This is a genomic window from Rhodococcus sp. NKCM2511 (assembly GCF_014905595.1).
GTDB lineage: Bacteria > Actinomycetota > Actinomycetes > Mycobacteriales > Mycobacteriaceae > Rhodococcoides > Rhodococcoides fascians.
This window is the reverse complement of the sequence record NZ_BNHJ02000001.1, coordinates 2,696,935-2,752,785: the sequence shown is the minus strand read 5'-3', so window position 1 is coordinate 2,752,785 and position 55,851 is coordinate 2,696,935. Positions and strand designations below refer to the sequence as shown.

General features: G+C 65.4%; 57 protein-coding genes and 1 pseudogene (2 of these 58 cut by a window edge). 28 read left to right on the top strand and 30 right to left on the bottom strand.

The window, feature by feature from the left end; genetic code table 11:
- The 3 genes in view from JLZ96_RS12735 to JLZ96_RS12725 are tightly spaced (at most 60 nt apart) and all read left to right on the top strand, a layout consistent with a single transcriptional unit that may run on beyond the window.
- Positions 1–572, top strand: the 3' end of a protein-coding gene (locus JLZ96_RS12735; protein WP_201010284.1) for an HNH endonuclease signature motif containing protein. Its footprint begins 688 nt before the window's first position; only the last 572 of its 1,260 coding nucleotides appear in the window; its start codon lies off the left edge, out of view; its stop codon occupies positions 570–572.
- 60 nt (positions 573–632) lie between these two features.
- Positions 633–1,931, top strand: coding sequence for a lipase family protein (locus JLZ96_RS12730; RefSeq protein ID WP_032407903.1), 1,299 nt, complete (start codon positions 633–635; stop codon positions 1,929–1,931).
- 14 nt (positions 1,932–1,945) lie between these two features.
- Entirely contained in the window at positions 1,946–2,926 is a 981-nt protein-coding gene (locus JLZ96_RS12725) for an endonuclease/exonuclease/phosphatase family protein (protein WP_201010283.1), read from the top strand.
- On the opposite strand, the gene JLZ96_RS12720 is transcribed toward JLZ96_RS12725, so the two are convergent.
- The 7 genes from JLZ96_RS12720 to JLZ96_RS12690 are packed head-to-tail and all read right to left on the bottom strand — an operon-like array spanning position 2,919 to position 5,775.
- Positions 2,919–3,518 carry a hypothetical protein gene (locus JLZ96_RS12720; RefSeq protein ID WP_201010282.1) on the bottom strand — a complete coding sequence of 200 codons (600 nt, stop codon included), beginning with the start codon at positions 3,516–3,518 and terminating at the stop codon, positions 2,919–2,921. The genes JLZ96_RS12725 and JLZ96_RS12720 overlap by 8 nt on opposite strands.
- A gap of 13 nt (positions 3,519–3,531) precedes the next feature.
- Entirely contained in the window at positions 3,532–4,074 is a 543-nt protein-coding gene (locus JLZ96_RS12715; protein ID WP_201010281.1) for a DUF6286 domain-containing protein, read from the bottom strand.
- The gene (locus JLZ96_RS12710) at positions 4,071–4,484 is read right to left on the bottom strand and encodes an Asp23/Gls24 family envelope stress response protein (RefSeq protein WP_032370065.1); all 414 of its coding nucleotides are present in this window, start codon (positions 4,482–4,484) and stop codon (positions 4,071–4,073) included. Before JLZ96_RS12710 ends, JLZ96_RS12715 begins: the two co-directional genes overlap by 4 nt.
- On the bottom strand, positions 4,477–4,656 hold the full coding sequence (locus JLZ96_RS12705) for a hypothetical protein (protein WP_027495126.1): 180 nt from the start codon (positions 4,654–4,656) through the stop codon (positions 4,477–4,479). The genes JLZ96_RS12710 and JLZ96_RS12705 overlap by 8 nt, the downstream gene beginning before the upstream one ends.
- Before the next feature lie 39 nt (positions 4,657–4,695).
- A complete protein-coding gene (locus tag JLZ96_RS12700; protein WP_162182897.1) occupies positions 4,696–4,980 on the bottom strand; it encodes a hypothetical protein in 285 nt (94 codons plus the stop codon).
- 19 nt (positions 4,981–4,999) lie between these two features.
- A complete protein-coding gene (locus JLZ96_RS12695) occupies positions 5,000–5,290 on the bottom strand; it encodes an Asp23/Gls24 family envelope stress response protein (RefSeq protein WP_027495127.1) in 291 nt (96 codons plus the stop codon).
- On the bottom strand, positions 5,287–5,775 hold the full coding sequence (locus JLZ96_RS12690; protein WP_027495128.1) for an Asp23/Gls24 family envelope stress response protein: 489 nt from the start codon (positions 5,773–5,775) through the stop codon (positions 5,287–5,289). Before JLZ96_RS12690 ends, JLZ96_RS12695 begins: the two co-directional genes overlap by 4 nt.
- A gap of 120 nt (positions 5,776–5,895) precedes the next feature.
- On the opposite strand from JLZ96_RS12690, the gene JLZ96_RS12685 reads away from it, so the two are divergent.
- The 8 genes from JLZ96_RS12685 to JLZ96_RS12650 all read left to right on the top strand — a co-directional run bounded on the left by JLZ96_RS12685 (position 5,896) and on the right by JLZ96_RS12650 (position 14,517).
- Positions 5,896–6,453 (top strand): RNA polymerase sigma factor, encoded by a 558-nt coding sequence (locus JLZ96_RS12685; protein ID WP_048318882.1) that lies wholly within the window; start codon positions 5,896–5,898, stop codon positions 6,451–6,453.
- Entirely contained in the window at positions 6,438–6,896 is a 459-nt protein-coding gene (locus JLZ96_RS12680) for a hypothetical protein (RefSeq protein ID WP_167325636.1), read from the top strand. Before JLZ96_RS12685 ends, JLZ96_RS12680 begins: the two co-directional genes overlap by 16 nt.
- Positions 6,897–6,994: 98 nt before the next feature.
- Positions 6,995–7,078, top strand: a complete 84-nt coding sequence (locus tag JLZ96_RS25240; RefSeq protein WP_072691966.1) for a potassium-transporting ATPase subunit F — start codon at positions 6,995–6,997, stop codon at positions 7,076–7,078.
- A 7-nt stretch (positions 7,079–7,085) separates the two neighbouring features.
- Positions 7,086–8,750 (top strand): potassium-transporting ATPase subunit KdpA, encoded by a 1,665-nt coding sequence (kdpA, locus tag JLZ96_RS12670; RefSeq protein ID WP_201010280.1) that lies wholly within the window; start codon positions 7,086–7,088, stop codon positions 8,748–8,750.
- Positions 8,747–10,747: a potassium-transporting ATPase subunit KdpB gene (kdpB, locus tag JLZ96_RS12665; protein WP_201010279.1), complete on the top strand. Its 2,001-nt coding sequence runs from the start codon at positions 8,747–8,749 to the stop codon at positions 10,745–10,747. The genes kdpA and kdpB overlap by 4 nt, the downstream gene beginning before the upstream one ends.
- 2 nt (positions 10,748–10,749) lie before the next feature.
- Entirely contained in the window at positions 10,750–11,406 is a 657-nt protein-coding gene (locus JLZ96_RS12660) for a potassium-transporting ATPase subunit C (protein WP_201010278.1), read from the top strand.
- Positions 11,390–13,843, top strand: coding sequence for a sensor histidine kinase KdpD (locus tag JLZ96_RS12655; RefSeq protein WP_052066668.1), 2,454 nt, complete (start codon positions 11,390–11,392; stop codon positions 13,841–13,843). The genes JLZ96_RS12660 and JLZ96_RS12655 overlap by 17 nt, the downstream gene beginning before the upstream one ends.
- On the top strand, positions 13,840–14,517 hold the full coding sequence (locus JLZ96_RS12650) for a response regulator (protein ID WP_032367717.1): 678 nt from the start codon (positions 13,840–13,842) through the stop codon (positions 14,515–14,517). The genes JLZ96_RS12655 and JLZ96_RS12650 overlap by 4 nt, the downstream gene beginning before the upstream one ends.
- 19 nt (positions 14,518–14,536) lie before the next feature.
- Here the strand turns inward: JLZ96_RS12650 and JLZ96_RS12645 are convergent, their stop codons facing one another.
- Together JLZ96_RS12645 and JLZ96_RS12640 are read right to left on the bottom strand one after the other, a co-directional pair.
- Positions 14,537–16,459 (bottom strand): gamma-glutamyltransferase family protein, encoded by a 1,923-nt coding sequence (locus tag JLZ96_RS12645; RefSeq protein ID WP_201010730.1) that lies wholly within the window; start codon positions 16,457–16,459, stop codon positions 14,537–14,539.
- Positions 16,460–16,495: 36 nt separating this feature from the next.
- Positions 16,496–18,718, bottom strand: coding sequence for a bifunctional diguanylate cyclase/phosphodiesterase (locus JLZ96_RS12640; protein ID WP_201010277.1), 2,223 nt, complete (start codon positions 18,716–18,718; stop codon positions 16,496–16,498).
- Between the two features lie 201 nt (positions 18,719–18,919).
- Here JLZ96_RS12640 and JLZ96_RS12635 point away from each other — a divergent pair, with 201 nt between their 5' ends.
- The gene (locus JLZ96_RS12635) at positions 18,920–19,630 is read left to right on the top strand and encodes a Clp protease N-terminal domain-containing protein (protein WP_027495137.1); all 711 of its coding nucleotides are present in this window, start codon (positions 18,920–18,922) and stop codon (positions 19,628–19,630) included.
- A gap of 10 nt (positions 19,631–19,640) precedes the next feature.
- Here the strand turns inward: JLZ96_RS12635 and JLZ96_RS12630 are convergent, their stop codons facing one another.
- Complete coding sequence (locus tag JLZ96_RS12630) at positions 19,641–20,627, bottom strand: NAD(P)/FAD-dependent oxidoreductase (RefSeq protein WP_201010276.1); 987 nt, start codon at positions 20,625–20,627, stop codon at positions 19,641–19,643.
- 236 nt (positions 20,628–20,863) lie between these two features.
- On the opposite strand from JLZ96_RS12630, the gene JLZ96_RS12625 reads away from it, so the two are divergent.
- Positions 20,864–21,106 carry a hypothetical protein gene (locus JLZ96_RS12625; protein ID WP_032369989.1) on the top strand — a complete coding sequence of 81 codons (243 nt, stop codon included), beginning with the start codon at positions 20,864–20,866 and terminating at the stop codon, positions 21,104–21,106.
- Here the strand turns inward: JLZ96_RS12625 and JLZ96_RS12620 are convergent.
- Positions 21,103–21,261 (bottom strand): hypothetical protein, encoded by a 159-nt coding sequence (locus tag JLZ96_RS12620; RefSeq protein ID WP_167735595.1) that lies wholly within the window; start codon positions 21,259–21,261, stop codon positions 21,103–21,105. The two genes, JLZ96_RS12625 and JLZ96_RS12620, sit on opposite strands and share 4 nt — an antisense overlap.
- 252 nt (positions 21,262–21,513) lie before the next feature.
- On the opposite strand from JLZ96_RS12620, the gene JLZ96_RS12615 reads away from it, so the two are divergent.
- Both JLZ96_RS12615 and JLZ96_RS12610 read left to right on the top strand, forming a co-directional pair.
- Positions 21,514–22,401 carry an SGNH/GDSL hydrolase family protein gene (locus JLZ96_RS12615; protein WP_201010275.1) on the top strand — a complete coding sequence of 296 codons (888 nt, stop codon included), beginning with the start codon at positions 21,514–21,516 and terminating at the stop codon, positions 22,399–22,401.
- Positions 22,402–22,462: 61 nt separating this feature from the next.
- Positions 22,463–23,104 carry a LysE family translocator gene (locus JLZ96_RS12610; RefSeq protein ID WP_201010274.1) on the top strand — a complete coding sequence of 214 codons (642 nt, stop codon included), beginning with the start codon at positions 22,463–22,465 and terminating at the stop codon, positions 23,102–23,104.
- On the opposite strand, the gene JLZ96_RS12605 is transcribed toward JLZ96_RS12610, so the two are convergent.
- From JLZ96_RS12605 to JLZ96_RS12575, 7 genes are read right to left on the bottom strand one after another with little or no spacing between them, the layout of a single operon-like run.
- Complete coding sequence (locus JLZ96_RS12605; RefSeq protein ID WP_080729912.1) at positions 23,054–23,596, bottom strand: helix-turn-helix domain-containing protein; 543 nt, start codon at positions 23,594–23,596, stop codon at positions 23,054–23,056. The two genes, JLZ96_RS12610 and JLZ96_RS12605, sit on opposite strands and share 51 nt — an antisense overlap.
- A 2-nt stretch (positions 23,597–23,598) precedes the next feature.
- On the bottom strand, positions 23,599–24,102 hold the full coding sequence (locus JLZ96_RS12600) for a PaaI family thioesterase (protein ID WP_027495142.1): 504 nt from the start codon (positions 24,100–24,102) through the stop codon (positions 23,599–23,601).
- A 46-nt stretch (positions 24,103–24,148) separates the two neighbouring features.
- A complete protein-coding gene (atzF, locus tag JLZ96_RS12595; RefSeq protein ID WP_201010273.1) occupies positions 24,149–25,852 on the bottom strand; it encodes an allophanate hydrolase in 1,704 nt (567 codons plus the stop codon).
- Entirely contained in the window at positions 25,842–27,851 is a 2,010-nt protein-coding gene (locus JLZ96_RS12590) for a 5-oxoprolinase/urea amidolyase family protein (RefSeq protein ID WP_094621858.1), read from the bottom strand. Before JLZ96_RS12590 ends, atzF begins: the two co-directional genes overlap by 11 nt.
- On the bottom strand, positions 27,848–28,480 hold the full coding sequence (locus tag JLZ96_RS12585; RefSeq protein ID WP_201010272.1) for an urea amidolyase associated protein UAAP2: 633 nt from the start codon (positions 28,478–28,480) through the stop codon (positions 27,848–27,850). Before JLZ96_RS12585 ends, JLZ96_RS12590 begins: the two co-directional genes overlap by 4 nt.
- Positions 28,462–29,244 (bottom strand): urea amidolyase associated protein UAAP1, encoded by a 783-nt coding sequence (locus JLZ96_RS12580; protein WP_201010271.1) that lies wholly within the window; start codon positions 29,242–29,244, stop codon positions 28,462–28,464. Before JLZ96_RS12580 ends, JLZ96_RS12585 begins: the two co-directional genes overlap by 19 nt.
- A gap of 6 nt (positions 29,245–29,250) precedes the next feature.
- Positions 29,251–30,798, bottom strand: a complete 1,548-nt coding sequence (locus tag JLZ96_RS12575) for an amino acid permease (protein WP_201010270.1) — start codon at positions 30,796–30,798, stop codon at positions 29,251–29,253.
- Positions 30,799–30,985: 187 nt separating this feature from the next.
- On the opposite strand from JLZ96_RS12575, the gene JLZ96_RS12570 reads away from it, so the two are divergent.
- From JLZ96_RS12570 to JLZ96_RS12555, 4 genes are read left to right on the top strand one after another with little or no spacing between them, the layout of a single operon-like run.
- Complete coding sequence (locus tag JLZ96_RS12570) at positions 30,986–31,687, top strand: TetR/AcrR family transcriptional regulator (protein WP_057474532.1); 702 nt, start codon at positions 30,986–30,988, stop codon at positions 31,685–31,687.
- Positions 31,684–32,349: an SDR family NAD(P)-dependent oxidoreductase gene (locus JLZ96_RS12565; RefSeq protein WP_057474531.1), complete on the top strand. Its 666-nt coding sequence runs from the start codon at positions 31,684–31,686 to the stop codon at positions 32,347–32,349. The genes JLZ96_RS12570 and JLZ96_RS12565 overlap by 4 nt, the downstream gene beginning before the upstream one ends.
- A gap of 14 nt (positions 32,350–32,363) precedes the next feature.
- Positions 32,364–32,804, top strand: a complete 441-nt coding sequence (locus JLZ96_RS12560) for a cupin domain-containing protein (protein WP_057474530.1) — start codon at positions 32,364–32,366, stop codon at positions 32,802–32,804.
- The gene (locus JLZ96_RS12555) at positions 32,797–33,615 is read left to right on the top strand and encodes a spermidine synthase (RefSeq protein WP_057474529.1); all 819 of its coding nucleotides are present in this window, start codon (positions 32,797–32,799) and stop codon (positions 33,613–33,615) included. The genes JLZ96_RS12560 and JLZ96_RS12555 overlap by 8 nt, the downstream gene beginning before the upstream one ends.
- Here JLZ96_RS12555 and JLZ96_RS12550 read toward each other — a convergent pair.
- Genes JLZ96_RS12550 through uraD form a run of 5 tightly spaced genes read right to left on the bottom strand, consistent with a single transcriptional unit; the run spans position 33,612 to position 37,596 of the window.
- A complete protein-coding gene (locus tag JLZ96_RS12550; protein ID WP_032385163.1) occupies positions 33,612–34,373 on the bottom strand; it encodes an IclR family transcriptional regulator in 762 nt (253 codons plus the stop codon). The two genes, JLZ96_RS12555 and JLZ96_RS12550, sit on opposite strands and share 4 nt — an antisense overlap.
- Positions 34,374–34,416: 43 nt before the next feature.
- Positions 34,417–35,817, bottom strand: coding sequence for a nucleobase:cation symporter-2 family protein (locus JLZ96_RS12545; RefSeq protein ID WP_201010269.1), 1,401 nt, complete (start codon positions 35,815–35,817; stop codon positions 34,417–34,419).
- Positions 35,818–35,829: 12 nt separating this feature from the next.
- Positions 35,830–36,720 carry a factor-independent urate hydroxylase gene (pucL, locus tag JLZ96_RS12540; RefSeq protein ID WP_094695886.1) on the bottom strand — a complete coding sequence of 297 codons (891 nt, stop codon included), beginning with the start codon at positions 36,718–36,720 and terminating at the stop codon, positions 35,830–35,832.
- Positions 36,721–36,725: 5 nt separating this feature from the next.
- Positions 36,726–37,064 carry a hydroxyisourate hydrolase gene (gene uraH, locus JLZ96_RS12535; protein WP_094662295.1) on the bottom strand — a complete coding sequence of 113 codons (339 nt, stop codon included), beginning with the start codon at positions 37,062–37,064 and terminating at the stop codon, positions 36,726–36,728.
- A complete protein-coding gene (gene uraD, locus JLZ96_RS12530; protein WP_236253933.1) occupies positions 37,057–37,596 on the bottom strand; it encodes a 2-oxo-4-hydroxy-4-carboxy-5-ureidoimidazoline decarboxylase in 540 nt (179 codons plus the stop codon). Before uraD ends, uraH begins: the two co-directional genes overlap by 8 nt.
- Positions 37,597–37,829: 233 nt before the next feature.
- On the opposite strand from uraD, the gene JLZ96_RS12525 reads away from it, so the two are divergent.
- From JLZ96_RS12525 to allB, 7 genes are read left to right on the top strand one after another with little or no spacing between them, the layout of a single operon-like run.
- A complete protein-coding gene (locus JLZ96_RS12525; protein ID WP_032385160.1) occupies positions 37,830–38,225 on the top strand; it encodes a gamma-glutamylcyclotransferase in 396 nt (131 codons plus the stop codon).
- A gap of 12 nt (positions 38,226–38,237) precedes the next feature.
- Positions 38,238–39,062, top strand: coding sequence for a hydroxypyruvate isomerase family protein (locus JLZ96_RS12520; RefSeq protein WP_167325657.1), 825 nt, complete (start codon positions 38,238–38,240; stop codon positions 39,060–39,062).
- Positions 39,063–39,071: 9 nt separating this feature from the next.
- Positions 39,072–39,968, top strand: a complete 897-nt coding sequence (locus tag JLZ96_RS12515; protein ID WP_167328112.1) for a 2-hydroxy-3-oxopropionate reductase — start codon at positions 39,072–39,074, stop codon at positions 39,966–39,968.
- Between the two features lies 1 nt (position 39,969).
- A complete protein-coding gene (gene gcl / locus JLZ96_RS12510) occupies positions 39,970–41,769 on the top strand; it encodes a glyoxylate carboligase (RefSeq protein ID WP_201010267.1) in 1,800 nt (599 codons plus the stop codon).
- Positions 41,770–41,771: 2 nt separating this feature from the next.
- Positions 41,772–42,917: a glycerate kinase gene (locus JLZ96_RS12505; RefSeq protein WP_201010266.1), complete on the top strand. Its 1,146-nt coding sequence runs from the start codon at positions 41,772–41,774 to the stop codon at positions 42,915–42,917.
- Complete coding sequence (alc, locus tag JLZ96_RS12500; protein ID WP_032392552.1) at positions 42,914–43,957, top strand: allantoicase; 1,044 nt, start codon at positions 42,914–42,916, stop codon at positions 43,955–43,957. The genes JLZ96_RS12505 and alc overlap by 4 nt, the downstream gene beginning before the upstream one ends.
- Positions 43,908–45,263 carry an allantoinase AllB gene (gene allB / locus JLZ96_RS12495; protein WP_201010265.1) on the top strand — a complete coding sequence of 452 codons (1,356 nt, stop codon included), beginning with the start codon at positions 43,908–43,910 and terminating at the stop codon, positions 45,261–45,263. Before alc ends, allB begins: the two co-directional genes overlap by 50 nt.
- A gap of 225 nt (positions 45,264–45,488) precedes the next feature.
- Here allB and JLZ96_RS25235 read toward each other — a convergent pair.
- From JLZ96_RS25235 to JLZ96_RS12460, 7 genes and pseudogenes are all read right to left on the bottom strand, one after another.
- Positions 45,489–46,187, bottom strand: a pseudogene (locus tag JLZ96_RS25235) (DUF222 domain-containing protein); the annotation flags it as partial.
- Between the two features lie 153 nt (positions 46,188–46,340).
- Complete coding sequence (locus JLZ96_RS12485) at positions 46,341–47,417, bottom strand: XdhC family protein (protein ID WP_201010264.1); 1,077 nt, start codon at positions 47,415–47,417, stop codon at positions 46,341–46,343.
- 1 nt (position 47,418) lies between these two features.
- Positions 47,419–48,861 carry an NCS2 family permease gene (locus tag JLZ96_RS12480; RefSeq protein ID WP_057474518.1) on the bottom strand — a complete coding sequence of 481 codons (1,443 nt, stop codon included), beginning with the start codon at positions 48,859–48,861 and terminating at the stop codon, positions 47,419–47,421.
- A gap of 109 nt (positions 48,862–48,970) precedes the next feature.
- Positions 48,971–51,295: a xanthine dehydrogenase family protein molybdopterin-binding subunit gene (locus JLZ96_RS12475; RefSeq protein ID WP_236253931.1), complete on the bottom strand. Its 2,325-nt coding sequence runs from the start codon at positions 51,293–51,295 to the stop codon at positions 48,971–48,973.
- The gene (locus JLZ96_RS12470) at positions 51,292–52,644 is read right to left on the bottom strand and encodes an 8-oxoguanine deaminase (protein WP_201010263.1); all 1,353 of its coding nucleotides are present in this window, start codon (positions 52,642–52,644) and stop codon (positions 51,292–51,294) included. Before JLZ96_RS12470 ends, JLZ96_RS12475 begins: the two co-directional genes overlap by 4 nt.
- A complete protein-coding gene (locus JLZ96_RS12465) occupies positions 52,641–53,114 on the bottom strand; it encodes a (2Fe-2S)-binding protein (protein WP_201010262.1) in 474 nt (157 codons plus the stop codon). Before JLZ96_RS12465 ends, JLZ96_RS12470 begins: the two co-directional genes overlap by 4 nt.
- 2 nt (positions 53,115–53,116) lie before the next feature.
- Positions 53,117–53,983, bottom strand: a complete 867-nt coding sequence (locus JLZ96_RS12460) for a xanthine dehydrogenase family protein subunit M (protein WP_201010261.1) — start codon at positions 53,981–53,983, stop codon at positions 53,117–53,119.
- A gap of 90 nt (positions 53,984–54,073) precedes the next feature.
- Here JLZ96_RS12460 and JLZ96_RS12455 point away from each other — a divergent pair, with 90 nt between their 5' ends.
- Together JLZ96_RS12455 and JLZ96_RS12450 are read left to right on the top strand one after the other, a co-directional pair.
- Positions 54,074–55,639: a PucR family transcriptional regulator gene (locus JLZ96_RS12455; RefSeq protein WP_201010260.1), complete on the top strand. Its 1,566-nt coding sequence runs from the start codon at positions 54,074–54,076 to the stop codon at positions 55,637–55,639.
- Between the two features lie 39 nt (positions 55,640–55,678).
- Positions 55,679–55,851, top strand: the 5' portion of a protein-coding gene (locus tag JLZ96_RS12450; protein WP_032367731.1) for a putative quinol monooxygenase. Its footprint extends 124 nt past the window's final position; only the first 173 of its 297 coding nucleotides appear in the window; it begins with the start codon at positions 55,679–55,681; its stop codon lies off the right edge, out of view.

Sequence of the window (55,851 nt, the reverse complement as noted above, 5' to 3'; positions counted from 1 at the left end):
TGGTACACCTCGGAGACAGCACTGAAGCCGGGTGCGATCATGCTCATTTCGATGACGGACCTGGTCTCGACGACGAAACTCTCGCTCAGGTGTTGTGTTCGTCGGTCATGCGAGTCGTCGGTCACGGCCGGTTGGGAAAAACTGTGCGGTGGAGTACCACGGCCAAAGCTCCGAGTCGAACCCAGTTGCGCCAGTTGATCATTCGCGATCGATGCTGCTCGGTGCCAGGCTGTGGACGCACCCGGTTTCTGCATGCTCACCACGTCACCTACCGCTCGCGGGGAGGTGCAACATCGCTCGACAACTTGGTCCTGCTGTGCGGCGAACACCATCGAGCACTGCACGACGGCTACTTCCTCATCGAATCCCTCGGCCACCAACGATTCACGTTCCGGCACCCATCGGGAGCAGAGATGGTTCATGCGCCGACGCTGTCCGGAAACGCGGAGGTCCTCCGGCGGCGATATCAGCACATCGAACCCGACGCCATTGTCCCGAACTGGGGCGGGGAAGGCCTCGACCTGAGCTACGCGACCGACGTTCTGATCACCAACTGGCAGCAGGCTGCATGAAAAGGGGCCGTTCAGGGCAAGTTAGTGTGACGAAGAGACTCGGACAAGAAGCGGTGGGATATGAGCGTCGACAGATCGATGGCGGACGAACAGTCCTGGCCGGTGGAAAAATGGCCGAGCTGTGAGGACGCGACCAGGCCGGAGAACGACCCGTTCTACGCCGCGCCCGAGGGCTACGAAGCAGCTCTACCGGGGACGATCCTCAAGGTGAGGCCGGTCGAGGTCGCGATGTTCGGCCACGTGCGACAGCGAGTCGACGCATGGCAGCTGCTGTACCGAACCGCCGATCTGGGCGGTGTACCGCAGGCCAGTGTGACGACGGTGCTGCGGCCGCAGAATGCCGAACCGGTGTTGCTCTCGTACCAGTGCGCCATCGACGGCGTTGCGTCCTCGTGCTTCCCGTCCTACGCGCTTCGACGGGGCTCGAAGGCCCTCGGCGCAGTTCCCCAGTTCGAGTTTCTGCTGGTTCTGCATGCCCTGCGCCGCGGATGGACCATCTCGATCCCCGACCACGAGGGACCGGACGGACATTGGGGGTCGCCGCAGGAGCCAGGATTCTGCACACTCGACGCGATCCGCGCGGCGCTGTCGTTCGAGTCGTTGGAGCTGCACGAGAGCACACCCGTCGCATTGTGGGGATATTCGGGCGGCGGGCTGGCGACGTCGTGGGCCGCGGAGATGGCCCCCGAATACGCGCCGGAGCTCGAGCTCGTCGGTGCCGCCCTCGGCTCCCCCGTCGGCGATCCGGGTTCTGCGTTCACCAGGCTCAACGCGACGCTGCACGCGGCTCTGCCGACGCTTGTTGTCGCGGGACTGCGACGCACCTACCCCGATCTCGATCGCGTGGTGCGTCAGTACGTCAGCGAGGACGGAATGCGCATTCTCGATTCCGTCGAATCGATGACGACCGTTCGCGCCGTCAGGCGGCTGGCTCGGCACGATCTCGACAACTACATCGACATTCCGCTCGCCGACCTGCTCGCCCTACCCGAGATCGTGCAGGTGTTCCAGGACATCCAGCCCGGTCGCACTGCGCCGTCGGTGCCGCTGCTGGTCGTGCAGGCCGTGCACGACCAGATCATTGCCGTCGACGACGTCGACGGCCAGGTCGATCGGTATCTCGAAGCCGGCGCACACGTCACCTACCTGCGAGATCGGCTGAGCGAGCACCTGTCGCTGCATCCGCTCAGTGCGCCCCTGACCCTCGACTGGCTGGCCGATCGCTTTGCCGGCCTTCCTGTTGCCGAACCGGCGACCAGAACGGTGTGGTCGACGGCGTTCTCGTTCGCGGCTGTACGGGGCTTGATGTCTCTGACCTGGACAACCGTCCGAGCATTGACCGTCGGCGTCAGGGCGTAGCTACTCTCGGTGCGATGCAGCGAACCTGGGTACGGATTCTCACCGGAACGATCGCGACGCTGGGCATCGTCACCGGACTCGTCGCGATGGGGGCGTACTACACCGACACCCGCATCAACGTTCTGATCGCGCTGGCATCGTTCGTTCCCTTGATGCTCGTCGCTGTCGTGGTCGGTGCCGTCGTCGCGCTGATCGGTAGGCAATGGATTCTGGCGGCGGTGTCCGCGGTCGTGTTGGCAGCAGCCGCAGTGGCGTACGCACCTCTGTACGTGGCCGACGCGGCATCCCAGGACGAGGCGAGCGGCGATGCCGTCCGGCTGCGGGTGATGCAGGCCAACCTGATGGTGGGCAGCGCCGATCCGTCGGTCGTCGTCGGATCGGCACGCGACAACGCCGTCGACGTCGTGACGATCCAAGAGCTGACCGATGCGTCGGTGCTCGGGCTACGGGATGCCGGCATGGAGCAACTCTTTCCGTACAGCTACCTGCGAGCGTTGCCGACGGGTGGCGGAGGTGCCGGAATCTACAGTCGGACACCGCTGTCCGACAGCCGCGAACTCGCCGGCTACGGGCCCGTGAACCTGGCCACCTCCGTCGACGTTCCCGGATCGGAGCCAGTGACGCTGCTGGCCGTCCATCCCGGCCCCGCATACGTCACCCCGGCCGATATCTGGACCGCCGAATTGGACACGCTCCGTAGCGATCTCGAGGCGGTGTCTGCGAGCGGCCCCGTCATCGTCAGCGGTGATTTCAATACCACGTATTCGCACAAGAAGTTCAGGAACCTACTCGATGCCGGATATGCCGACGCTGCAGCACAATTGGGGATGGGGCTGATACCGACCTATCCCACGGACAAGGGCACTCCGGCTGTCGTCGGCATCGACCACATTCTCATCAATTCCGGGCACGCACGATCACTGGAAAGAATCGACCTCCCGGGATCGGACCACCACGGTCTGATCGGGGAGATCGAGTTCTCCGGAGTCAGCTGACGCGCGCCGACTGCTTGCGAGACTTGCCGCACTGCAACAGAATTCGCACCTTGGCTGGAGTTCCGTCGAGTGAGGTCACGATGTCGTCACGGGTCCGTGCTGCGGCGTCGGAGACCTGCTCGAGGGACGTGACGGCCGGGTCGAGCGTCGCGACGATCTCGACCACGCGCTGTCCCCTGTCCGAGACAGAGCGACCGGAGGCCGAGACGATTCCATCGTGACCTGCCAGCGACTTGGCTGCACTACGGGCGGCGGTGCCGAGGTCGACGCTGAGCCTGCCGTCGACCTGCTCTCCGTCCACGTTCGTGACCTCGGCCGACGTGGATCCGAAGGCCACGGTCCCGACCGATCGGCGCGGCAGGTGCGCGAGCAACCACCACAGACCCAGCAGGATCAGCACGACAGCGGCTACGCCGAGAGCCCAGGGCCACCAACCGGCGTCGACGGCGGTGTCGACGAACGCGGCGTCCAGCCGCTCGCGGCCGGGAAGCTCGCCGCGTTCCCACGCGATGGCTCCGCCGCCGAGAGCGATCAGAGCCAGCCCGACGACGGCTGTGCCGGTGCGGTCGAGCGATGCGGTTGCACGTTTCACAGCTGCTGTCCTTTCATGAGGCCTGTCCTGTCGTGCGCACTCGGGTGCGCACCTTGGGTGCCGACGCGAGTGGGCGGAGGGCGTCGTCCACGGACGTCACGACCGCGGACTTCAGAGCCGAGGTGTTGGTACCGGCCACGGTGGATACGGCGACGGTGACCTTCTTGTTGCCTGCCTTGGCGGACGCGGTGTCGACGCCCACACTGTCCAGGGCGGCAGATCGCGCGACGGCAGCGACGTCGCCCTTACGAAGCCAGACGGCCTGCTCGTTGAGAGCACGGTGGGTGCGACGACGTGGGCGAATTGCCACGAACACGAGAACGAATCCGACGACGACGGCCGCGATACCTGCGGGCAGCATCCACTGCTGAGCGGTGAGCCCGTCGAGGTTCGATGCGGCCGGGCCGACCCACTCGGAGCCGTCGAGAGCGCCCAGCTTCAGCAGCGCCTCGCGGCCGAGTACGACTCCGGCGGCGATGAGAACGAGAGCGAACAGGACGGCCGGAACAGCTGCGGTGGGGTTGGCCACCGGCTTCTTGCTTGCTTGCTCTGTCACTGCACTCTCCCTTCTTCGCTGGTGGGCTCGGCCGGTATGCATTCGACCGTCACGTCGACTCGGTCGACGGTGTAGATACCGAGTTCGGACAGGTCTCTGGCCACGGCGGCGCGAACGTTCGCAGCCACTTTCGCCAACGGCGAGGGCCAGGTGACTCCGACGGAGACCTTCGCTCGCACGCGCTCGCCGGTGATCGTCACATCGGCCTTCGGCAGATCACGCCCACCGAGGAGGTGCAGTCCGGGCTGGCGGTCGGTGACGGAGTCGGTACCGCGGGCCGCCAGAACGGCCAGGCGTTCGACTGCCTTGTGCTTGATCTCCAGGGAACCGCGATCGCCGGGGTCCGCGAGTGACCCCGGGGTTGCTGCCGGTGTCCCTGGGGTCGTGGGGGCTGCTGCTGTGTCAGTCACGACCGCGACCACGCATGATCGAGTTCAGATCCAGTTCACCGTCGATGTAGCGGCCGACGAAGAAACCGAGTCCGCCGAGGACGATGGCGATGAGGAAGCCGGTGAAGCCGCCGGCTGCTGCGGCGATGGCCAGCAAAAGTCCCACGAACAAACCGATGGTTGCAGTGGTCATGGTCTTGATCTCCAGTCAGAGTGTTCGGATGTCGAGAGTTCAGATGTCGAAGTAGTTGCGTCGAGTGACGCGTTTGCGGAGCCGGGCGATGCGTTTCGGCAGTGTGCGCAGTGGCGTCGGTACCGAGGACGAGCGGAACGCTGTCGGTGCGCTGGCAGTGTTGATCGGAGTCGACGGAAGTACGGCGAACCGGCGGTCGACTTCCGCGAGCTCTGCCATGTACCGGGCGGGATCACCACCGATGTCGGGGTGGTGTTCTCGGGCCACAGCGCGCCGGGCCGCCTTGTACGCGGCGGCCCGGTCGCGCGCTGAATGCTCGTTCACCTGGTCAGACTCGCACAATTCAGACCCGGACGACATCCTCGACTGTGACGTGCACGGGCCCGTCGACCATTGCCGCGACGGTGCTACGCACTGCCTCGGCGGTCTCCCGTACGGCGTAGCCGAACTGGAGAGTGACGTGTACCTCGGTGCCGTCGTCTGCGATCCGGATGCCGGCGACGCGGCGTCCGGGTAGATAGGTCGCAGCCTCGCCGAACATGCCGCCGTGCAGCCCGACGACACCGTCGATCGCCTGCACGGCGTCGGCGATGTCCTCGGACTTGTCACGGTCCGTCGGGTTCGGGTCGGTCACTGCACTCGGGTGGAGGCGGTCTCGGTGGTCTCCTCTTCGTCCGAGCCGTCGTCCAGGTAGATGTCGTGAACGACGATGTTGACCTCGGTGACCTCGAGGCCCGTCATGCGCTCGACGGCGTTGATGACGTTGCGACGAATGCCTGCTGCGAGGTCTGCGATCGAGACGCCGTAATCGGCGACGATGTCGATGTCGACCGCTGCCTGACGCTCGCCGACCTCGACCGAGACGCCCTGCGACTGGTTGACGCGGGCACCCGGGATACGCTCGCGCAGGGCACCGATCGCGCGGCTCGCTCCGCCGCCGACGGCATGTACGCCCTGGACCTCACGGGTGGCGATGCCGGCGATCTTCGAGACGACGGTATCGGCAATGGTGGTGCGGCCCTGCGAGCTGACGAGCACGGAATCCGACTTCGTGGTGATGTCGGTCTTGCCTTCGCCTGCTGCGGATACGGTTGCCTTGGTGTCCGTCGTGGAGCTCATGACTGCCTCTCTTCGCTGAGTAGTGGTGCACAGTGTGTGTCAGGAGTTGGTCGTAGCTCGATCACCGAAACGCACGTACAAATAAAGTGACCTACGTCATAGATTACGTCTGGGGGCCCGATGGAGTGGAGAGATGCGTCGGACCGCGTACTCGTCGGCGCAGCCGCGCTCGGCGAGACGGATGCGTTCGAGGAGATCGTGGGCCGATACGGACCGGAGATGTTTCGGTACGCCCGAAACATGCTGTCCGATCAGGGTGCAGCAGAGGAGGTGGTGCAGGACGCGTTCGTCGCAGCGTGGAAGGGGCTCGACAACTTCCGTGGCGATTCGGCTCTGCGCACCTGGCTGTTCTCGTTGGTCTCGCACAAAGTGATAGATCATCGCCGGCGTCGCAGCGTTCCTCCTGCGGAAGACTGGGTATTCGAGCGCAAGAGCACGGGCGCGGGAAGTGATCCCGAGGCGGACGTCGAAGCAGACAGCTTCATGGCCGAATTGGGTGTGGCACTGGCGGAGTTGCCCTATCGGCAGCGGGCCTGCTGGTTGCTTCGGGAGGTCGAGGGCCTGACCCATCCGGAGATCGGCGCGATCATGACGTTGTCCGCAGGAGCAGTACGAGGTCAATTGACCAGAGCACGAGCAACATTGAGCGAAAGGTTGGCGACATGGCGAACCCGGTAGAACCGAATGCGGTTCTCGCGCGTGCTGCCACCGAGCTTCGGGAGGCACCGCAGGAACCGAACTGGGTGGACATCAGCTCATCCATCCTCGCGAAAGTGCGCAATACGACGCGTCGCACCTGGCCGATCGACAGCGCCTTCCCGGCGGGTTCAGCGGCCGATCCACGGGACTCACTGCGGATCAGCGATCACATCGTCAAGACGACGTTGCGCCGTGCTCTCGCGGGCGTACACGGTGCACAGCCCACCGAGATCGACCTCGACCTCGACGATCACGCCTGCTCAGGTCTGTTCGTCGCGGTGATCGGCGTGTACGGCGACGATCTGCAGGCGGCAGGCGAAGAACTGGCATCGATCGCCATCGACGTGGTCGCGGACCTGCTCGGCGTCACCCTCGGCAGGGATGCGGTCGAAATCCGCGTCGACGACATCGAGGAGCGCTAGCGGGGTCGGCGTAAAAACTCCGTCATGACCGCAGGTCGTGAGCGTAGGAAAGCGTAAGGAACGCGTTTTCGCTCGGTGGTGGGATTCAAGATCGAGCAATGACCGAATTGCTCTGTCTCACGGTGGCCGCGTTCGTCGCGGTCTACCTGTTCGTCGCTCTTCTCGATCCGGAGAGGTTCTGACGGCGCCATGAATCCTGCTCTGCTTGCCGGTCTTCAGATCGGCATCGTGATAGTCGTGTTGGCGGCGGCGTACGTGCCGCTCGGGGACTACATGGCCCGGGTGTTCGGTTCGACCCACGACACTCGCGTCGAGAGTCTGCTCTATCGGGTGGCCCGGGTGAACTCGTCGTCGGAACAGACCTGGGTCGGCTATTCCACCAGCCTGCTCGGGTTCTCGTTCGCCGGGGTCGTATTCCTGTTCGTACTGCAGCGAATTCAAGGTGTGCTCCCGCTGAACGGTGGCCTGTCGGGGGTGAGTCCGGCGATGGCGTTCAACACTGCGGCGTCGTTCGTCACCAACACCAACTGGCAGTCGTACGTTCCCGAGACCACGCTGTCGAATCTGACGCAGCCGCTGGGGCTGGCGGTACAGAACTTCGTCTCTGCTGCAGTCGGTCTCGCGGTGGCGATCGCCGTCGTGCGCGGCTTCGTTCGGGTGTCGACGGGCGGTGAGCTCGGCAATTTCTGGGTCGACCTCACGCGCGGGACGCTCCGTATTCTGCTGCCGCTCTCCGTGCTCGTCGCGGTGATCATGCTGACTCAGGGCACCGTGATGTCGTTCTCGTCCGGCTTCACCTCCACCGGTCTCGATGGGCAGACGGTCACCAATGCGCTTGCGCCCGTTGCCTCGCAGGAGGCTATCAAGGAGATCGGCACCAACGGTGGTGGCATTCTGGCGGCCAACTCGGCGCACCCGTTCGAGAACCCGACACCACTGACCAACATCGTGCAGATCATCTCGTTGCTGCTGATCCCGGTGGCCCTCACTCGTACGTTCGGCACGATGATCGGCAACCGCAAGCAGGGTCTGACGCTGCTGGCGGTGATGGCGACGCTGTGGGCGACGCTGTTGGCGGTGACGTTGTTCGCCGAATCCGCTACCCGTGGAGTGGCAGCAACGGCCGCGGGCGCGATGATGGAAGGCAAGGAAGTTCGCTTCGGCATCCCGGCGTCTGCGCTGTTCGCGGTGTCGACGACCGGAACATCCACCGGCGCAGTCAATTCGGCCCACGACAGTATGTCTGCGCTGGGCGGCGGAGCGGTGTTGCTGAACATGCTGTTCGGCGAGATCGCGCCGGGTGGCGTCGGCACCGGTCTGTACGGATTGCTGGTTCTCGCGGTCATCGCCGTCTTCGTCGGTGGTCTGCTCGTCGGCCGAACTCCGGAATTCCTCGGCAAGAAGCTGGGTCGACGGGCCATCACGATGGCCGCGCTCTCGGTTCTCGTGATGCCGATCCTCGTGCTCGTCGGCACGTCGATCACGGTGATACTCGAATCGACGACGAGCTATCAGGGCAACCCCGGCATCCACGGATTCACCGAGGTGCTCTACGCCTATGCATCGGCATCGAACAACAACGGCAGTGCTTTCGGCGGCCTGACGGTGACGAGCGACTGGTTCCAGATCTCCCTCGGTATCGCGATGCTGCTCGGCCGGTTTCTGCCGATCGTCTTCGTATTGGCCCTGGCCGGTTCGCTTGCGACGACCAAACGCAGCGCGCCCAACGCCGGCACCCTGCCGACCGATGGACCGTTGTTCGGCACGCTGCTGATCGGTACCTCGATCCTGGTCGCGGCCCTCACCTTCTTCCCCGCACTTGCTCTCGGACCCATAGCAGAGGCCATGCAATGAACCTGTCACTGAACACCGCTCTACCCGGCGCGTTCCGCAAACTCGATCCGCGTCACCTGGCCCGCAACCCGGTCATGTTCGTCGTCTTCCTCGGCTCGATCGTCACGACGATCCTGTCGATTGCTCAGCCGTCGGTGTTCGCCTGGTTCGTCACCGGCTGGCTGTGGTTCACGGTGCTGTTCGCGAACCTCGCCGAATCCGTCGCCGAAGGTCGCGGCAAGGCGCAGGCCGCCAGCCTGCGAAAGGTCAAGCAGGACACTGTTGCTCGCAGACGGACCGCCGCCGGTGTCGAGGAGGTCGCAGGTGCGGAATTGGCCGTCGGCGACGAGGTCGTCGTCTCGGCCGGTGAGGTCATTCCCGGCGACGGCGATGTCATCGAGGGTATTGCGACCGTCGACGAATCTGCCATCACCGGTGAGTCGGCTCCCGTGGTCCGTGAATCCGGAGGTGACCGGTCGGCCGTCACCGGCGGCACCATCGTGCTCTCCGACGAGATCGTCGTCAGAATCACTGCAGCGCAGGGCGAGACGTTCGTCGACCGGATGATCGCACTCGTCGAAGGTGCGGCGCGGCAGAAGACGCCGAACGAGATCGCCCTGAACATCCTGCTCGCGTCGCTGACCATCGTCTTTCTCTTCGCGGTCGTCGCCATCGGACCGATGTCCAATTACGCTGGGCAGCAGCAGGACCCGATTCAATTGATCGCTCTGCTCGTCTGCCTCATCCCCACCACCATCGGTGCTCTGCTCTCCGCCATCGGCATCGCAGGCATGGACCGCCTGGTGCAGCGCAACGTACTGGCGATGTCCGGCCGCGCAGTGGAGGCCGCGGGTGACATCGACACACTGCTGATGGACAAGACCGGAACCATCACGTTCGGTAACCGTCGCGCCACCGGCCTGCATCCGGCGACGGGCGTCGACGCCGCCGAATTGGCTCGCGCCGCTCGGCTGTCGTCGCTGGCCGACGGCACCCCCGAGGGACGCAGCATCGTCGAACTGGTCGAGCGAGACTTCGAATCCGTCACGGCAGAGGGTGAATCCGAGCGCGGCGAGTTCGTGGCGTTCACGGCGCAAACCCGGATGAGCGGGTTGGACCTACCGGGCATGGAGATCCGTAAGGGCGCAGCGGATTCGGTCTACAGCTGGATTCGCGACGGCGGCGGGACGGCCGATCTGGACGGCACCGTGCACGACATCGCCCAGAACGGCGGCACTCCGCTGGTGGTCGCGGTACGCGAAACTGGCTCCGCTGCCCGTGCTCTCGGCGTCGTCGAACTCTCGGACGTCGTCAAACCCGGCATTGCCGAACGGTTCGCTCAGCTGCGGGCCATGGGCATCCGAACGGTGATGGTCACCGGCGACAATCCGCTGACCGCCAAAGCCATTGCTGCCGAGGCAGGTGTAGACGACTACCTGGCCGAGGCCACTCCTGAGGACAAGCTCACGCTCATCCGGCAGGAGCAGGGAGGCGGCAGGCTCGTTGCGATGACCGGCGACGGCACCAACGACGCCCCGGCTCTCGCGCAGGCCGACGTCGGCGTCGCGATGAACACCGGCACCTCGGCGGCCAAGGAAGCCGGCAACATGGTCGACCTCGATTCCGATCCGACCAAACTGATCGAGATCGTCGAGATCGGTAAGCAGCTGCTCATCACTCGGGGTGCTCTGACGACGTTCTCGTTGGCCAACGACCTGGCGAAGTACTTCGCGATTCTGCCGGCGATGTTCTCCACCGTCTATCCCCAGCTGGGCGGGCTCAACATCATGCACCTGGCGACCCCGGAATCGGCGATCCTGTCCGCGGTGATCTTCAATGCGCTCGTCATCGTGGCGCTGATTCCGTTGGCACTCAAAGGTGTTCGGTACACCCCGGCATCCGCGGCTGCGTTGCTGCGGCGGAACCTACTGGTCTACGGCGTCGGCGGCGTCATCAGTCCGTTCGTCGGTATCTGGCTCATCGACCTGCTCGTTCGACTCATTCCAGGGATTGGCTGACCATGCGTTTCGTACAGGGATTTCTCCGTCAGGTCGTCGCCGGCTTCGCAGTGCTGCTGGCGCTCACCGTGATCCTCGGCATCGCGTATCCGGCTGTGGTCTGGGGCATCAGCCGCATCGGCACCGACTCCGCCGAGGGGTCGCCGTTGCGTGACGCCCAGGGCTGCGTCGTCGGCAGCTCGCTGATCGGCGTCGATCCGCAGGTGGCTCCGGGAGAGCCGGATCCGTTCTTCCACACCCGCGTCACGGGCTCGGTATCGGACGACGACGCGTTCGCGCCCGGTGATCCTGCTGCGGCACTACCGACCAATCAGGGCCCGTCGAGCGAGGTACTCGCGTCGTTCGTCGAACAGCGTCGAGCCGCCATCGCCGCCCGGGAGAACGTCGACCCGTCCGCGATTCCGGCCGACGCCGTCACCGGCTCCGGATCCGGTATCGATCCCGACATCAGTCCCGCCTACGCGGCCCTCCAGGTCGCCCGGGTGGCCCAGGTCAACGGAGCGCCGGTGAACGAGGTGGAGGCTCTGGTCGACAAGTACACCCGCGGCCCGCAGTACGGTGTACTCGGTGCCGAAGCGGTGAATGTCCCGGAGTTGAACCTGGCACTGCGGGACGCATACCGGCCGGGTGAGGAGACAGGCTGTGGCGGACAGGGGTGAGCTGCGGATCTATCTCGGTGCCGCGCCCGGCGTCGGCAAGACCTTCGCCATGCTCGGCGAAGCTCGTCGGCTGCAGGATCGCGGACGTGACGTGGTCGCGGCCGTCGTGGAAACGCACGGTCGGGCGCGAACCATCGAGGCACTCGAGGGCATCGAAGTCCTGCCGATGGCCACGGTCCGTTATCGCGGATCCTCTGCGCAGGAACTCGATCTCGACGCGGTCCTGACGCGTCGCCCCGAGGTGGTGCTCGTCGACGAACTGGCGCACACCAACACTCCGGGCAGCGTGCACGACAAGCGGTGGCAGGACGTCGAAGTGCTGCTCGACGCGGGCATCGATGTCATCTCCACCCTCAACGTGCAGCACCTCGAATCTCTGAACGACGTGGTGCAGCAGATCACCGGTGTTCCGCAGCGAGAGACGGTTCCCGACAGCGTGGTTCGGGCCGCCGACGAAGTGGAGCTGGTCGACATCACACCCGAGGCGCTGCGGAGCAGGCTGCGGCACGGCAACGTCTACGCCGCCGACAAGGTGGACGCCGCGCTGAGCAACTACTTCCGCGGCGGCAACCTGACGGCTCTGCGTGAGCTCGCACTGCTGTGGATCGCCGACCAGGTCGACGCCGCATTGGTGAAGTACCGCAAGGACAATCGCATCACCGACACCTGGGAGGCGCGCGAGCGGGTGGTGGTCGCGGTGACGGGCGGCCCGGAGTCGGAAACCCTGCTGCGGCGGGCGAGTCGGATCGCCTCGAAGTCCAGTGCCGAACTGATGGTGCTGCACATCGTTCGCGGAGACGGCCTCATGGGCGTGTCCGCACCGCAGATGGGTTCCGTGCGCAAGCTCGCCGCCGGCCTCGGTGCGAGTGTGCACAGCGTCGTCGGGGACGACGTGCCGACCACCCTGCTCGATTTCGCGCGCGGAGTGAACGCCACGCAGTTGGTGATCGGTACCTCGAGAAGGTCACGTGCCGCCCGCATCCTCGACGAGGGTATCGGTGCGGCCGTGGTGCAGAACTCGGGGAAGATCGACGTGCACATGGTCACTCACGCCGAGCAGGCCCGTCGGCGGAGTCTGCAGGTCGATTCGGGGCGTCGACGGGTGATCGCCTGGCTGGCCGCGGTGCTGGTGCCCTGCCTGGCCGCCGCGGTGCTGAGCACGGTCGGTCCCGACTTCGATTCCAGCGGTGAGAGCGCCCTGTTCTTCATGGTGGTGCTGTGTGTGGCGCTGCTCGGAGGTGTTGCACCGGCGGCACTCTCGGCGCTGATCGCAGGATTTCTGCTGAACTATTTCTTCACCACACCCAGATACAGCCTGACGATCGCCGAGCCGGACAACTTCGTCGTGACAGTCGTACTGCTGCTGGTCGCTGTCGCGGTCGCGGCCCTGGTGGATGCGGCTGCTCGGCGGACGCGTCAGGCACGGCGCGCGACGCAGGAAGCCGAACTGTTGACCCTGTTCGCGGGGTCCGTCCTGCGCGGGGCCGATCTGGGCGCGCTGCTCGAGCGCGCACGGGAGACATATCGCCAGTCCGGCGTCGCACTGTGGGACAACCAGTCCCGGTCCATCGTGGGCAGCTCGGGCGAACACCCGCCGACCGATCGCAACGGGGCCGACACCGAGATCGACGCGGGCGATTTCACGCTGCTGCTCGTCGGCGAACGCACCCGCGCCCACGATCGCCGCGTCCTCGCAGCCGTGGCCAACCAAGCCGCGGGCATGGTGCGCCAAGCCCGTTTGGCCGAGGAAGCCAGCCGCGCCAACGCACTGGCCGAGGCCGACGCGTTGCGTCGAGCATTGCTCTCGGCCGTCAGCCACGATCTTCGGACGCCGCTGTCGGCGGTCAAGGCAGCCTCGTCGTCGCTGCGCAGCACCGACGTTCAGTTCTCGCCCGAGGACACCGACGAACTGCTCGCCACCATCGACGAGTCGGCCGACCAGTTGACGGCATTGGTGACCAATCTGCTCGACTCCTCGCGGCTGCAAGCCGGTGTGGTGCAACCCAGCTTGCGTCCCGTCTTCGTCGACGACGTACTGGCAGGCGCACTGGTAGGGGCCGACGAGCGCGTGCGGGTCGAGGTGGGCGACGTCGAAGTGCTCGCCGATCCGGGTCTGCTCGAACGAGTGCTCGCGAACCTGGTGGCGAACAGTGCCCGCTACGCCCCCACCGGCGAGATCACCGTGCGCGCCGCAGTGCACGGGGACATGGCCGCCATCTCCGTCGTCGACCACGGCCCCGGCATCACCGTCGGGGCCGAAGCGACCATGTTCGACGCGTTCCAACGCCTCGGTGACCGTGACAACTCGGTGGGCGTCGGACTCGGCCTGTCGGTGGTGCGAGGATTCGTACGGGCCATGGGCGGTACCGTCACGGCGTCGGACACCGTCGGCGGAGGGCTGACGATGACGGTCGAGTTGAAGGCGGCGAGCAGGTGAAGGTACGGGCGCTCGTCGTCGACGACGAACCACAGATCGTGCGGGCGCTGCGGATCAATCTGAACGTCCGCGGATTCGAGGTCGTCAGCGCGGCTACGGGCGGGGAAGCACTGCGGGTGGCCGCGAACTTCCACCCGGACATCGTGATCCTGGACCTCGGCCTGCCCGACATCGACGGTATCGATGTCATAGCAGGTCTGCGCGGATGGACCGATGTGCCGATTCTGGTGCTCTCGGCGCGGACCGACTCGGCCGACACCGTCGAGGCGCTCGATGCCGGGGCGGACGACTTCGTGACCAAGCCGTTCGGCATGGACGAGCTGCTGGCGCGACTGCGCGCGGCCCTGCGCCGCGGTCCGCAATCGGTGGCGGATCCCATCGTCGAGACCGCGGACTTCACGGTCGACCTCGCCGCCAAAACCGTTGTTCGACAGGGTGAGAACGTGCACCTGACGCGCACCGAATGGGGCGTCCTCGAACTGCTCGTCCGCAACGAGGGGAAACTGGTGTCGCAGAAGGAGATTCTGCGTACCGTGTGGGGACCCGGGCACGAACGCGAAACGCATTATCTGCGAATCTATCTCGGCCAACTACGCCAGAAGTTGGAACGAGACCCAGCGGCACCGGTACATCTGATCACCGAAACCGGCATGGGCTATCGATTCGTGAGCTGAGCGCTACCCGCGCCCGCACCTATCCACCCAGTACCTCACCTTCGCGGCGTGGGTCCGCTCCGCCGATCCAGCCACCGTCGGTGCGTTGCAGCGCGCTCAGCCCGCTCGACTGGTCGGCAACCGAGACCTGGTGGCCCTTCTCGCGCAGCGTCACCACGACCGGATCGTTCTCTCCGGTCACGTTGGGATGTTCGCCGCCGTAGTTGGTGGACGGGGTGTTGGCCGCTCCGAAGTCGACCATCGACACCGCCTGCTGCGGGTCCATTCCCCAATCGAGCAGTCCTACCAGTGTTTTGACGACGAACTGGATGATGACAGACCCGCCGGGTGAGCCTGCGACGAGAACGAGATCTCCGCGTGTGCCGTCGTCGCCGCGGTCGAACACCAGGGTCGGGGCCATCGAACTGCGCGGACGCTTGCCGGGCTCGACACGGTTGGCCATGGGAGTTCCGTCCTCGGCCACCGGCGCGGCGGAGAAGTCGGTCAGCTGATTGTTGAGCAGGAAGCCGTCGACCATGTGGAACGAGCCGAAGGCCGACTCGACAGTTGTCGTCATCGAGGCCGCGTTGCCCTCGCCGTCGACGATCGAGATGTGGCTGGTGCCGTGCTCGGGATCGGTGGACGAGGCGAACTGCACCGGTCCGAAGTCGCCCGGTTTCGCGGTACCCATCGACTTGCCTTCGTCGATCAGTCCTGCTCTGCTGCTGAGGTACTCGGGGGCGAGCAGGGTGTCGGGCGAGCCGCCGGGTAGGGGTACGAAGTCCGGATCGGCGACGTACTTGTCGCGATCGGCGTACGCCAGACGCTCGGCCTCGGAGATCAGGTGCACGGCCTCGGCGGTCGGCTTGCCGCCGTTGGCGTCCATGTCCGTCGGGGCGTACTGCGCCAGATCGAAGTTGGACAGAATGCCCATTGTCGACGCCACTGCGATGCCACCGGAGGACGGCCCCGGCATTCCGCAGATGTCGTGATCGCGGTACGGCGTGCACACTGCGGTACGGGTCTTCGGCTCGTAGCCGGCGAGGTCGTCCACCGTGATCTGCCCCGGGGTACGGCCGGCGGTGGTATCTGCTGTCGCGTCGACGATCGCCTGGGCAATGTCGCCGGTGTAGAAGGCATCGGCACCGTCTGTTGCGATGGTGGACAACGTCTTCGACATCGCCGGATTGTTCAGCACCGTGCCGGCGGGCTTACCGGTACCGTCGGGCTGCAGGAAGTAGTCCTTGGACGCCGGGTCGAGTGCGAGCTTCGGTGCCGAGTCCGCGATGGACGAGGCCATGCGCGGGCTGATCTCGATTCCGTTGTCGGCGAGCTCGATCGCGGGTCGGAACAAATCCCCCCACGGCTTGTCACCGTGATCCTCGTGCGCCTGCTCGAGCATGCGCACAACGCCCGGCACGCCGATCGATCGGCCACTGGACCGCGCATCGGGTTGCGGCACAGTGCGGTTGACGTCGTCGATGTACCGCAGGTAGTCGCCGGTGGCACTCATCGGCGCGGTCTCGCGGCCGTCGTAGCTCTGCACCTCGCCCGACGCGGCGTCGTAGTACATCAGAAAAGCGCCGCCGCCGATTCCCGACGACTGGGGTTCGACGAGCCCGAGCACGGTCTGCGCCACGATGAGGGCGTCGGCCGCGGTGCCGCCGTCGCGTAGTACCTCGCATGCGGCCTCCGTGGAGACCGGGTTGGCGGTGGAGACCGAGTACGACGGCGTCTCCACCGGAGTCATGTTCGACCGATATCCGGTCGCCACTTCCGGATTGGTGGAGATGTCACCCGAGCCGGTGCTCGGGGTCTTTCCTACCGGGGTGCCGCCACTGGCACCGAGTACGCAACTGTCCGCCGCGGCGGTGTCGGTACCGGCGTCGTCACTACTGCTGCACGCGACGAGCGGCACCAGCAGGAGAGCACAGGCGAGGGCGGTGTAGCGAACAGGGCGCATTCCGGTTGCAGACACCGCTCGACGCTAACACCGTGGTCACCGTTGCTGCGCGGATTCGAGAAGCCAATGCGCGATGGGGGCGGGTCTGCCGTACAGATAGCCCTGCGCGAAACGGCAGTCGAGTTGCTCGATGATCGCGGCCTGTTCCTCGGTCTCGACCCCCTCGGCGACGGTAGTCACGGAAAGCGCGGACGCCATGGCGGTGATGGCGCGAATCAGCTGGACGTCGGAATCGGAGACGCCGATCTCGTGGACGAAGGACTTGTCGATCTTGAGCAGCGCAATCGGCATCTTGCGCAACCGGTTCAGCGAGGAGTAGCCGATACCGAAATCGTCGAGGACGATGAGTACGCCCATGGCGGCGAGCCGATCGAGCACGGTCTTCGCTGCGCCGACGTCGTCGATCAGAACACTTTCGGTGATCTCGAGCGCCAGGTCCGCACCGGCGACGCCGAAGGTATCGAGCACCCGTTGGACGATGCCCGGCAGCGAGTCGTCGCGCAACTGCATCGGCGAGACGTTGACCGACATGGTGACGTCCTGCCCGTTCGCGCGCAGTGTCACCAGATCGGAGATCGCAGTGCGCAGTACCCACTCACCGATCTCCTCGATGAGATTGGTCGATTCGGCAATCGGGATGAACTCGTTCGGCGTCCGTACTCGACCCTGCCAGTTCCAGCGCACGAGCGCCTCGTAGACAACGGTCTTGCGGGACTTCGTCGCGACGATCGGTTGGTAGTAGACCTCGAGCTCCCCGCGCCGGATCGCGCCGCGAAGTGCGGTGGCGGTCTCGATCGCCGATGTTGCTCGCGCACGCAAGGACTCGTCGAAGAACGCGTAGCGAGACGCCCCGAGAGATTTCGCGTGATACATCGCGGTGTCGGCCTCGCGGATGGCGTCGTGCAGTCGTTCGGCGTCGGCGATGCCCACCGAGGCCGAGACGTAGGCGGTGGCAGCACTGAGCGGGAACGGCTCGCTCAGTCGCTCGATGATGCGGCGCGCCAACAGTTCCGAACCGGAACGGTCGCGGCGGGTGAGCACCACGAACTCGTCGCCGGCATACCGAACGACGGTGTCGGCGGCACCGACAGCCGCGCGGATGCGACGTGCCGCGGCGACGATCAGCTCGTCTCCGACGCGGTGGCCGTACGAATCGTTGACCATCTTGAAGTTGTCGAGGTCGACGAACAGAGTGCAGGTGCGTCCGGGCCGCTGGGCGCGTTCGTGTCGGGCGTACTCCGCGTCGAGCGTCGTGCGGTTCGGCAGTCCGGTGAGCAGGTCGTGTGCCGCGAGGTAGCGGGCATGCTCCTCGCCGGTCTGCACTCGGGCCAGGGCGCGTTCACCGCGCAGGAAGGCACCGACCAGGATCGAGGCGAGCAACAGCGAGCGGACGATCAGGTCGCCGGTGGAGACCGCCGAACCGAGCAGCGGCACGGTCGCGCAGACCACCAACATCAACACCACGAAGACCACCCGACGGCTGCTGTGGGCGGGTGCGGGGGTCTGCCGGTGCGACACCGTGCGCATCGACGGGTCGAGCGCTGCCATCGCCAGCGACAGGTACGCGAAGAGGTAGATGCCGTCGAGCAACCCCGAGGACGGAGCGTCGTCGGTCGTCGCCGCGAAGGCGTAGGACACGTCGCCGACGAATGTCGCCACCAGGGCGAGCAGCGCCCAGAACAGCGCGGCGGAGCGGGGTTTCGAGGAGAAGAGCAGATATGTCGTCAACGTGATCAGCGCCGCGTCGATCGCCGGATAGATCCCGTTCACCACCGTCGACACGGACGAACGCGGCAGGTCGAGGGCCGGAGAGATCAGCAGCAACCACGACAGGAACAGCGTGCCGAGGAAGATCAGGCCTGCATCGACGAGTGGGGTGATGTCGTCGATTGATCGGCGGTCTCGGATCCACCGAGACAGGGCGTATCCCACCAGGGCGTACCCGGTGAGAGTGAACAGATCCGGAAGCAGCGAGAACGATCGATCCAGCGCGTTCGGGTCGCTGCGAAACGAGACTCCGAACATGAACAGCACCGAGGCTCCGAACAGAGCCCACCAGCATCGGGCGTCGCTCGGGCGGTAGCGACGAATTGCCGCACTGATCGCCACGACCGATCCCACGGCGACGACGGCCAGAACGCCGGCACGCACGTCGGCACTGCCCTGGACGAACACCGTCACCGCGATGACGGCCACCGCAGCCAGGAACGCGGTCCGCACCGACGGCACGGCGAAGGGCGCAGAGGCCTTCGCATTCATCGAAGGACCCCACTTCCCCTCGCCGTGCGGCGCTCGCACCTTCTCCGCTGACGCCTTCATCGGTGAATATACGTCTTTGCCTGCACAAACGGTGACCAGGGTCACTAATTGCCTTCGAACAGACCTCGGCTCCACCCACCCGTCGAAAACTGACGTCAACCGAAGGTTGACGGCAGGCGGTCGTCAACCTAAGGTTGACGAATGACCGAATCAACGAAGATCACCAATCCAGTCCGACTCGACGACCTGATCGCCGCCATCGAGAAGGTGCACACCGACGCCCTCGATCAGCTCTCCGACGCGGTGATCGCCGCCGATGCGCTCGGCGACATCGCCGACCATCTGATCGGACACTTCGTGGATCGAGCACGTCGTTCAGGTGCGTCCTGGACTGCCATCGGCGCCTCGATGGGTGTCAGCAAGCAGGCGGTGCAGAAACGTTTCGTGGCCAAGGGCGGCGACGACCCTGCCGAGCTCGACGCCAGCCAGGGCTTCTCTCGCTTCACTCCGCGCGCACGAAATGTGGTGGTGGGGGCGCAGAACGAAGCCCGGGCGACGAGCAACGACCACATCACCACGGGCCACTTGATCCTCGGCCTGCTCGGCGAGCCCGAGGGCTTCGCCGCGAAGCTGCTGGGTGCGCAGGGGCTCACCGACGAGCAGATCCGCGCCGCGGTGACGGCGACGCTGCCCGCACCGGCCGATCCCCTGCCGGCGCTGATTCCATTCGACGCCGGTGCCCAGAAGGCACTGGAATTGACCTTCCGTGAGGCGCTTCGGTTGGGACACAACTACATCGGCACCGAGCACATCCTGTTGGCGTTGCTCGAGAACGAGGATGCCACCCTGACCGAGCTCGGGGTCCGCAAAGACGCCATCGAGAGCGGACTGGCAACCGCGCTGGGAAGCTGATGAACCGCCGTCAGGAGGCCATTGCTTCGGCCTGCTGTACGGCGAACCGAACGTCCTCCTCGATGAGATCACCGTTGATCGCGGCACCGGCCTTCACGCCTGCCGCAGATGCCGCGACGACGGTGTCCATGGGTGCCGCTACGTTGCCGGCCACCCACACTCCTGGCACGGACGTCGCCCCGACCGGGTCGGCCTCGATGTAGGTGCCCAGGACGTGCCCGTTCATCACCATCTCGGTTGTCTCGAGTCCCAATGACTCGAGAACGTCCGCGCGGGAAGTGAAGTTGGGGCCGACGACCACGGCGTCGAGCGCGACGGCGACGCCGTTCGCCAACGTGACGCCGACGATGGCGTCGTTCTCGACGTCGACTCGCGTGATCTCTTCTTCGACCACGACGATCCCGCGGGCGCGCATCCGCGTCAGATCCTCGGGGCTCAGTTCCGTTGCAGTGTGGGTGAAGACGGTGACGTTCTCGGACAGCTGACGCCACATCTGGGCCTGGTGTCCGGACATGACGCTGCCGATGATGCCGATCGCCCGGTCTCGGACCTCCCACCCGTGGCAGTACGGGCAGTGCAGTACATCGCGGCCCCAGCGCTCGGCGAGCCCCGGAATGCTGGGAAGAATGTCGGTGAGACCGGTGGTGACCAGAACGCGACGGCCTCGAACGACGGTGCCGTCGGCGAGGGACACGTCGAACACGGAGTCGGTCCGCACCGCCGACGTCGCGGTGCCGTCGACGATGCGGACGCCGTAGTGCTCGGCCTCGATACGGCCGAGGCGAACGAGCTCGAGCGGAGATTCGCCGTCGCGCGTGAGGTAGTTGTGCGAATGGGCGGCCGGAGCGTTGCGCGGATCGCCGGCGTCGATGATCGTCACGGATCGGCGCGAGCGTCCGAGAGCTACCGCGGCGCTGAGCCCGGCGACTCCGCCGCCGACGATGATCGCATCGACGCGGACATTCTCGGTGGGCGCTGGGGCGTTATCTGAAGTCATGCCTGCAGTGTGCAGACGGGACTACCGCCTTGGCAAGATAAATTGCCAAAACAGCAACTCGTGAAAGACGAAAGTACCTCCAGGCGGTGCTCGCACTCGAAACGAGGTAGCTACCCCGTTTTTCGGCGCCTTGACAACGTCACCGGTCGCCATCGCCAGCCGTAAGCGCGGATCCACCGCTTGAACAGGCTGTTCGGTTGCGGTGTACTGGTCGGCAGGAACAAGTTGGGGGCGCTATGGGGAATTTCCACATCGGGGATACGGTCGTCGCTATCCGAAATCTGGGCCGCGTGCGGTGGCGAAGCGGCATTCCCAAGGGAACCGTGGGGATCGTCGTAGGCATCGACTGGCTCGGCGACGCTCGAGTGGACTTCACCGCCGACGCATCGATGCGAGCGCGCGGAGAAGCGCTGGAACACATCGTGGCCGACGGTGACGTCCGAACGGTGCGCGCCGCGCCTCGCCGCTTGTTCGGCTAGTTGCCGTCGGTTCGCTCGTCGTCGGTGGCCGGTCCGGTTTCGATGGCCCCGCCCTCGCTGGACCAGTCGTTGGTGTCTGCGCCCGCAGCCGGGTCGGACTGCACGTCTTCTTCGGCGTCGGGGGTCGAGTTCTCGTCGTGCTTCGGATCAGTCATGTGAGGTGTGTACCCGTGCGGTGCCGGACGAACCGTCGGCACCGCACGGATAGCATACTGCCGGTCCTACAGTCCGAAGGGCAGCGTTCCCGGTGCCAGTTCGAAGCCGCTGCTACCAGCGGAAATGGAGCCGAAGCCGGCGAGGATCGCGTTGATGAAGTTGGTGATCATGAGATGTTCCTTTGCTTCGATGTGTAGACGTACTCGTGGGACAACCCGGTCGAGGTTACCGGCCGCGGTAGCGTCGAACCTGTGAGGAACCCTGGGATCTACGTCGGGATTGCTGTTGCCGTGAGCCTGCTTGCGGCGTGTTCTTCGCCCAGTGCACCGGACGCCGACGTCCCGGACACCCCGGCTTCGGCGCCACTGAACTATGTGGCGCTGGGTGATTCCGCGGCGTCGGGGCCACGCATCCCGGAGCAGGTGGGTGTGCCGGGCTGCGAGCAGTCCGACTCGAACTACCCGCACGTCGTCGCGGCTCAGCTCGAGGTCGCGTCCTTCGTCGACGTCACGTGCGGCGGGGCAGTGACCGAGAACCTGGTCTCGACGCCCCAAAGCACCTCCAGCGGGGATCAGCCTGTCCAACTCGACGCGGTGACGCCCGAGACCGATCTGGTGACTGTGACGATCGGTGGCAACGACATCGGCCTCGTCTCGACCGCGGTGGGCTGCCTGACGTTCGCGAATTCCTCGACCGGCAACGTCTGCAAGGACCGACTCACCGCCGGCGGAGTCGACACCGTCGCCGCCACCATCGAGGCCGAGGCTCCGGGCTGGGGCGCGATGCTCGACGCGGTGGCCGAGCGTGCGCCCGACGCGCGGATCCTCGTCGTCGGATACGGAACGTATCTCCCCGACGGCGGCTGCTTCCCCACTCAGCCGGTTCTCCCCGAGGACGCCGACTACATCCAGAGCAGCATCACCGCCATGAACCAGGCGCTGAAGACACAGGCCGAGGAGCACGGGGCCGAGTTCGTCGACACCGAGGCACTCAGCGTCGGCCACGATGTCTGTGCGGCAGTCGATCAGCGGTATTTCGAGGGCGTCATCCCGGAGAACCCCGCTGCGCCACTGCACCCGACGGCAGCCGGCATGGCCGCCATCGGTGACGAGATCGCCTCGATCGTGCGAAGCGAATAGGTGTCCACGGGAAGGTAACTGGCTCTACCCGGGCGTTCGACTATCGGGAAGTGTCGACCGTATGGTCTCGTGGTCCGCAGTATTCGGCGTGTTCGCCGTCGCCCTCGTGTTGGTTCTGACACCGGGTCCCAACATGATCTACCTCGTCTCGCGCAGCATTTCGCAAGGCAGGCGGGCGGGGATGGTGTCCCTCGTAGGTGTGGCTGTCGGCTTTCTGGTCTACCTGACGGCCACCAATCTCGGCCTGGCAGCGGTGTTCACGGCCGTGCCCGCGTTGTACATCGCGGTCAAGCTCGCCGGCGCGGTCTACCTCGGTTGGCTTGCCGTGCAGGCGCTACGCGGAACGGCCTCCGCCTTCGAGGCGACTGCGCTGCAGCAGGATTCGAACCGCAGGCTGTTCATGATGGGGCTGGTGACCAACCTGCTGAACCCGAAGATCGCCATCATGTACATCTCGGTCATTCCGCAGTTCGTCGATCCTGCTGCCGGACCCGTTCTGCTGCAGGGTTTCGCACTCGGCGGCGTGCAGATAGCTGTAGCGGTTGTGATCAACCTGGCCATCGTGGTGCTGGCCGGATCGATCGCCCGATTTCTCGCCGTCCGGCCGACGTGGCTGAAGGTGCAGCGTTACCTGATGGGCACAGTGCTCGGGTTACTGGCGGTCCGTGTCGCTACCGACGGCGGGCGACCGCTCCCGGCGTGATCGACGCGTGGCACGCAGATCCGGATCCAACCGTCGCCGTATGCCTTCGGATGCAGCCGGCCCCGGAAGGAACTGCGCGTGGCTCTCGCGCAGAGTCCTTCCTGTCTCGCGGTCGACGAGGACCGGATCGATCGGTCGGCCATCTCCGTCCACCAGCACCACCCGCCGATCCCGTTGCGGCACATGCTTGTTTCCCCATGCATACAGAGCGACGATGACCGTGCTGAGTTCACGGGCCCGCGCCGTCGGTACGTACTCGTGGCGCGGGGGGTGCTCACTGTATTGCACCTTGGTCAGCATCCCGCCGTCGACCAGGCCTTTGAGTCTGCGCGCCAACATGTTCGGAGCAATACCGAGATTGGACTCCAGCTCGTCGAAGCGAGAGAAGCCGTCGAGCACATCCCGCAGGATCAGCAGCGTCCACCATTCGCCGACCTGCTCGAGCGCCCCGGCGATGGGGCACTCCATGTCCGCGAAACTACGGCGTTGCATTGCTACTTTCCAGGGATGACGAGCAAGGAACTCGTCCCGGTCGCGACGACCCTGCCGGTGTTGTCGACCACCGAACCCTCGGTGAAGATCACTCGCGAGCCGCTCTTGACCACGGTCCCCGTGGCCGTCAAAGGTCCGCTGTGAGAGTGCACCGGGCGTTGGTAGCTGACGTTGATGTCGATGGAGGTGTACCCGGTGCCTGCCGGGAGCGTGGTGTGGGCCGCGCAACCGAGGACTGTGTCGAGAAGCGTGCACACCAGACCGCCGTGCACCATGCCGATCGGGTTGTAGTGCGCCTCGGACGGTTCGCACTCGAACACCACTTTGCCGGTCTCGACCAAGACCGGGGAGAACTGCATGAGGGCGGCGATGGGCGGAGGTGGCAGCTCGCCACTGACCAGCGCACGCATGGCGTCGAGACCGCTCATGGTGGACGCAGTCTTCAGCACCTCGGCGGGGTCGACCCACGAGAAGGTCTGCGATCGTCGTTGCTCATCAGTGATCATGTGTCTCGCCTGTCCTCGAGTAACTATCACCATGATAGTCAGCTGCTCAGGATAGTAACCCCTGATCGCGGTAGGCGCGCCAACCGCCGTACTCGGTGATGTCGGTGCCCTTCTCGGCCGCGTCGTGGGCGCAGCAGAACCCGGTGACCCAACGTCCGTCCGACAACTCGACGGGACCGAGGCCCATCGGCGCGGGCAACCCGGCGAGGAAGGTGCCGAGCGCGGCGGCGGACATCCGGTACAGCTCTCCGGCTATGGGTGCGCCGTCCCCTTCCCGCCGCACCAGACCGGGCTTGGGCGGTGTGGTGTGCAGATCCACGAGTCGATAGTCCGCAGACGTGGTCACCTCGCCGCTGAACCGTGCGCCCCGATCGGTCAGTTGGCTGTGCACCGGAAAACCGTGCAGGTGCGCTCCTACGACCAACACCTCGATACCGTCGTCGATCAGCGAGGGTGACGGCACTTCGCTCAGCCGAGCAGCGAGGTCGATCGCGATCTGATCCTCGAACGCAGGGACGACGAACATCACTCCGAACGGATTGCCGTCCGACGTCGGGGCACCGGGGACCGCGACCGCCGCCATGTCGAGCAGGTTGCAGAAGTTGGTGAACGTGCCGAGGCGTCGGTTGATGCCGACCGGATCTGCCTGCACTGTAGCGATACTCGGATGTTCGGTGGTGGTGGGCAGCAGTAGACCGTCGACCTCGCGTAGCAGTTCGCGGGCAGCCGTCTTGGCCTGGGTGAGTGTGCCCAGATCGTCCACGTAGCGGTGCGCGGACGGGCCGGCTGCAGAGCGGACGATGGCAGCGACCGTGGGATCGGCACCGTCCGGCGCGGTATCGAGAAATTCTCCGACGGCCGAATAGCGTTGCGCCACAATGGCTCCGTCGTACAGCAGTGTGGCCGCATCGAGGAGATCCGAGATGTCGACTTCGAGGTGGGTGAAGCCCTTGTCGGCCAGGCCTGCGACCGTCTCCTCGAATGCCCGACGGTATTCCGGGCTCAGCGATACCAGATCCGCGGCACGTGGAACGGTGACCCGGGGCTCCGGCGACGCGGCCAGTCGAACGTCGGCGGGCCAGGTCCGGCTGCGCGGATCGGTGGTGGTCGGACCGGTCATCACTTTCATCGCCGCCGTGGCACTGTCGAGATCGTGGGCGAGCGCGGTGACGCAGTCGTAGTCGGCGCAGGCGGGAACGACGCCGGTGTTCGGCACAATCCCGAGTGTCGCCTTGATTCCGACGAGTCCGTGGAACGCGGCGGGGACTCGCCCGGATCCGGCTGTGTCGGTGCCGATTCCGATGTCCGCGATCCCCAGTGCCACCGCCACTGCCGAGCCGGAACTGGATCCGCCCGAGACCAGCGTGGGGTCCCAGGCACAGCGCACTGCTCCGTAGGGGCTTCGGGTGCCGACCAGTCCGGTGGCGAATTGGTCCAGGTTGGTCTTGCCGAGTATCAGTGCGCCCTGGCTCGTCAATCGTTCGATGGCGACGGCGGAGACTGCTGGTGTGTAGGCGAATTCGGGGCACGCCGCAGTAGTGGGCAGACCGGCGACGTCGATGTTGTCCTTGACGGCAACCAGCACGCCGGCGAGCGGCAGATCTGCACCTGCCTCCAGTGCGCGTTCGAGCGCCACCGCCTCGGCCAGTACGTCGTCCTCGTCGCGCAGGGTGATCCACACTTCGGGTCGGTCGACCTCCGCGATTCGCTTGTAGGCCTGCAGAACTCGTTCCCGTACCTCAGGCAGCATCGATCTTGCCTCTCTTGTCGAATTCTCCGGCGGCCGACCACGCGTCCCGCTCGGCCCCGAAGGCCACGGCCTGGGTCGCGCGGAACTCGGCGATGGATTCGGCGTTGGTCTCGAGGAAACTCTCGTGCTCGGCGAGCGAGAACTCACCGTCGGTGATCTCGACTCCACCGCCGCGACCTGCTGCCAGATCGGCGCGCAGGTCCATCAGCTCCTCGGGTTCGACCGAGTACCAGGAGATTCGGTCGAAGAACCGCAACAGCCACGGGGTTCCTTCCTCGAACGGCCCGCCGCTGTACGTGGCACTGTGGTTCCACACCTGCGTGGTTCGGCCGACGAACTGGTATCCGCCGGGACCCTCCATGCCGTAGATGCACAGGTATGCCCCGCCGATGCCGACGGCATTCTCCGGCGTCCACGTGCGTGCCGGGTTGTACTTCGTCGTCACCAGGCGGTGACGCGGATCCAGCGGAGTCGCCACCGGGGCACCGAGGTACACGTCACCGAGCCCGAGCACCATGTAGTCCGCCGCGAAAACGGTATCGAAAACGTCTGCGACGGAATCGAGTCCGTTCATCCGCCTGATGAATTCGATGTTCCAGGGACACCACGGGGCGTCGGCACGCACGCCGTGCATGTACCGCTGAATTGCTTCGCGGGTCGACGGGTCGTCCCACGAGAGCGGGAGCCGAACCTGACGGCTGGGGACCACGAGTTCCGAGGCGGCAGGCAGATCATCCTCGACCTCGGCGAGCAGACCCATCAGCGAATCGATCGACAGCACATCGGGATTCACCTTGACCTGCAGTGAGCGGATGCCGGGGGTCAGATCCAACAGGCCTCGGGGCGCGATGGCTTCGACACGCTGATGCAGCGCGTGCACCCGTGCTCGCAGGGTGAGGTCGAGTTTCATGTCGCCGTATTCGACCAGCACGTTGTCGTCACCAGATCGCCGGTAGGTGACGCAGGTATCGGCGTCACGCCGAGCGATGACGCCGTCGTCCCCGTCACCGCCGGCGGAGAAGACCGCGGGCAGTGATGCGCGCCGGGCGAGGCCGAGCGATCCCAGCGGCGCGGTGGCTGCAGCCCGGACCGGCACGAATCGGATGGTGTCACCGGGCCGAAGCTGGCCGAGCTTCCAGCGTTCGGCCGCGACAACGGTGACAGGACAGACGAATCCGCCGAGACTCGGGCCGTCGGGGCCGAGCAGGATCGGGGTGTCACCGGTGAAGTCCAATGCGCCGACGCTGTAGGCGTTGTCGTGGATGTTCGACGGGTGCAGTCCGGCTTCACCGCCGTCGGCGCGCGCCCACTGCGGCTTGGGGCCGATCAGCCGAACTCCGGTGCGATCGGAGTTGAAGTGCACCTCGTAGCGGGTGGCGTAGAGGGTGTCGATGTCGTCGCGGGTGAAGAACTCCGGTGCGCCGTGCGGGCCCTCGGTGACTGCGATGTCCCAGCTCGACGTCAGCACCGGCAGGTGTTCCATCGGGATCGGCCCGAGGACGGAGGAGTCATCGGAGCGGCCGGCCAGTCCGATGATGTCACCCTCGCCCAGGATGCCGCCGCGATGCCCGCCGAACTTGCCGAGCGTGAATGTGGCTGCGCTGCCGAGGTAGTCGTCGACGTCGAGGCCACCCTGGATCAGGACGTACACCCGCAGCCCGTGGCCGGTGGTGGTGCCGACATCGAGGGTGGCACCGGCGGGAACCAGGACCGGTTTCCACTGCGCGGCCGATCGGCCGTCGATGCGTACCGGAACCGCTGCACCGGTCACACAGACGTAGGTATCGGCGTCGAACGTCAATGCCGGCCCGGCCATGGTCGATTCGAGACCCGGTAGACCCTCGGGGTTACCGAGCGCGGTGTTGCCGAGCCGGAACGACAGATCGTCCATCGGTCCCGACGGCGGCACGCCCACCTTCCAGTAGCCGACGCGTCCTGGCCAGTCCTGCACCGTGGTGATCATGCCGGGCCGCTGGACGGTCATCTTGGTCGCGGTCATGATCGCGTCACGATCATCTGCACCGCGGTGGGGTCGAATCCGTTGCAGGGGTTGTTGATCTGCGGGCAGTTCGAGACCAACACCAGCGTGTCGATCTCGGCACGCAACGAGAGCGTCTTTCCGGGAGCCGACAGACCGTCGACGATGCCGAGGGTGCCGTCCGCGTCGACGGGGACGTTCATGAAGAAGTTGATGTTGGGGGCCAGGTCTCGCTTGCCGAGACCCCACTTGGAACCCTCGATGAGGAAGTTCTCGACGCACGCGTGCTGGTGCTGGGTGTGATGGCCGTAGCGCAGAGTGTTCGATTCCTTGGAGCACGCGCCGCCGACGGTGTCGTGGTTGCCGACCTCATCGTCGATGATCGTCATCAGAGGTGTCGAATCATCGCTGCGCAGGACGGTTCCGGTGGTGAGGAACAGGTTCCGTTGCGCGGTGACCGTCGCGGCGGCGGAGTACCGGAGCGAATGATCGTGTGCGCCGTACAGCAGGGTGTCGACGGCCTGGTTACCGTAGAGATCGACGATCGTCAGGACGTCACCGGCCTCGACGACTGCGGACCAGGGCCCGAACGCGGGGGCGATCTCGTCTCTGATGATCACTGCACTGGTGGTCACTGCGCTGCCTTCCATGCGTTCTCGGTGTTCTGCACTGCGCGTTGGTATTCCGGCTCGGTGTTGTCGAGTGTGAGCAGCTCTTCCGGTGCGCGCCAGGCCAGTACGTCGAGTGTCGTCGTGTCGTACTCGGGACTGGGGTTCAATGGGTGAGCGGTGTTGGCGAGCAACACGATCACCGGCAGGTGGATCAGCAGATCCACCGAGCGGCCCGGTCCGGCAGAGCCGGTGCTGACGAGGCTCCCGTCCGCGTCGACGGTGATGCCGTGGAAGAACGACAGCGACGGTCCAACGTCGCGCGGCTCGAGTCCGTGCTTGGCCGCGGCAAGGGTGAACAGCTCGCGTCCGGCCGGAGCGGACGAATGCGGTCCGCTCACTCCGTATTTGGCGATGTTCGTCGCCGTGGACGTGGTACCGCACAGCGCGTCGTGGTGACCGGAGGTGTCGGCGACGATGGTCGCCAGCACGCGGCCCTGATCCGAGAGCAGGGGGTGGCCCGCGCTCAGGTACGCCTGCCACGGAACCTTGACGGTGTCCGCGGTGTTGAGGCGCTCCCATGGTGCGTCGACGCGATAGAGCAGCAGGTTGGCGCAGGCGGCACCGTCGACGTCGACGAGGCGCAAGCGGGTTCCGCGAGCCAGAACCTTCGTGGTGTAGCTGCCGCCGGGCACCGATTCTGCCCATGTCAGTTCCGACACGCCCTCCGGTGCTGTGGGGGCCGGTGCGAGGGTCGCCTGGGACCGCGCGTGTTCCTTGGCCGAATGGGTGGTTGCTGTGCTCATGGTGGTTCAGGCTCCGATCGTGACGGGCTTCGGGTGGGCTTTGCCGCGGGGCAGGCAGGCGATGCCCACGACGATCACTGCGAGGACGGTCAGGGGTGCGGCCCAGCGCAGCAGTGGGAATTCGCCGGTGGGGTCGAAGATTTCGGCTCGTGGCCACGAGAGGTTGACCACCATGAGCCCGCCGTAGAGAACTGCGGCGATGTTGACCGGCAGGCCGAGGCGGCCGAGGGTGAAGAGCTTCTCGCCGGCGCTGTCCTTCTGCGCTCCGCCGTGCGGCCAGCCTTTGAGTCGCTGGATCAGCAGCGGGACGGTCACCATCATGTAGGCGAGGTAGATGAGCACGATGCAGACGCTCGACAGCGTCGTGAAGATCGCGGAGTTCCCGACGTTGACGGCGAGGATGGCCACGCAGGCCAGGCCGATCAGCACCGAGGGTGCGATGGGAGTTCCGGTGCGCGAGTTGACCTTGGCCAGTGCAGCGGATGCCGGCAGTCGTCCGTCGCGGGCCATGGAGAACATCAATCGGGAGGCTGCGGTCTGGATGGCGAGGGTACAGATGAACACGGCGATGGCGACGTCGACGAGCAGGACCTTGCCCCACGGCGAGGTGAGAATCGAATCGATGACGTACGGAAGTCCCTGCGTCGCAAGCTGACCGTCGGTGAGACTGGGTGCGGCCATCAGTGCGCCGACGATCATCAGGCCACCGCCGAGTGCCGATGCCGAGAGCGCGAGGCGAATGGTGCGCGGTGCGACGCGTCGGGGATTGCGGGTTTCCTCGGCGAGCTCGCCCGCCGACCCGAAGCCGACCATGACGTAGGCGGCCATCAGACCCGAGACGATCCAGGCCCCGATGTAGCCGGGATCTGCTCCGGCACTCCCGGTGTCGAAGACCACCTGCGGGCCGCGCTCGGCGTGGGTGAAGAACACCAGCACCAGAGCGATGACGCCGACGATCTCGCAGGTGACGCCGATGCTGTTGATGCGCGACATCCAGTTCACGCCGATGCAGTTGATGGTGGTCGTGAGTACCAGCAGAATCGATCCCAGCACAACGGCATTGGCTGCTCCGCTCGACGAGGTCAGCGCGGTGTCCTCACCGATGAACTGGAATCCGCCCCAGATGCTGGGCAGCACCACCTGCAACGCGATCGCGGCGGCGGAGGCGGTGACGATCTGCGCGATGATCATGAACCACCCGGCGAACCAGCCGACCAGTTCACCGCCCATGCGCCGGGACCAGTGGTAGATGGCCCCCGAGATGGGATAGCGCGCGGCGAGTTCGGCGAAGTTCAAGGCGACCATGAACTGGCCGAGGAACACCAACGGCCAGGTCAGGAAGAAGGCCGGGCCGCCGAAGCTGAAGCCGAGGCCGAAGAGCTGGAAGATGGTGGTCAGGATCGAGACGAACGAGAAGCCGGCGGCGAACGACGCGTACTTGCCGAGGCTACGGTGCAGCTGCTGGTCGTACCCGAGGGCAGCAAGATCCGAATGGTCCGTCGTACGAACCGGTTCCGATCCCGCGCCGGGGGCCGGCAATGTTGTCGAGCTCATGTTCACTCCTACGGGCGAGGTGGGTGGTGAGTGACCGCCCGCTGCATCGCCGAGGCGGGTTTCTGTCAGTTGATAGTTTTCGGCACCGCCGTTCCCGGGCGGTGTCCGTCGTGAAACAAGCTCGTTTCGTCTATTTCGATCAGATGACAGAAATCTCACCGTCACGTGGACCTGACAAGATGCAGTCATGACCGGCGCAGGCAGACCACGGCTGAGCACAAAGAAGCGGGCAGGTGACACCGCTCGCGAGGAAATACTCGACGCGGCAGCCGAGCTGTTCACCACTCGCGGATTCACCAATACCTCGACCCGCGTGATCGCCGACGCCGTCGGATTGCGTCAGGCCTCGCTGTATCACCACTTCGCCACCAAGGACGACATCCTCGACGCACTTCTCAGCGGCACCGTCGACGCGCCGTTGGCCGTTGCGCAGCGAATCCGTGATTCCGGGGCCGAGGCCTCGACCCAGATGTACGCGCTCGCCTACTTCGACGCCGGGCAGCTGGCCGCGTCCACCTGGAATCTGGGTGCGCTCTACTTGCTGCCCGAGCTGCGCAGCGAGCGCTTCGAGACCTTCCGCGACCATCGGTACACGCTGATGAGCCTGTATGCGGCCATCGCGTCGGACACTGTGGTTCAGCTGGGTTCCGAGCGTCGGCCGGGCACCGAGGACCTGCCGTTTCGCCTGGTGGAGACCGTGGTGAACGCGCGAGCTGATCGCGAGAACGGACGCCGCGACCCGACGGTGGATGCGGAGGGGATCGCCGAGGCCGCCCTCCGTGTCCTCGGTTGGACAGGGGATGTCACGTCGTTGCATCGGAGTGCGGAGGCCCTGCTCGAGGCGGTCGTCGGAATAGTCGAGGATTCTCGGTCCTTGCATTCGACATGACGTCCATAGCAATAGTCGGAGCAGGTGCAGGTCTCGGAGCAGCAGTGGCGCGTAAGTTCGGCGCGCAGGGCTTCTCGGTCGGCCTCATCTCCCGCAACCGGTCCCGTGTCGACGCGCTCGCTGATCAGCTGGTGGCCGACGGTGTATCCGCGAAGGGCTTCGTCGCCGACGTGCGCGATCCGGCCTCGATCGCCGCGGCCTTGGAGCAGGTCACCGAAACACTCGGTCCCATCGAGGTGCTGCAGTACAGCCCGCTTCCGCAGAAGGACTTCATGCGGCCCGTGCTCGAGACCACCCCGGCCGACATGGTCGGCCCGGTCGAGTTCTCCATCTACGGGCCCATCGCTGCCGTCCATCAGGTGCTACCTGGAATGAGATTCCTCGGCGAGAACAAGGGCACGATCCTGTTCGTCAACGGCGGCTCTGCGGTGAAGCCCGGACGTACCGTCACCGGTACGTCCATCGCGTTCGCAGGCCAGGCAGCATACGCACAGCTGCTCAACGAAGAGTTGGCCGCGGAGGGAATCCAGGTGTCGCAGTTGATCATCGGCGGTGCCATCGACGGTAGCGATCCGAAGAAGAGCCCCGAGGCTCTCGCCGAGCAGCTGTGGAGCCTGCACACCGAGCGCGACAGGTTCCGGGTTCAGGTCGCCACGGACTGACTAGGCTTGCCGGCATGACATCGTTGCCCGACTGGGCTCAGAGCCTGGACCTTGCACCCCACCCGGAGGGTGGATGGTTCAAGGAGACCTGGCGCAGCGAGGTCACGATTCCACTGGCAGCTCTGCCCGACGGCTACCCGGGGTCACGTGCGGCAGGGACGGCAATTCTGTTCCTGCTCATGCCCGGTCAGCAGTCGGCCTGGCACACCGTTCGCGGCACCGAGATGTGGCTCTATCACCGGGGCAGTCCGGTGCAACTAGACCTGGGCAGTGATGGAACCCAGCCGGGTGAGGTGACCACGCTGCTGGTTGCGCCCGAGTCTCCGCAGCAGATCGTGCCACCGTCGGTGTGGCAGCGGGCGCGGCCGGTGGGCGAGGAGCCGAGCTTGGTCAGTTGCATCGTCACCCCGGGATTCGATTTCGAGGACTTCCGGCTCGAGGACTCCCATGGGTAGGAAGCGTGAGTCCGCTGGAGGGCTGAAGCCCGGCCTGTTCGAAATCGACTCGGGCACCTGCGAACTGGTGCGCGATACCTTCTCCGACGACGGGTGGGTAGTCAACGTCAACGACGTCCCGAGCTCGCACATCGACATGAACGACCCCACGGTGCTCGAGTTCGAGTACATGCGGTGGATCTCGGGACTGGTTCGAGCGCAATGGGATTCGAGCTTCCCGCTGCGGGCTCTGCATCTCGGGGGCGGAGCGTGCACACTGGCGCGCTCGTTCACCGCGGAGTTTCCCGGTGCGCGTCAGGTGGTGGTGGAGCTCGACGGGAAGCTCTCGGAGCTGGTTCGTGAATGGTTCGACCTCCCTCGGGCACCGCTGCTGCGTATCCGCGTCGGCGAGGCACGTGCCGTCACCGAGACGCTGAGCGAGAACAGCCGAGACCTGATCGTGCGAGATGTGTTCTCCGGAGCCACAACTCCGACCCCGCTGCTCACCGCCGAGTTCACCGAGCATGTTCGACGCGTTCTCTCACCCGGCGGCATGTATGTCGTCAACTGCGGTGATCGACGCGATCTGTCGCTCGCGAAGCAGGAGGCGTCGACCATCGGAAGTATATTTCCGCACACGGCGATCGTCGCCGATCCGGCGATGCTCAAGGGCAGGCGCTACGGCAACATCATCATTGCCGGCAGTGACGTCCCGATCGGGGACTCCCCGGCTCTGGCGCGGGAGCTTCTCGGCGGAGCAGTCCCGGCGCATGTGTGGTTGACCGAGCAGGTGCGGTCTTTCGCCCGCGACGCGAGAGTGTTGAAAGATTAAGGCGCTGGGATGTTGCTCGCGAGATCTTTCGCCAGGCGTTCCGCGGCCGAGATCAGCAGGGGTACGAACTGCTCTGCCGACTCGAGCGTGACCCGAGCGGTGGGCCCAGCAATGGACATCGCCGTGAGCGTCGGAGCGCCGATCACCGGAACGGCGAAGCAGCGCACTCCCACTTCCTGCTCACCGTCGTCGACGGCGTACCCGCGTTCGCGGATCAGTGCGAGATCCTCGAGCAACGCATCGAGTGTGGTGATGGTGTTGACGGTGCGTGGGGCCATGCCGAGGCGGCCGACGATCGCGCGGACGGCGTCGTCGTCCAACTGCGACAGCAATGCCTTGCCAACGCCGGTGGAATGCGGTAACACGCGCTGACCGACCTCGTTGAACATCCGCATCGCGTGTTCCGATGGGACCTGCGCGACGTACACGGCCATGTCGTCCTCGAGAAATGCCATGTTCGAGGTCTCGTGGGTGATCCGCACCAGCTCGGCGAGATACGGCTTGGCCCATCCACCGATGAGCTTGGACGCGCTGTCACCCAATCGAATCAGTTTGGTGCCCAATGCATATCGGCGTGACGGCAAACGCCTGACGTAGCCGAGGGAGACAAGGGTGCCGATCAGTCGGTGCACCGTCGGCATCGGCAGGTCGGTGCCCTCGGCGAGTTCGCTGATGCCGATGGATCCGCCCGAGGAGGCCATGATGTCGAGCAACTCGAACGCTCGCTCCACGGACTGCACCCCGCCGCCTGCCGCCACAGTCCACCTCGCACCGTCGTAGTCGTACCCGTCCCGAAGAACTCTACTGGTGATGCCGCGTCGCCACCGGCGGTGCAGCGGTCACCACCGAGGGCGAGGGCTTCTGACCCTTCGTGATGACGTTGAACAGGATGTTCAGCACGACGGCCACGATGCTCGCGGCGCTGATGCCCGAGTCGAGCACCACGTGGACCCAGTCGGGGAAGGCCGCGTAGAAGCCCGGCACGGCGATGGGAATGACCCCGAACCCGATCGCCACGGCCACGATGACGAGGTTGAGATTGCCGTCGAACTCGACCTTGGACAGCGTCCGGATACCGCTGGCCGCCACCGAGCCGAACAACACGATGCCCGCGCCGCCGAGTACCGGCAGTGGAACCGATGCCACGACGAGCCCGAGGACGGGGAAGAGGCCGAGGAACAGCAGCACCGAGCCGCCGGCTGCGACGACGTAGCGACTCTTGATTCCGGTGACGGCCACGAGTCCGACGTTCTGGGCGAACGCACTGGCCGGGAAGGTGCCGAACACGGGAGCGATGGTGGTGGCGACCATGTCTGCTCGCAGTCCGTCGCCGACGCGTCGGGCATCGACGTCGGTGCCGACGATCTCGCCGACGGCCAGGATGTCCGCGGTGGTCTCGGTCATGATCACCAGGATGACGACGACCATCGACATGATGGCTGCCACCTGGAATGTCGGTGCTCCGAACGCGAACGGCTCCGGGAAGCTGAAGATTTCACCGTCACTCACGCCGGAGAAATCGGCCTTGCCGACCAGGACAGCGAACACTGTGCCGACGATGATGCCGATGAGGATCGACAGGCGCGAGAGCGTGCCCTGCACGAGCCGGCTGACGAGCAGAACCACCACGAGGCTGAACGCCGCGAGCCCGATGTTGGACATCGAGCCCCAGTCGGCGGCCTGCTGATCACCGCCCATCGCCCACCGAACCGCAACGGGCAGTAGCGAGATCCCGATGACGGTGATGATCGTGCCGGTCACCACCGGTGGGAAGAAGCGAACGATCTTGCTGAAGAACGGGGTGATGAGGATGCCGATGGCACCGGCGGCGATGATGGCTCCGAACACCGAGTTCAGTCCACCCGGGCCGCTTGCGATTGCCACCATCGTCGACACCGATGCAAACGAAATTCCCTGTACCAGAGGTAGCTTGGCACCGAAGTAGGGCACTCCGAGTGTCTGCAGCAACGTGGCCGCTCCGCTGACGAACAACGCGGCCGAGACCAGCAGCGCGATCTCGGTGCCGGTCAATCCCGCTGCGCCGCCGACGATCAGAGGTGGTGCGATGACGCCGCCGTACATCGTCAGGATGTGTTGCAATCCGTAGACGTACGACCTGCCGATCGACAAACGCTCGTCCTCGGGACGGGCGGGGTCGTGCGGCGCATGGGTCTTGGTCGACGCGCGTTTCGTCAGCTTCATGTCGGCTCGCTCCTAGCAGAATCCGGGCACGGTATCCCAGGCGCGGCCTGCGTCCGGGGCATCGTCGCGTTCCACCGTGGCCTCGATCAGACCGTAGGGGCGATCCGCGACATAGAAGACCTCACCGGGGTTGTCGAGTCCGAACGGCTCCAGATCGACGAGGAAGTGGTGGATGTTGGGCATCGAGAACTTGATCTCGCCGATCTCGGGATGCGCCTCGAGTACCTGCTTGCCCATCTGGAACAGGCTCTGCTGCAACGCAAGAGAGTGAGTCGATGCGAAGGCGTCGAGCATGATCGAACGGACGTCGTCGAAGGTCTTGTCGAAATCGAGATCGGTGGTGAGGTACCGCCAGCGGGCGCTGACCGACGTCGCGAGGATTCGGTCGGTGGTTTCCTTCAGCGTGGTGTAGCGGTCCTTCGGGTAACCCCAGAACTCCGACGCCGTCGAGTTGAGGACCACGAGGTCGCTGATTCCGGAGACGATGGAGATGTTGTCGCCGTCGACCGTGACGATGGTGTTCCGCTTCTCGTCGCCGGCCTTGACGAAGGAATGGTCGTAGCCGTCTTGACCGTTCGCGATACGCGACCACTGGTATTGCTCGATTTCCCAGCGACCGCCGGTGATCCAGTGGAAGTTGCCGGTGAAGTGCGCGCCGAGACGGAGTGCGAAGTCCTCGATGGCACCGATGCCGTCGCGGGCGAAGGCGTAGACGGTGTTCTTCTGGGTATCGGTGGCAACGACGTGGGCGTTGTCGCCCTCGGTGTGCACTGCCTCGAGGTCGCCGCGCAGTTGCGAGGTGACGCTGACGTCGGTGATGCGGTGGCGGGGCGTCTCGCGGTCGATGCGGACGAGTCTGCATTCGGCCTTGCCGTACTGGTTTGCTCCGAGCACGATGGTCATGGGTTCTAGCTCCCTCGATAGGTGGTGAAAGCGAACGGGCTCAACAGAAGTGGGATGTGGTAGTGCTGGTCGGGTGCGGTGATCTCGAAAGTGACGACCACCTCGGGGTGAAAGCATTCGGTGTGCTGGGCCGCGAAATACGCGCCGGTTGCGAAGGTGAGCCGGTAGGTGCCCGGCGTCAGTTCGCTCGGTCCGAGTGAGGAGACTCTGCCCTGTTCGTCGGTGACGGCGTGGGCTGTCTGTGTACCTGTAGCATCGGCCAGGGAGATCGATATCCCTTGCGCGGGAACGCCGTTCGCAGCATCGAGCACGTGAGCGGTCACGTGGCTTCTCGGGTCAGGCATCGCCGAGGCTTCCCGTTGCGCGAATCTCGGCGATCTCCCGCAGTTCGTGTTCGACGACGGCTGCCTCGGTCTCGGGGTCGTTGTCGAGCCTGGACTGCAAAGCGTCGAGAACTGCGTCGGCATCCCGGCCGGCGGCCCTGATCAGGAACACCTGCCCGAAATGGTTCTCGTAGGCCAGATTTCCTGCTCTCAGCCGCTGTTCGACGGTTGCGTCGGAGATGTCGACGCCGGATTGCTCGTTGCTCGCGTGCCGAGCGCTTGCGTCGTCGCCGTCTGGTCTCTCGCCGATGCGCGGATGTACGGCAAGTGCGCGGTGTACTTCGTCGGCCGTCAAGGGTGCGGCAGCGTGATGAACGGCGTGACGCAGGGCCTGCATGTCGGTGAACGGGCGGGCGCTGATAACTCCCTCGACCCAGCGAGGCACGTCGAGGCAGAGCGAGAGCGTGCGTACCGCATCGGTCTCGGAGGCCGTGTTCAGATCGGCAACGGCTCCGTGTGCCTCTGATTCCGTATTACGAAATGTTGATTCCACCAAACGAGCGTGACACCGATCACACCGACTGTCAAGGGTTGATCCATGGCAGTCCATGTCGAGCCTTTCGGTGTTGCTGCACTGCGGAATTCGGCGGTTCGCAAGGGCCGCCTGGGCGTACGGGTCTTGACAGAGCTGCGTGGCGCACGCCACACTCGAAACACATTACGGAATCAATATTCCGTATGACGGACTTTAGCTACGAACACTCGCCCCCTAGGAGGCACCACTTCATGACGGAACTCTTCTGCAACGGCGGTGCCATGCGCGGCGGCAGCCTGCACCACAACGTCTCCTCGCACCCGTTCGTGGGCACGGTGCGCACCACACCCAACTACCGGTTCTTCTCCGTACGGGACGAATTCCCGGCGCTGTTGCTCGATCACACCGCCGGTGCGGCCATCGAAGGCGAGCTGTACGACATTCCGCTCGACGACATCCGAACAGCGTTCCTCCCGGACGAACCACCGGAACTCGAACTCACCGTGGTGGCGCTCGAGGACGGTCGCTCGGTCCTCGGCGTCGGCTTGCGGCCCGGGGTGCTCGACGCGCAACCGGATGAGCTGACCGACATCACCTATGCAGGCAGCTGGCGTCGATACCGCGGACTGCCGCAACCTCAGAACTGAAAGGCACTGCGCATGAATATCTTTGCTGATTCTCGACTCCAGTACACCGTCAACTGTTCGATCCTCTTCACCGATATCCCCCTCCTCGATCGCCCGCAGCGTGCCCGCGACGCCGGCTTCGACGCCGTCGAATTCTGGTGGCCGTTCTCGAACCCGGTCCCGTCCGATGCCGACGTCGATGCATTCGTGTCGTCCGTCCGCGATGCGGGCGTACAGCTGACCGGCCTGAACTTCGCCGCAGGAGACATGCCGGCCGGTGATCGCGGAATTCTCTCCGATCCGGCGCAGGTACAGGCGTTCCGCGACAACATCGACGTCACCGTCGGAATCGGCGAGCAACTGGGCACTAAAGGATTCAATGCCCTGTACGGCAACCGCATCGACGGTGTGGATCCCCTGGATCAGGACGAGGTCGCCATCGAGAACCTGGCCGCCGCAGGCAGAGCCGCCGCGAAGATCGGCGGCGTCGTCCTGGTGGAGCCGGTCAGCGGCGCACCCGCCTATCCGCTGAAGTCCGCCGCCGGTGCCGTCGCGACCATCAGGCGCGTCGCCCGCGAGCAGGACGTACACAACCTGCGTCTGCTCGCAGATCTGTACCACCTCGCCGTCAACGGAGACGACGTTCCCGCAGCACTCGAGGCCCACCACGACCTGATCGGGCACGTGCAGATCGCCGATTCCCCGGGTCGCGGAGAACCCGGCACCGGCTCGCTCGACCTCGGCGGACAACTCGCCGGCCTCGCAGCACGGGGTTACGACGGCTACGTCGGACTCGAATACAAGGCCACCCAGCCGGATCCGTTCGCGTGGCTCGAACTGGCCACCACTACCAAGTAGGGATTTCTCATGAGCACCATTGCATTCATCGGCCTCGGAATCATGGGCAGTCCCATGTCCGTTCACCTCGCGAAGGCCGGCCACCAGGTGGTCGGCTACAACCTGACCCCCGATCGCACGGGTCCTCTGGTCGAGGCCGGCGGCACCGCTGCCGATTCGATCGCCAAGGCCGTCCACGACGCCGACATCGTCGCGATCATGGTCCCCGACTCCCCCGATGTGCAGGACGTTCTCGCCGGTGAAGGCGGGGTGTTCGACAATGCGCGACGCGACGCGCTGATCATCGACTTCTCCAGCATCCGCCCCGACGTCACCGCCACACTGGCCGCCGACGCGACTGCGCGCGGCTTCCGGATCCTCGATGCCCCGGTCTCCGGTGGCCAGGCCGGAGCCGAGAACGCGACGCTGTCGATCATGGTCGGTGGCAGCGCGGACGACTTCGCCACGGCGAAGCCAATTCTCGACGTTGTCGGCAAGACCGTCGTGCACGTGGGTCCGAGCGGATCCGGGCAGACGGTCAAGGCGGCCAACCAGTTGATCGTGGCCGGCAACATTCAGGTGCTCGCGGAGGCGATTGCGTTCCTGGAGGCCTACGGCGTCGATCTGCCTGCATCGGTGGAGGTTCTCGGCGGGGGCCTGGCTGGTTCGGCCGTGCTGAACCAGAAGGCCCAGAAGATGCTCGACCGGTCGTTCGAGCCCGGGTTCCGCATCGACCTGCACCACAAGGATCTCGGCATCGTCACCTCGGCTGCGCGTGAAGCGGGCGTCGTGATTCCCATGGGTGCAGTGCTGGCGCAGCTGATGGCCTCCGCCCGCGCCAACGGTGATGGTGGACTCGATCATTCGGCGCTGTACCGCGGTGTCGCTCGCCTCTCGGGCTCCCCGATCACAAACAAGGACAACTGACATGGCCAAGATGCGCGCGGCAGATGCCGCAGTGAAGATTCTCGAACTCGAAGGTGCAACAACCGCATTTGGCCTACCCGGTGCAGCGATCAACCCGTTCTACGCGTCGATGCGCAATCACGGCGGCATCCGCCACGTGCTGGCCCGCCACGTCGAAGGTGCCTCACACATGGCTGAGGGCTTCACCCGGGCCGCACCGGGCAACATCGGTATCTGCATCGGCACCTCCGGCCCGGCCGGTACCGACATGATCACCGGGTTGTATTCGGCCATGGCCGACTCGATTCCGATCCTTGCCATCACCGGGCAGGCCCCGGTCGCGCGGTTGCACAAGGAAGACTTCCAGGCCGTCGACATCGCGTCGATCGCGGCACCCGTCACCAAGATGGCGATGACGGTGCTCGAACCGGCCCAGGTTCCCGGTGCCTTCGCGCAGGCGTTCCACCTGATGCGGTCCGGACGCCCCGGTCCGGTGCTGATCGATCTGCCCATCGACGTGCAGCTGGCCGAGATCGACTTCGATCCCGACACGTACCAGTCGCTGCCCGTGCACAAGCCCGTCGCCTCGCGTGCTCAGGCCGAGAAGGCCATCGACATGCTCCTGGCTGCCGAGCGCCCGTTGATCGTGGCCGGCGGCGGAATTATCAACGCCGATGCTTCTGACTTGCTCGTGCAGCTCGCCGAGATCCTCGACGTGCCCGTCATCCCGACTCTGATGGGCTGGGGCACCATCCCGGACGATCACCGACTCGCGGCAGGCATGGTCGGTCTGCAGACCGCACACCGATACGGCAACGCCACGCTGTTGGCCTCGGACTTCGTGCTCGGTATCGGAAACCGTTGGGCCAACCGGCATACCGGTGGACTCGACACGTACCGCAAGGGACGGAAGTTCGTCCACGTCGACATCGAGCCGACTCAGATCGGACGCGTCTTCGCGCCGGACTACGGCATCATCTCCGACGCCAAGGCGGCCCTCGAGCAGTTCGTCGCCGTCGCCGAAGAGCGTCGCGCGGCAGGCTCGCTGCGTGATTTCTCGGGCTGGGTCGAGGACTGTGCGGCGCGGAAGCGCACGATGCATCGGCGTACCCACTTCGACAACGTGCCGATCAAGCCCCAGCGCGTCTACGAGGAGATGAACAAGGTCTTCGATCGCGATACCCGCTACATCAGCACCATCGGGCTCTCGCAGATCGCGGGCGGTCAGTTCCTGCACGTCTACTCCCCTCGCAACTGGATCAACTGCGGGCAGGCCGGCCCGCTCGGCTGGACCATTCCCGCGGCGCTGGGTGCGGTAGCTGCCGATCCGACGGCGAATGTCGTTGCACTGTCCGGAGATTACGACTTCCAGTTCATGATCGAGGAGCTGGCCGTCGGTGCGCAGTTCAATCTGCCGTATGTGCATGTGGTGGTGAACAACTCGTACCTCGGGCTGATCCGGCAGGCGCAGCGTGCGTTCGACATGGACTTCTGCGTGCAATTGGGATTCGACAACATCAACCACCAGGACACGTTGGACACTCAGCCCGGTATACCCAAGGGCTACGGCGTCGACCATGTGCAGGTCGCAGAAGGCCTCGGCTGCAAAGCACTCCGGGTCACCGAGCCCGATCTCATCGGTGAGGCGCTCGCGCGGGCCAGGACTCTGGCCAACGAGCACAAGGTTCCCGTCGTCGTGGAAATCATCCTCGAACGGGTCACCAACATCTCGATGGGCACCGAGATCGACAACGTCGGTGAGTTCGAGGAACTGGCCAACACGTCGGCGGACGCACCTACCGCTCTGCTCCTGCTGGACTAGAGATGACGCGAATTCTGCTGGTTCCCGACAAGTTCAAGGGCTCGCTGTCCGCGGCCGGGGTCGCTCGGGCGTTGGCCGAAGGTCTGGTCGCGGGCGATCCGTCCCTCGAGACGGTGTGCCTACCCGTCGCCGATGGGGGTGACGGCACCGTCGACGCAGCCGTCGCCGCCGGATGGGACCGGATCGCAGTCACGTGCTCGGGCCCGACCGGTGAGCCGGTCGAGACGTCGTATGCCCGTCGTGGTGATACCGCCGTCGTCGAACTGGCATCTGCAGTCGGACTCGAGCTCCTGCCGGACGGACGGCCGGATGCGCTGGGAGCCAGCACGTTCGGGCTGGGGACTGTCATCGCGCATGCTCTCGGCGCCGGCTCTGTTTCAGGTGCGCGGCGTATCGTCGTCGGGCTCGGGGGCAGCGCATCCACCGACGGAGGGGCCGGAATGCTCACTGCACTCGGTGCGCGGATCCTCGATGCCGACGGCAATGACGTCGCGCTCGGCGGTGGTCCACTGCGCGGTGCAGTTCACCTCGATCTGAGCGGCTTGTTGCCTTCGGCTCGGAATGCAGTGTTCGAGTTGGCGTGCGATGTCGACAACCCGTTGCTCGGCCGGACCGGAGCGGCGGCGGTATACGGCCCGCAGAAGGGTGCCGGACCGCAGGAGTTGCTGTACCTCGAACACGGAATGCGGCAGTGGGCACATCTGGTGCGCAACGCAATCGGCCGGGATGTCAGTGGGCTCGCCGGCACCGGCGCAGCAGGTGGTACTGCGTTCGGTGCCATGGCTGTACTCGGTGCGGTTGCCAAGCCAGGGATTGAGACGGTGCTCGAGCTGATCGACTTCGGCAGCGCTCTGGCGTCGGCCGATCTGGTCGTCACCGGCGAGGGCTCGCTGGACGAGCAGAGCCTCTACGGCAAGGCACCCATCGGAGTCGCGCACGCGGCGCGCGAAGCGGGTGTTCCGGTGATCACCGTCGCCGGGCGCAGCGTCATCGACCTGGACCGGCTGCGCAGCCACGGGATCGTGGCCTCCTACGCATTGTCCGATCTCGAGCGGAACCCTCGAATCTCCATGCGCGACGCGGCCACGCTGCTCCACGAGGTAGGGAAAACGATAGCCACCACACACATTTCGGAAGGAATATCATGAGTACCACTCATTTCACCTCGCTGACCGATCTCGCGTCGCGCGCACTCGGCGGCAGCGTCTCGGCGGCGAACGACGAACTGTTCGCGCAGCGCGAGAACCTGATCAAGCCCGACGCCCCGCTGTTCGATCCGGCGGACTTCGGCCACAAGGGAAAGGTGTACGACGGGTGGGAAACTCGGCGTCGCCGTGACGAGGGCAGCCACGACTGGGCGATCGTACGGCTCGGTGCGCCGGGAATCGTCCACGGTGTAGTCGTAGACACCGCACACTTCACCGGAAACTACCCGCCGTTCGTCTCCGTCGAAGCCGCGTCGATCGAGGGTTACCCGTCCATCGACGATGTCCTGAAGACGGAGTGGCACACCATCGTCGACAAGTCTGCGGCAGTGGGGGACACAGCCAATACCTACGAGGTAGCCGATCGGCACCGGTGGACGCATGTGCGTCTGTCGATCTATCCCGACGGCGGTGTGGCCCGGTTCCGTGTGCACGGTGAGGTTGTGCAGGATCCGCGCTTCCTCGGCGGCACCATCGATCTGCTCGCCGCCGAGAACGGTGCCAGGCTCACCGACTGCTCCGATGCCTTCTACTCTTCCCCCGCCAACATCATCCTGCCCGGGCGGGCACGCAACATGGGTGAGGGCTGGGAGAACTCCCGCCGGCGTGGCGGCGGCAACGACTTCGCAGTGTTCGAGCTTGCGGCAGCTGGCGCTCCACGTTTCGTCGAGGTCGACACCAGCTACTACGTCGGCAACGCCCCGGGCTGGGTTCGGCTCAGCGCCATCGATTCTCGTCGCCGACACACCTCCGACCCGACGGCGTGGACCGAGATCCTTGCGCGCACCGCGGTCCAACCGGACACGCGTCACCGCTTCCTGCTCAACGCGACCGAGGCCTACACACACCTGCGGCTCGACGTGTATCCCGACGGCGGCTTGTCCCGATTGCGACTGTTCGGCGAACTGGACGCCGATGCCCTCGACGCGGCAGATGTCGCATGGAAATCCGCCGAGCTCCAGAGTGCCTCCAGTGCAGTCTGATCTGGTCATTCGGGCTGCCCGCGCGGTGATCGATGGGCGTGAGGTGGCGGCGACTGTGTCTGTCTCGAACGGCCGGATCGTCGCAATCGACTCCCTGGATGCCGGCGTATCTGCGACGACGGTGGTCGAGCTCGGACCGGACGAGGTGTTGCTGCCCGGGCTGGTCGACACCCATGTGCACGTCAACGATCCGGGTCGAACCGAATGGGAAGGCTTCGCCAGCGCAACTCGAGCTGCGGCCGCGGGAGGGATCACGACCATCGTCGACATGCCGCTCAACAGCATTCCGCCGACGGTCGACGTCGAGGCGTTGGAGATCAAGCGCCGGGTGGCGGTCGAGAAGTCGGTCGTCAACGTCGGATTCTGGGGTGGGGCAGTTCCCGGAAACGTCGAGCAGCTGCGACCGATGCACGACGCAGGAGTCTTCGGTTTCAAGTGCTTCCTGTTGGCGTCGGGCGTGGACGAGTTTCCGCCGCTGACGCTGCCGGAACTGGAGAAGGCGCTGATCGAGATCGCGTCGTTCGACGGGCTGATGATCGTGCATGCCGAGAACGCCGAGGTGATAGCCGAGGCTCCGGCGGCAGTGGGCCGTGAGTACTCGGGATTCCTCGAATCGCGTCCTCGGGCGGCCGAGAACCGGGCCATCGAGCAGGTGATCGAGCTATCCCGTCAGACAGGGTGTCGGGTCCACATTCTGCACTTGTCGAGCGCGGATGCCCTGCCGATGATTGCGGCGGCGAAGCGGGACGGCGTGCGGGTGACCGTCGAAACTTGTCCGCACTACCTGTGTTTCGACGCCGAAAGCGTGCCGGCGGGCGCGACTCAGTTCAAGTGCTGCCCGCCGATCCGCGAGGCCGGTAATCGCGAGGCGTTGTGGCAGGGTCTGCACGACGGCACGATCGACACCATCGTCACCGACCACTCCCCCTGCACGCCCGACCTCAAGCGATTCGACACCGGTGACTTCGGCGATGCCTGGGGTGGGATTGCGTCGTTGCAGGTCTCGCTTGCTGCGGTGTGGACCGAGGCGCGTGCCCGTGGGTTCGCGCTGACCGACATCGTGCGGTGGATGGCCACGAACACCGCCGATCAGGTGGGCATGACTGATCGCGGACGCATCGAGGTCGGTTGCGCTGCAGACCTTGTGGTGTTCGCGCCCGACGAGACGTTCACCGTCGACGTGGATCGGCTGTACCACCGCAACCCGGTGAGTGCCTACGATCGGCTGGGATTGTCGGGTGTGGTGCGACGGTCGTGGATCGCGGGTTCGGAATCTTCGACCGGGCGTTTGTTGGCGCGCGCCTAGAACGGCGGTGCTGCCGTGTCGTCTGTTTCCGGCTCGTAGTTGTCGGGTGGGTCGGGGTAGGCAATGCTGCCGGATCGTCTGGGTTTGGTGGGGATACAGGGCCGGAGGTCGTTGCCGAGGATAGGTACGGCTGTTCCTTTGGCGGGCAGGGTGATTCGGGTGGTCTTCGATGTCGACGGTGATCATCGTCAACGGCACCTGACGATCCGGCAATACGGTCTCGGTCTCGGTCTTCGGGCAGCCTGGGCGTTGGCACAGGCATGTCAGCCTGGGTTCTCCGTGCATTCGCGCCATGAAGGCATCACACAGTCGTTCCTGCTTACCGCGCGGATCTTTCGGGCAGACCGTGTCGGCCATTTCCTCCAGGAGCTGCCATGCGGCTGCGGCTTCGGGGGCGGTCAATTCTGCTCGGATGCGGGCCAATTCGCCGGCGGGACTATAGGTGACGGTGCGGAATCGTTTGGCGAATTCGCGTAGTGCTGCTGCTTCCTCGGGTGCGACGCGCAGCAGGATGTCCCAGATCTCTTTCTCCAGTGGACCCGGTGACGACCGTCGGGCCGCTTCGACAATCTCGTCCTCGACGGACTTGACGATGTCGTCGGAGAAGTTGTCGAGGATCCGGCACACCGTGCGTACGCGGGCAAGGTCGATGTCGCCGGCTTCGAATGCTTTTTTCAGCAGAGGAAGCCGGGTGTGCAGTGCGACGCCGACGGACACGTACGCTTCGGCGACGGTGGCGGAGCAGCTCAACGCGAGTGCCATTTCGGTGCGTCCGTACCGGCTGTACTGCCGGTGCTTCGCATCCTGGGCGATGCAGGTGAGGTGGAAGTCGTAGCAGGCAGAGATCTTTCGGGCCGCATGCCGATTCTCTTCCCGCGCGGCGGCCGTCAACGCCTCCAGCGACACGGTCGGTACTGCACCCATTTTTCACCCCCCGGTGAGCAACAATTCAGAACATGCGTTCGAACTGGGGAAAGCGTATCTCGACCTACCGACAAGAAACGGATTTGCCCAACTCGAGCCTGTGAGCAGGCACTCTGTTCGGTCCGGGTGGAGTGCGTGGAGTGTGATGTGGGCCTAAGCGTATTTCGCAGTCTCGGCGTCGTGGTGGATCGGGCCGGCGGTGTGCGTCAATGGCAGCGCACTACCCCCGCGTCTGGCCGCGACGAATTCCGCCGCGATGGCCAGCGCAGTTTCCTCGGGCGTTCGGGCTCCCAGGTCCAAGCCGATCGGCGACTTCAAGCGTGAGAGCTCCTGCTCGGTCAATCCGACGTCACGCAATCGGGCCGCGCGATCCTCATGGGTCCGACGCGATCCCATTGCCCCTACGAACGCCACCGGCAGGCGCAGGGCCACCTCGAGCAGCGGCACATCGAATTTGGCGTCGTGAGTGAGTACGCAGATCACCGTGCGGGCATCGACAGTCGTACGTGCCAAGTAGCTGTGCGGCCATTCGGTGACCACCTCGTCGGCATCGGGAAATCGTGCAGCAGTCGCGAATACGGGTCGAGCATCACAAACCGTGACGTGGTATCCGAGAAACTTACCGACACGCGCCAGCGCTGCGGCGTAATCGATGGCTCCGAAGATCAGCAGCCGCGGGGCGGTGGCGTAGGACTGCACGAACACGTCGAGATCCGGCCGGCACCGCACCGAGCGTATGCCGGTACCCCCGGAGTCCAGCATCGCCAACGCCTCGCCGACAACGACTGCATCAACGTCCGGAAAACCGGTAGTGCCCATGGTTGCCGAGGACGAGACCGCAAGCGACTGCCCGGCCCCGGCGAGCATCGTCACCGTCGCCACTGCAGTGTCCGACGCAACGGCTGCCAACACTGCTCGCGGAGGCCCGAGGCGCACGAACACCTCGATCTCACCTCCACAAGTCAGCCCGACCGCAAAAGCGTCGACGTCGCTGTAGCCGAACGACTCTCGCTTGGACTCGCCGGTTTCGAGAACCTCGCGACACAGCTCGTACACCGCGCCTTCGACGCAGCCACCGGAGACACTGCCGACTGCCTCGCCGTCGGCGCTGACCGCCATCGCGGCACCCGGAAGCCGAGGGGCACTTCCGGATACCGCGATGACCGTCGCCACCGCGTAAGGAACACCTGCGTGGTCCCAGGCGGTCAGACGATCGACGATCTCTTTCACGTTACGAGATTCCCAACGCTTCTTCGATGGGGTGCAGGGCGAAATAGATCAGGAAGATCCCCGACATCAGGTACAGCAGCCAATGCGTCTCGCGTGCTTTGCCTTTGGCGAGCCGGACGACGGTGTATGCAATGACGCCAGCGGCGACTCCGACGGTGATCGAATACGTGAAGGGCATCAGCACGATCGTCAGGAAGGCAGGAATCGCGATATCGGTGTTCTGCCAATCGATCTTGCGTACGTGCGTCATCATCAGTGCACCGACCAGAACCAGAGCGGGAGCGGCTGCACCCACCGGTACGACCCCCGCCAGTGGCGTGAAGAAGATCAAACTCGTCAGCATGCCACCGGTCACGATACTGGCGAGACCGGTTCTGGCACCCTCGGTCACGCCGGCCGCGGATTCCACCACAGCTGTGTTCGCCGAACCGTTGATCGCACCGCCGACGATGGCTCCGATGCCGTCGACGGTCAGAATGCGGCTCAACCCTGGCATCTTGCCCTGTTTGTCGACCAGGCCTGCCTCTTCCCCCACTCCGAGGATAGTGCCCATGGCGTCGAAGAATCCGGAGAGTACGAGCGTGAACAAGACGACCGAGGCCGTCACGACACCTGCTCGGGCGAACCCGCCGAACAAGTCGACGTTGAACAACAGATCGAATTGTGGTGTGGCGACGATGGAATCGGGCACCTTGGGCACCACCGGCCCCCACGCCTTCGGATCGATGTCGAAGACGGCATTGAGTACGATCGCCAGATTGGTGGCGACGAAGATCCCGATCAGCATCGCACCGGGCACTCGGCGGACGAACAACATGATCATCAGGATCAGACCGACGCAGAACACGAACACGGGCCACCCGGCCAACTTGCCGAACGTGCCGAGAGTAACTGCAGTGGAGGCGGTTTCGTGATGACCGACGAAACCGGCGTCGACCAATCCGATAAGGGCGATGAACGCACCGATGCCGACCCCGATCGCCTGCTTGAGCACCAGGGGAATTGCGTCCATGATGAGCTGCCGGACCCCGGTGAGTGCGAAGACGACGATGACCACGCCTTCGAGCACGACGAGACCCATCGCCTGCGGCCACGTCATGTACGGCGCAGCCTGGAACACCACGATGGGTGTCACACCGAGTCCGGCCGCCATCGCGAGGGGCGCGTTACCGACAACTCCCATCAGGATCGTCGTCAGGCCGGCGGACAGAGCGACCATGGTCGACAGTTGTGCCGCATCGAGCGTCGCACCCGTGACGTCACGGGCATCGCCGATGATCAACGGAATGAGAACGATCAGGTACGCCATGGCCACGAATGTGGTCACCCCACCGCGGATCTCGCGCGAGATGGTGGAGCCACGACCCGTGATGTCGAAGAACTTGTCGATCTGGGATCGACCTCGTCCGCTCCGACGGGTGCTGGGTATGTGTACATCGGTCATGATCGGCCCTCCCAGGGCGTGATCAACCTTGCCGGGCGTCGGGCCGGGCCGACGTGCCGGGGGAGTTGGCGTCGGTGCGGTTGTGCCCTGGAAGGTTTCGTCGAATGAATCAGGGGTTGATGATGTGTTCGGGTCGAACAGGAACGCGCGTCAACGCGAGCCCGGTGGCGTTTCGGATGGCAGCGACGACGGCCGGCGTCGACGAGAGGGTGGGTGGCTCGCCTGCACCGCGAAGACCGTACGGTGCCAATGGATCCGGATTCTCGAGGATGTCCAGCTTCATGGGCGGCATGTCGAGAATCGTCGGGATGAGGTAGTCGGTGAACGACGGGTTCTTCACCAAACCGTCGACGACGACGATCTCCTCCATCACCGCAAGACCGAGCCCCTGGGCTGTGCCGCCGTGGATCTGGCCTTCGAGCGAGAGTCGGTTGAGGATCTTGCCGACGTCCTGGACGGCGGCCATCTCGACCACCTTCACGAGCCCGAGATCGACGTCGACGTCCACCACGGCGCGATGGACACACAGGGCGAGCTGGGTGTGGCTCGCGCCCTGCCCGGTCACCGGATCCATTCCGCTGGTGGGGCGATGGTGGAATTCGCGCGTCTGCTCGATGACGCGGTCGCCGAGTACATCCTCGATCGTCGCCAGCACGCCGTCGGTGGCCGAGACGATCTTTCCGCCGTCGAGGCTCAGGTCGGCCACTGCGCGCCCGAGGTACAGGCCGGCAAGGACGAACACCGCCTCGCGGACGGCCTCGCACGCGGTCTTGACGGCACCGCCGGTCATGTACGACTGGCGCGATGCCGAGGATGATCCCGCGTTGCCGACCTTGGTGTCGGCCGGGTGGATGACGACCTTCGTGACGCCGAGTTCGGTGCGCGCGATCTGCGCTTCCAGCGTCACGAGTCCCTGACCCACCTCCGCGGCAGCGGTGTGCACCAATGCTGTTGCCTCACCGCCGATCACCTCCAGTCGAACGCGGGCGGTGGAGTAGTCGTCGTAGTTCTCGGAGAAGCAGATGTTCTTGATCCCGACGCCGTATCCGATCCCGCGTACGACGCCTTCGCCGTGGGTGGTCTGCGATGCCCCACCCGGCAGATTACGGATGTCCGACGCGTCCAGTGGCTCGGGCAGTTCCATGGCCTCGGCTCGGGCGAGCATCTCGGCCAGCGGCGCGGGCGCTTCGATGACCTGACCGGTCGCCAGGATCGAGCCCTGGCTGACGGCGTTGATCTGGCGGATTGCGACCGGTCCGATGCCGCAGGCTTCGCCGAGCTTGTCCATCATCGACTCGTAAGCGAAACATGCTTGTACTGCGCCGAATCCACGCATCGCCCCGCACGGTGGATTGTTCGTGTACACCCCGTACGCGTCGATCTCGATGTTGGGGATGACGTACGGCCCGACGCCGAGCGAGGCCGCATTGCCGACGACGTTCAGGGTGGCCGAGGTGTACGCCCCGCCGTCGAGGATGATCTCGACGTCTGCGAACACCAGCTTGCCGTCGCTGGTCGCACCGTACTCGTAGTGCATCTGCGCCGGGTGGCGGTGCACGTGACCGAAGAACGACTCGTAGCGGTTGTAGACGATCTTGACGGGCTTGCCGGTGTGCATGGCGAGCATCGCCGCGTGGATCTGCATCGACAGGTCCTCGCGCCCGCCGAATGCTCCGCCGACACCGGCGAGCGTCATCCTGATCTTTTCCTCGGGCAGTCCGAGGCACGGGCCGATCTGGGCGAGGTCGTTGTGCATCCACTGGGTCGCGACGTACAGATCGATTCCGCCGTCCTCGGCCGGAACAGCCAGTCCCGATTCGGGTCCGAGGAAAGCCTGATCCTGGATCCCGACGGCGAAGTCGCTGCTGACGATCACATCCGCGCGGGCACGGGCGGCGGCGACGTTGCCGACGCGCACCGGCTGATGGCGCGCGACTCCGCCGCGTTCCTGCACCTTCGGGTAGTCCGGATCCAGAGCGGCGCGTCGAGCGTCGGTCAGGGGCTCGAGCACGTCGTAGACCACGACGATCTTTTCCATTGCGCGCCGGGCAGTTTCGGGATGATCGGCCGCGATCAGAGCAATGGGCTCACCCTCGTGCCGTACCTCGTCGAAGGCCAGTACCGGCTGGTCCCACGTGTGGTCGAGTCCGAAGCACTTGCGTCCCGGTACGTCGTCGTGGGTGAGCACCGCCTCGACGCCGGGCGTTGCCAACGCCTTCGAGATGTCGACCGAAACGATCTTCGCACGCGGATGCGGGCTGCGAAGCGTTGCGCCCCAGAGCATGCGGTCGATGAACAGATCCGAGGAATATGCGAACTCGCCCTTGACCTTCAACGTTCCGTCGGGCCGGAGCGGGCTGTCGCCTACGCGACCGCGGCCCGGGGCGGGGATATCGGCGGGTACTTGCCGGGGTGTAGTGGTCGGGGCGCTCACAGCACGTCCTCCGCGAGTTTCATGAGGCGACGGTGCGCATCGGCTCCGGCACGGCCTATTTCGTCCTGCGGGGCGCTGGTCAGGACGTCGTTCTCGACGATCGTTCGACCGCCCACCATCAAGCGAGCCAGCGGTGGCGTCTGCCCGTAGGCGAACGCGACGACTGGGTCGTCCACCGCCGAGTAGAAGCCATCGGTGCGCCAGATCGCGATGTCGGCCAGCTTGCCGACCTCGAGCGAACCGATCTCGCTCTGCCGGCCCAGTACCGTTGCGCCGCCCAGGGTTCCGATCGCGAGTGCCTGACGCGCGGTCAGTGCTGTCGGACCGTACTTGGCTCGCTGCATGTACATCGCCTGGCGGACCTCGCCGGCAAGCGGCACCATCTCGGCCGAAGCGGAACCGTCCACACCGAGGCCGACGGGTGCGCCGGCCGCGAGCAGGTCCGAGATCCGCGCGATGCCTGCGCCCAGACGTGCATTGGAACTCGGGCAGTGCGCAGTGCCGGTGCCGGTGGCCGCCATCTTCGCGATGTCGGAGTCGTGCAGGTGCACCGCGTGGGCGAACCACACGTCGTCACCGAGCCAGCCGACCTGCTCCATGTATTCGACCGGGGTGCAGTTCATCTGGGCCAGGCAGTGCTCCTCCTCGTCGAGGGTCTCGGCCAAGTGAGTATGCAGCCGAACACCTTTCGCGCGAGCGAGCCCGGCGGACTCCACAAGTAGCTCTTTGCTGATGGAGAACGGCGAACACGGCGCGACCGCGATGCGAAGCATCGAACCGAAGGAGGCATCGTGATAGGTGTCGATGGCGTCGGAGGTAGCGGTGAGGATGTCGTCGAGCGACTCGACCACCTCGTCCGGCGGCAATCCGCCGTCGGACACACCCCGGTCCATCGAGCCGCGGCACGGTTGGAACCGCACACCGATGCGCTGGGCCGCGTCGATCTCGGCGGCGAACAGGTCGCCTCGTCCCTTGGGGAAGATGTAGTGATGATCGGTACTGGTGGTACAGCCCGATTTCGCGAGCCATCCCAGCCCGGCTGCGGCAGCACCACCGACCACCTCGGCGTCCATCTTGGACCATGGCTTGTACAGCGCAACAAGCCATTCGAAGAGTGTGCTGTCCTTGGCCAGGCCCTGGGACGCCCACTGGTACAGGTGATGGTGAGTGTTCACCAGGCCGGGGGTGACGAGACAACCGGAGGCGTCGATCGTCTCGGCCCCGGGGATGATCGGTGCCGTGCCCGATCCGATGGCGCTGATCGTGGTGCCCTCGACGACGAGGTAGCCGTTCGGGATTTCGTCACCGACGATGGGTGCGATGTACGCACCCGAGATGACAGTGGTCATTTTGCCTCGGCCTTTCGTGTCGCAGCGAGCCGAACTGCATCCAGAATCTTCTCGTATCCCGTACAGCGGCAGAGGTTTCCGGCGAGAGACTCACGAATCTCGACGTCCGACGGGTTGGGAACACGCTCGATGAGATCGTGCGCCTGGACTACGAGTCCGGGGGTGCAGAAGCCGCACTGGACGGCTCCGCACTCGACGAACGCCTCCTGCATCGGGTCCAGCTTGTCGCCGTCGGCGAGGCCTTCGACGGTACGGATCTCACGGCCCTCGACCTGTCCGACGGCCACCAGGCAGGCGCACGCCGGGATACCGTCGAGATAGACCGTGCACGAACCGCATTCACCTTGTTCGCACGCGTTCTTCGATCCGGGCAGTCCCATGCGCTCGCGCAGCAGGTAGAGCAGGCTTTCGCCCTCCCAGACGTCGTCGGCTTCCATGTCTTTTCCGTTGATGGTGCAGTTGACTCGCATGTTCAGGCCACCTTCCGTGCGGCTGTCAGGTCTCGCCATGCCCAGCCCAGCGTTCGCCGGGCCATCACGGACAGGGCGTGCTTGCGGTAATCGGCAGTGCCACGTACGTCGTCGATGGGACTTGCTGCCGCACTGACCAACCGACCGAACTCCTCCGATACCCGAGGATCGAGGGCACCGTCCCACTCGAGTTCGGCCGCGAGGTAGTTCTCGGCATCGTAAGCCCGCCGCGGCGTCGGCGCAGCGGAGCCGAGACCGGTGCCGACGCGGCCGTCCTGTGGAAACAGTGCGATGGAGAACGAGCACACGGCGATGACCATCGCGTTACGGGTGCCGATCTTCGAGAAGTATTGCGGCCCAGCGGCCGGCGCAACGTGAAAGGCTCGGATCAACTCGTTCGGCTCGCACGAATTGCGCTTGACGCCGACGTAGAACTCGGTGGCCGGGATCATCCGCACCCCGCGCTCGGCCGATTCCACTTCCACGGTCGCGCCTGCAGCGAGCAGGGGCGCGTGCAGATCGCCTGCCGGTGACGCGCCCCCGAGATTGCCGCCCACAGTGCCGCGATTGCGGATCTGCGGCGAACCGACGGTGCGGGAGGCCTGGGCGATGCCGGGAAGCCGGTCGCCGAGCTCGGCGATGATGCGGACGTAGGGCACGCCTGCCCCGACGCGTAGGGTGCCGTCGGCGAGCTCTTCCCATTCGGTGAGTTCGGTGATCGGGTTCAGGTCGAGCAATCCGCCCGGCCGGTGCAGGTCGAAGTTCATCTCGACCATGACGTCGGTGCCGCCCTGAATAGGGACGACGTCGACGTCGTCGGCTTTGGCGGCCAACGCGTCGCTCCAGGTCTGTGGTCGTAGAAATTCCATCGTGCTGCTCTCCGCTCACGTGTCTTTCGGTCGTGTTCACCCAGTACAGCCGCCGGCGGTGCTGCGAACGAGGGACAGGAACGACGAAGTATGACGACGATCACAGTGCTACTTTTGGAGGATCCTACGAAGAGCGAGGTCGATGTCACCGTGCGGTTGCGTGATCTGGCCGATTTGCCCGACCTGATGCTCCAGCCGATCGTCACACCGGATCATTTCGACCCGACGATCCGGTGGGTCGTCACCACCGACATGCTCGATCCGAGTCGGTACCTCAACGGCGGAGAACTGGTGCTGACCGGGTTGATGTGGCGGACCGGGCCCGCGGATTCGCAGACCTTCGTCCGGGCGGTCTCCAAGGCGGGTGTGTCGGCACTGGCGGCCTCCGACGGCGGTGTCGTTCCCGACGACTTGGTCGCCGCATGCCGCGAGCACGGACTGCCGCTGTTCCGGGTCCCGGCCGACATCGCGTTCGCGACGGTCACCGAGAGCGTTGTCCGGCAGCTGTCCACGGCACGAGCATCGGATCTGAGCCTCGTGCTGGATCGACATCGTCGCCTGGTGGCGAGCGCCGGGCCCGGCGGAGGCCTCGGTCCGCTGCTGGACATGGTGAGTTCGGATCTGGGCATGAAGTGCTGGGTCGTCACGTCGTCGGGACGCGTCCTCGCCGGATCGGACGGCCCACCCGACACCGAGGCGCTCGCGCAGGAGTTCATGACTGCCGCTCGGCTACCGAAATTCAGCCGAGAGCATCGTGTGTCGATCTTTCCGGTCGACGGGGAGGCGTCACCTCGGGTGGTGGACTGGTTCGTCGCCTTCGAAAGTGATTGGCAGACATGGGATGCGCCGAGAATTTCGCTGGCCGGGCAGCTGGCGTCGATCGTCGCGGTCGAACGCAGCCGGGCCGACGACCGTCGCACCGGTTCGGCCATCCTGGCGCAGGAGTTCGTCAAATCAATCGTCGGTGGCGCGTTGCCCACCGACATCGTGGCGCAGATGGGCATCATCGGTCTCGACGTCGAAACTCGGTATGCGGCAATCGCTGCCGCAACATCGGGAGAGACGGTTCGGCTGGGTGAGCTGCGACCGCTGCTCGGCGAAATCGTGGCTCCGCTCGACATCACCGTCGCCACTGTCGACGGTGAGGCGATCGCGCTGATCGACGCCGCAGCCGACCGGACCGAAGCGGTCAGGTCGGCGGTCCGTGCTCTGATGCCAGGGTTGGCCGGAAGTGGCATCTCGATCGGTGTCAGTGCTCCCGCCGCGCCCGGTGATCTGCGGAGCGCGATCGAAGAGGCACGCTACGGCCGCCGCCTCGCCGAGCGTCGGGGCGGCGACTGCGCCGTCGTCGGGCACGACGAACTCGCTACGCTGACAATACTTCTCGCCAACGTCCCCGACGACGTTCGACGCATGTTCACGGCTCGCCTGCTCGCCCCGCTCACCGAGTACGACGCCCAACACCACACCGATCTCATCGCCACGCTGTCGGTGTATCTCGACACCAACGGTGCGTGGACACGGTGCGCCGAGCACCTGCACATGCACGTCAACTCGGTCCGATACAGAATTGCGCGCATCGAGGAACTCACCGGACGGGACCTGTCGCGCCTCGAGGACCGGATCGAGTTCTATCTGGCACTGCGATTGAGATGAGTCTGCGACGCGCTCGCGGAGCGGGTCTAGGGTGACGGTATGGCTCTCATTGCACTGTTGGATCTGACGTTCAAGCCCGAATCCCTTGCCGAAGCACGGGCGCTGCTGCGGACCGTTCTCGCGGACACCCGCGCGTTCGAGGGGTGCCTCGGCGTCGAGGTGTGGGTCGACGAAGAGAACGAAGCGCACGTCGTCGCGCACGAGACGTGGGA

Excerpts from the sequence above, each read along its gene's own strand:
- JLZ96_RS12730 (WP_032407903.1), top strand. The coding sequence starts at position 633 with ATGAGCGTCGACAGATCGATGGCGGACGAACAGTCCTGGCCGGTGGAA.
- JLZ96_RS12725 (WP_201010283.1), top strand. The coding sequence starts at position 1,946 with ATGCAGCGAACCTGGGTACGGATTCTCACCGGAACGATCGCGACGCTG.
- JLZ96_RS12705 (WP_027495126.1), bottom strand. The coding sequence starts at position 4,656 with ATGACCACTGCAACCATCGGTTTGTTCGTGGGACTTTTGCTGGCCATC.
- JLZ96_RS12690 (WP_027495128.1), bottom strand. The coding sequence starts at position 5,775 with ATGAGCTCCACGACGGACACCAAGGCAACCGTATCCGCAGCAGGCGAA.
- JLZ96_RS12685 (WP_048318882.1), top strand. The coding sequence starts at position 5,896 with ATGGAGTGGAGAGATGCGTCGGACCGCGTACTCGTCGGCGCAGCCGCG.
- JLZ96_RS12680 (WP_167325636.1), top strand. The coding sequence starts at position 6,438 with ATGGCGAACCCGGTAGAACCGAATGCGGTTCTCGCGCGTGCTGCCACC.
- JLZ96_RS25240 (WP_072691966.1), top strand. The coding sequence starts at position 6,995 with ATGACCGAATTGCTCTGTCTCACGGTGGCCGCGTTCGTCGCGGTCTAC.
- kdpA (WP_201010280.1), top strand. The coding sequence starts at position 7,086 with ATGAATCCTGCTCTGCTTGCCGGTCTTCAGATCGGCATCGTGATAGTC.
- kdpB (WP_201010279.1), top strand. The coding sequence starts at position 8,747 with ATGAACCTGTCACTGAACACCGCTCTACCCGGCGCGTTCCGCAAACTC.
- JLZ96_RS12660 (WP_201010278.1), top strand. The coding sequence starts at position 10,750 with ATGCGTTTCGTACAGGGATTTCTCCGTCAGGTCGTCGCCGGCTTCGCA.
- JLZ96_RS12645 (WP_201010730.1), bottom strand. The coding sequence starts at position 16,459 with ATGCGCCCTGTTCGCTACACCGCCCTCGCCTGTGCTCTCCTGCTGGTG.
- JLZ96_RS12640 (WP_201010277.1), bottom strand. The coding sequence starts at position 18,718 with ATGAATGCGAAGGCCTCTGCGCCCTTCGCCGTGCCGTCGGTGCGGACC.
- JLZ96_RS12635 (WP_027495137.1), top strand. The coding sequence starts at position 18,920 with ATGACCGAATCAACGAAGATCACCAATCCAGTCCGACTCGACGACCTG.
- JLZ96_RS12630 (WP_201010276.1), bottom strand. The coding sequence starts at position 20,627 with ATGACTTCAGATAACGCCCCAGCGCCCACCGAGAATGTCCGCGTCGAT.
- JLZ96_RS12625 (WP_032369989.1), top strand. The coding sequence starts at position 20,864 with ATGGGGAATTTCCACATCGGGGATACGGTCGTCGCTATCCGAAATCTG.
- JLZ96_RS12620 (WP_167735595.1), bottom strand. The coding sequence starts at position 21,261 with ATGACTGATCCGAAGCACGACGAGAACTCGACCCCCGACGCCGAAGAA.
- JLZ96_RS12610 (WP_201010274.1), top strand. The coding sequence starts at position 22,463 with ATGGTCTCGTGGTCCGCAGTATTCGGCGTGTTCGCCGTCGCCCTCGTG.
- JLZ96_RS12605 (WP_080729912.1), bottom strand. The coding sequence starts at position 23,596 with ATGCAACGCCGTAGTTTCGCGGACATGGAGTGCCCCATCGCCGGGGCG.
- JLZ96_RS12600 (WP_027495142.1), bottom strand. The coding sequence starts at position 24,102 with ATGATCACTGATGAGCAACGACGATCGCAGACCTTCTCGTGGGTCGAC.
- atzF (WP_201010273.1), bottom strand. The coding sequence starts at position 25,852 with ATGCTGCCTGAGGTACGGGAACGAGTTCTGCAGGCCTACAAGCGAATC.
- JLZ96_RS12590 (WP_094621858.1), bottom strand. The coding sequence starts at position 27,851 with ATGACCGCGACCAAGATGACCGTCCAGCGGCCCGGCATGATCACCACG.
- JLZ96_RS12585 (WP_201010272.1), bottom strand. The coding sequence starts at position 28,480 with ATGGAAGGCAGCGCAGTGACCACCAGTGCAGTGATCATCAGAGACGAG.
- JLZ96_RS12580 (WP_201010271.1), bottom strand. The coding sequence starts at position 29,244 with ATGAGCACAGCAACCACCCATTCGGCCAAGGAACACGCGCGGTCCCAG.
- JLZ96_RS12575 (WP_201010270.1), bottom strand. The coding sequence starts at position 30,798 with ATGAGCTCGACAACATTGCCGGCCCCCGGCGCGGGATCGGAACCGGTT.
- JLZ96_RS12570 (WP_057474532.1), top strand. The coding sequence starts at position 30,986 with ATGACCGGCGCAGGCAGACCACGGCTGAGCACAAAGAAGCGGGCAGGT.
- JLZ96_RS12565 (WP_057474531.1), top strand. The coding sequence starts at position 31,684 with ATGACGTCCATAGCAATAGTCGGAGCAGGTGCAGGTCTCGGAGCAGCA.
- JLZ96_RS12560 (WP_057474530.1), top strand. The coding sequence starts at position 32,364 with ATGACATCGTTGCCCGACTGGGCTCAGAGCCTGGACCTTGCACCCCAC.
- JLZ96_RS12555 (WP_057474529.1), top strand. The coding sequence starts at position 32,797 with ATGGGTAGGAAGCGTGAGTCCGCTGGAGGGCTGAAGCCCGGCCTGTTC.
- JLZ96_RS12545 (WP_201010269.1), bottom strand. The coding sequence starts at position 35,817 with ATGAAGCTGACGAAACGCGCGTCGACCAAGACCCATGCGCCGCACGAC.
- pucL (WP_094695886.1), bottom strand. The coding sequence starts at position 36,720 with ATGACCATCGTGCTCGGAGCAAACCAGTACGGCAAGGCCGAATGCAGA.
- uraH (WP_094662295.1), bottom strand. The coding sequence starts at position 37,064 with ATGCCTGACCCGAGAAGCCACGTGACCGCTCACGTGCTCGATGCTGCG.
- JLZ96_RS12525 (WP_032385160.1), top strand. The coding sequence starts at position 37,830 with ATGACGGAACTCTTCTGCAACGGCGGTGCCATGCGCGGCGGCAGCCTG.
- JLZ96_RS12520 (WP_167325657.1), top strand. The coding sequence starts at position 38,238 with ATGAATATCTTTGCTGATTCTCGACTCCAGTACACCGTCAACTGTTCG.
- JLZ96_RS12515 (WP_167328112.1), top strand. The coding sequence starts at position 39,072 with ATGAGCACCATTGCATTCATCGGCCTCGGAATCATGGGCAGTCCCATG.
- gcl (WP_201010267.1), top strand. The coding sequence starts at position 39,970 with ATGGCCAAGATGCGCGCGGCAGATGCCGCAGTGAAGATTCTCGAACTC.
- JLZ96_RS12505 (WP_201010266.1), top strand. The coding sequence starts at position 41,772 with ATGACGCGAATTCTGCTGGTTCCCGACAAGTTCAAGGGCTCGCTGTCC.
- alc (WP_032392552.1), top strand. The coding sequence starts at position 42,914 with ATGAGTACCACTCATTTCACCTCGCTGACCGATCTCGCGTCGCGCGCA.
- allB (WP_201010265.1), top strand. The coding sequence starts at position 43,908 with ATGTCGCATGGAAATCCGCCGAGCTCCAGAGTGCCTCCAGTGCAGTCT.
- JLZ96_RS12480 (WP_057474518.1), bottom strand. The coding sequence starts at position 48,861 with ATGACCGATGTACACATACCCAGCACCCGTCGGAGCGGACGAGGTCGA.
- JLZ96_RS12470 (WP_201010263.1), bottom strand. The coding sequence starts at position 52,644 with ATGACCACTGTCATCTCGGGTGCGTACATCGCACCCATCGTCGGTGAC.
- JLZ96_RS12465 (WP_201010262.1), bottom strand. The coding sequence starts at position 53,114 with ATGCGAGTCAACTGCACCATCAACGGAAAAGACATGGAAGCCGACGAC.
- JLZ96_RS12460 (WP_201010261.1), bottom strand. The coding sequence starts at position 53,983 with ATGGAATTTCTACGACCACAGACCTGGAGCGACGCGTTGGCCGCCAAA.
- JLZ96_RS12455 (WP_201010260.1), top strand. The coding sequence starts at position 54,074 with ATGACGACGATCACAGTGCTACTTTTGGAGGATCCTACGAAGAGCGAG.